49 protein-coding genes (1 of these 49 only partly in view) are annotated in these 56,412 nt (G+C 69.8%); 39 read left to right on the top strand and 10 right to left on the bottom strand.

The annotated features are described in order from the left end of the window. A protein-coding gene (locus VO99_RS11335; protein WP_046112978.1) for an SDR family oxidoreductase crosses the window boundary here: on the top strand, positions 1 to 595 show its 3' portion. Its footprint begins 191 nt before the window's first position; 595 of the gene's 786 nt are visible here — the last part of the coding sequence; the start codon falls outside the window, past its left edge; it ends in the stop codon at positions 593 to 595. Between the two features lie 84 nt (positions 596 to 679). Here the strand turns inward: VO99_RS11335 and rbp are convergent, their stop codons facing one another. Further along, positions 680 to 1,186 (bottom strand): RNA-binding regulator, encoded by a 507-nt coding sequence (gene rbp, locus VO99_RS11330; RefSeq protein ID WP_046112977.1) that lies wholly within the window; start codon positions 1,184 to 1,186, stop codon positions 680 to 682. Between the two features lie 210 nt (positions 1,187 to 1,396). On the opposite strand from rbp, the gene VO99_RS11325 reads away from it, so the two are divergent. From VO99_RS11325 to VO99_RS11315, 3 genes are read left to right on the top strand one after another with little or no spacing between them, the layout of a single operon-like run. Continuing rightward, positions 1,397 to 2,320, top strand: coding sequence for a hypothetical protein (locus tag VO99_RS11325; protein ID WP_046112976.1), 924 nt, complete (start codon positions 1,397 to 1,399; stop codon positions 2,318 to 2,320). Positions 2,321 to 2,344: 24 nt separating this feature from the next. After that, positions 2,345 to 2,986, top strand: a complete 642-nt coding sequence (locus VO99_RS11320; RefSeq protein ID WP_046112975.1) for a MarC family protein — start codon at positions 2,345 to 2,347, stop codon at positions 2,984 to 2,986. 45 nt (positions 2,987 to 3,031) lie between these two features. Beyond that, a complete protein-coding gene (locus tag VO99_RS11315; protein WP_046112974.1) occupies positions 3,032 to 5,101 on the top strand; it encodes a sensor histidine kinase in 2,070 nt (689 codons plus the stop codon). 165 nt (positions 5,102 to 5,266) lie between these two features. Here VO99_RS11315 and VO99_RS31840 read toward each other — a convergent pair whose 3' ends face one another. Further along, entirely contained in the window at positions 5,267 to 6,847 is a 1,581-nt protein-coding gene (locus VO99_RS31840) for a methyl-accepting chemotaxis protein (protein ID WP_046112973.1), read from the bottom strand. A 150-nt stretch (positions 6,848 to 6,997) separates the two neighbouring features. On the opposite strand from VO99_RS31840, the gene VO99_RS11305 reads away from it, so the two are divergent. From VO99_RS11305 to VO99_RS11280, 6 genes are all read left to right on the top strand, one after another. Continuing rightward, positions 6,998 to 7,822: an HDOD domain-containing protein gene (locus tag VO99_RS11305; protein ID WP_046112972.1), complete on the top strand. Its 825-nt coding sequence runs from the start codon at positions 6,998 to 7,000 to the stop codon at positions 7,820 to 7,822. Positions 7,823 to 7,956: 134 nt separating this feature from the next. Beyond that, positions 7,957 to 8,610 carry a YbhB/YbcL family Raf kinase inhibitor-like protein gene (locus VO99_RS11300; protein WP_046112971.1) on the top strand — a complete coding sequence of 218 codons (654 nt, stop codon included), beginning with the start codon at positions 7,957 to 7,959 and terminating at the stop codon, positions 8,608 to 8,610. 39 nt (positions 8,611 to 8,649) lie between these two features. Beyond that, positions 8,650 to 10,275: a thioredoxin fold domain-containing protein gene (locus VO99_RS11295; protein WP_083440522.1), complete on the top strand. Its 1,626-nt coding sequence runs from the start codon at positions 8,650 to 8,652 to the stop codon at positions 10,273 to 10,275. A 107-nt stretch (positions 10,276 to 10,382) separates the two neighbouring features. Further along, the gene (locus VO99_RS11290) at positions 10,383 to 11,852 is read left to right on the top strand and encodes an alpha/beta hydrolase (RefSeq protein WP_083440521.1); all 1,470 of its coding nucleotides are present in this window, start codon (positions 10,383 to 10,385) and stop codon (positions 11,850 to 11,852) included. Continuing rightward, positions 11,849 to 12,610, top strand: a complete 762-nt coding sequence (locus VO99_RS11285; RefSeq protein WP_046112969.1) for an ABC transporter ATP-binding protein — start codon at positions 11,849 to 11,851, stop codon at positions 12,608 to 12,610. The genes VO99_RS11290 and VO99_RS11285 overlap by 4 nt, the downstream gene beginning before the upstream one ends. Continuing rightward, complete coding sequence (locus VO99_RS11280; RefSeq protein WP_046112968.1) at positions 12,607 to 13,791, top strand: ABC transporter permease subunit; 1,185 nt, start codon at positions 12,607 to 12,609, stop codon at positions 13,789 to 13,791. The genes VO99_RS11285 and VO99_RS11280 overlap by 4 nt, the downstream gene beginning before the upstream one ends. A gap of 16 nt (positions 13,792 to 13,807) precedes the next feature. Here the strand turns inward: VO99_RS11280 and VO99_RS28775 are convergent, their stop codons facing one another. Continuing rightward, a complete protein-coding gene (locus VO99_RS28775; protein WP_157039537.1) occupies positions 13,808 to 14,185 on the bottom strand; it encodes a DUF4902 domain-containing protein in 378 nt (125 codons plus the stop codon). 138 nt (positions 14,186 to 14,323) lie between these two features. Here VO99_RS28775 and VO99_RS11270 point away from each other — a divergent pair, with 138 nt between their 5' ends. The 4 genes from VO99_RS11270 (at position 14,324) to VO99_RS11260 (ending at position 18,755) form a co-directional block, all read left to right on the top strand. Next, positions 14,324 to 15,037, top strand: a complete 714-nt coding sequence (locus VO99_RS11270; protein ID WP_046112967.1) for a helix-turn-helix transcriptional regulator — start codon at positions 14,324 to 14,326, stop codon at positions 15,035 to 15,037. Between the two features lie 105 nt (positions 15,038 to 15,142). Continuing rightward, positions 15,143 to 15,310, top strand: coding sequence for a hypothetical protein (locus VO99_RS30225; protein WP_157039536.1), 168 nt, complete (start codon positions 15,143 to 15,145; stop codon positions 15,308 to 15,310). 64 nt (positions 15,311 to 15,374) lie between these two features. Beyond that, positions 15,375 to 16,622, top strand: coding sequence for an HlyD family secretion protein (locus VO99_RS11265; RefSeq protein ID WP_052736267.1), 1,248 nt, complete (start codon positions 15,375 to 15,377; stop codon positions 16,620 to 16,622). A gap of 6 nt (positions 16,623 to 16,628) precedes the next feature. Next, entirely contained in the window at positions 16,629 to 18,755 is a 2,127-nt protein-coding gene (locus VO99_RS11260; protein WP_046112966.1) for a peptidase domain-containing ABC transporter, read from the top strand. A 36-nt stretch (positions 18,756 to 18,791) separates the two neighbouring features. Here the strand turns inward: VO99_RS11260 and VO99_RS30810 are convergent, their stop codons facing one another. After that, positions 18,792 to 19,082, bottom strand: a complete 291-nt coding sequence (locus tag VO99_RS30810; RefSeq protein ID WP_198156924.1) for a YkgJ family cysteine cluster protein — start codon at positions 19,080 to 19,082, stop codon at positions 18,792 to 18,794. A gap of 108 nt (positions 19,083 to 19,190) precedes the next feature. On the opposite strand from VO99_RS30810, the gene VO99_RS11255 reads away from it, so the two are divergent. The 9 genes from VO99_RS11255 to VO99_RS11215 all read left to right on the top strand — a co-directional run bounded on the left by VO99_RS11255 (position 19,191) and on the right by VO99_RS11215 (position 29,805). After that, entirely contained in the window at positions 19,191 to 19,469 is a 279-nt protein-coding gene (locus VO99_RS11255; RefSeq protein WP_083440519.1) for a DUF2061 domain-containing protein, read from the top strand. A gap of 53 nt (positions 19,470 to 19,522) precedes the next feature. Next, positions 19,523 to 21,517, top strand: a complete 1,995-nt coding sequence (gene mnmG, locus VO99_RS11250; protein WP_046113150.1) for a tRNA uridine-5-carboxymethylaminomethyl(34) synthesis enzyme MnmG — start codon at positions 19,523 to 19,525, stop codon at positions 21,515 to 21,517. Beyond that, entirely contained in the window at positions 21,517 to 22,209 is a 693-nt protein-coding gene (gene rsmG / locus VO99_RS11245; RefSeq protein ID WP_046112965.1) for a 16S rRNA (guanine(527)-N(7))-methyltransferase RsmG, read from the top strand. Before mnmG ends, rsmG begins: the two co-directional genes overlap by 1 nt. Beyond that, the gene (locus tag VO99_RS11240; RefSeq protein WP_046112964.1) at positions 22,206 to 22,538 is read left to right on the top strand and encodes an SMR family transporter; all 333 of its coding nucleotides are present in this window, start codon (positions 22,206 to 22,208) and stop codon (positions 22,536 to 22,538) included. Before rsmG ends, VO99_RS11240 begins: the two co-directional genes overlap by 4 nt. 71 nt (positions 22,539 to 22,609) lie before the next feature. Continuing rightward, positions 22,610 to 23,341, top strand: coding sequence for a translesion DNA synthesis-associated protein ImuA (imuA, locus tag VO99_RS11235; protein WP_052736266.1), 732 nt, complete (start codon positions 22,610 to 22,612; stop codon positions 23,339 to 23,341). Then, complete coding sequence (locus VO99_RS11230) at positions 23,301 to 24,854, top strand: Y-family DNA polymerase (RefSeq protein ID WP_046112963.1); 1,554 nt, start codon at positions 23,301 to 23,303, stop codon at positions 24,852 to 24,854. The genes imuA and VO99_RS11230 overlap by 41 nt, the downstream gene beginning before the upstream one ends. Before the next feature lie 84 nt (positions 24,855 to 24,938). After that, positions 24,939 to 28,178, top strand: a complete 3,240-nt coding sequence (locus VO99_RS11225; RefSeq protein WP_046112962.1) for an error-prone DNA polymerase — start codon at positions 24,939 to 24,941, stop codon at positions 28,176 to 28,178. Between the two features lie 86 nt (positions 28,179 to 28,264). Further along, the gene (locus tag VO99_RS11220) at positions 28,265 to 29,041 is read left to right on the top strand and encodes a ParA family protein (RefSeq protein ID WP_046112961.1); all 777 of its coding nucleotides are present in this window, start codon (positions 28,265 to 28,267) and stop codon (positions 29,039 to 29,041) included. After that, positions 29,038 to 29,805, top strand: coding sequence for a GNAT family N-acetyltransferase (locus VO99_RS11215; protein ID WP_046112960.1), 768 nt, complete (start codon positions 29,038 to 29,040; stop codon positions 29,803 to 29,805). Before VO99_RS11220 ends, VO99_RS11215 begins: the two co-directional genes overlap by 4 nt. A gap of 137 nt (positions 29,806 to 29,942) precedes the next feature. Here the strand turns inward: VO99_RS11215 and argC are convergent, their stop codons facing one another. Further along, a complete protein-coding gene (gene argC / locus VO99_RS11210) occupies positions 29,943 to 30,884 on the bottom strand; it encodes an N-acetyl-gamma-glutamyl-phosphate reductase (RefSeq protein ID WP_046112959.1) in 942 nt (313 codons plus the stop codon). Positions 30,885 to 30,932: 48 nt separating this feature from the next. On the opposite strand from argC, the gene VO99_RS11205 reads away from it, so the two are divergent. From VO99_RS11205 to VO99_RS11185, 5 genes are all read left to right on the top strand, one after another. Continuing rightward, a complete protein-coding gene (locus VO99_RS11205; protein WP_046113148.1) occupies positions 30,933 to 31,514 on the top strand; it encodes an RBBP9/YdeN family alpha/beta hydrolase in 582 nt (193 codons plus the stop codon). 14 nt (positions 31,515 to 31,528) lie between these two features. Continuing rightward, entirely contained in the window at positions 31,529 to 32,455 is a 927-nt protein-coding gene (locus VO99_RS11200) for a ParB/RepB/Spo0J family partition protein (protein ID WP_046112958.1), read from the top strand. A 413-nt stretch (positions 32,456 to 32,868) separates the two neighbouring features. Next, positions 32,869 to 34,791: a PrkA family serine protein kinase gene (locus tag VO99_RS11195; protein ID WP_046113147.1), complete on the top strand. Its 1,923-nt coding sequence runs from the start codon at positions 32,869 to 32,871 to the stop codon at positions 34,789 to 34,791. Between the two features lie 30 nt (positions 34,792 to 34,821). Then, complete coding sequence (locus VO99_RS11190) at positions 34,822 to 36,114, top strand: YeaH/YhbH family protein (protein ID WP_046112957.1); 1,293 nt, start codon at positions 34,822 to 34,824, stop codon at positions 36,112 to 36,114. Between the two features lie 49 nt (positions 36,115 to 36,163). Next, the gene (locus tag VO99_RS11185; protein ID WP_046112956.1) at positions 36,164 to 37,723 is read left to right on the top strand and encodes a SpoVR family protein; all 1,560 of its coding nucleotides are present in this window, start codon (positions 36,164 to 36,166) and stop codon (positions 37,721 to 37,723) included. 15 nt (positions 37,724 to 37,738) lie between these two features. Here VO99_RS11185 and VO99_RS31835 read toward each other — a convergent pair whose 3' ends face one another. The 3 genes from VO99_RS31835 to VO99_RS11170 are packed head-to-tail and all read right to left on the bottom strand — an operon-like array spanning position 37,739 to position 41,221. Then, positions 37,739 to 38,950 (bottom strand): glycosyltransferase, encoded by a 1,212-nt coding sequence (locus tag VO99_RS31835; RefSeq protein ID WP_046112955.1) that lies wholly within the window; start codon positions 38,948 to 38,950, stop codon positions 37,739 to 37,741. Between the two features lie 17 nt (positions 38,951 to 38,967). After that, a complete protein-coding gene (locus VO99_RS11175; protein WP_046112954.1) occupies positions 38,968 to 40,389 on the bottom strand; it encodes an FAD-binding oxidoreductase in 1,422 nt (473 codons plus the stop codon). Between the two features lie 55 nt (positions 40,390 to 40,444). Next, positions 40,445 to 41,221 carry a S1 family peptidase gene (locus tag VO99_RS11170; RefSeq protein WP_046113146.1) on the bottom strand — a complete coding sequence of 259 codons (777 nt, stop codon included), beginning with the start codon at positions 41,219 to 41,221 and terminating at the stop codon, positions 40,445 to 40,447. 70 nt (positions 41,222 to 41,291) lie between these two features. On the opposite strand from VO99_RS11170, the gene VO99_RS11165 reads away from it, so the two are divergent. Next, positions 41,292 to 41,870 (top strand): cob(I)yrinic acid a,c-diamide adenosyltransferase, encoded by a 579-nt coding sequence (locus VO99_RS11165; protein ID WP_046112953.1) that lies wholly within the window; start codon positions 41,292 to 41,294, stop codon positions 41,868 to 41,870. A gap of 9 nt (positions 41,871 to 41,879) precedes the next feature. Here VO99_RS11165 and VO99_RS11160 read toward each other — a convergent pair whose 3' ends face one another. Both VO99_RS11160 and VO99_RS11155 read right to left on the bottom strand, forming a co-directional pair. Continuing rightward, positions 41,880 to 42,341 (bottom strand): hypothetical protein, encoded by a 462-nt coding sequence (locus VO99_RS11160; protein WP_157039535.1) that lies wholly within the window; start codon positions 42,339 to 42,341, stop codon positions 41,880 to 41,882. An 81-nt stretch (positions 42,342 to 42,422) separates the two neighbouring features. After that, entirely contained in the window at positions 42,423 to 43,361 is a 939-nt protein-coding gene (locus VO99_RS11155) for a LysR family transcriptional regulator (protein WP_046112951.1), read from the bottom strand. Positions 43,362 to 43,499: 138 nt separating this feature from the next. Between VO99_RS11155 and VO99_RS11150 the strand changes: the two genes are divergently transcribed. The 10 genes from VO99_RS11150 (at position 43,500) to VO99_RS11105 (ending at position 56,340) form a co-directional block, all read left to right on the top strand. Then, positions 43,500 to 45,638 (top strand): 3-hydroxyacyl-CoA dehydrogenase NAD-binding domain-containing protein, encoded by a 2,139-nt coding sequence (locus VO99_RS11150; RefSeq protein ID WP_046112950.1) that lies wholly within the window; start codon positions 43,500 to 43,502, stop codon positions 45,636 to 45,638. A gap of 25 nt (positions 45,639 to 45,663) precedes the next feature. Next, positions 45,664 to 46,854, top strand: a complete 1,191-nt coding sequence (locus VO99_RS11145) for an acetyl-CoA C-acyltransferase (RefSeq protein WP_046112949.1) — start codon at positions 45,664 to 45,666, stop codon at positions 46,852 to 46,854. 14 nt (positions 46,855 to 46,868) lie between these two features. Then, positions 46,869 to 48,065 carry an acyl-CoA dehydrogenase family protein gene (locus VO99_RS11140; protein WP_046112948.1) on the top strand — a complete coding sequence of 399 codons (1,197 nt, stop codon included), beginning with the start codon at positions 46,869 to 46,871 and terminating at the stop codon, positions 48,063 to 48,065. A 19-nt stretch (positions 48,066 to 48,084) separates the two neighbouring features. Beyond that, positions 48,085 to 49,227, top strand: coding sequence for an acyl-CoA dehydrogenase family protein (locus VO99_RS11135; RefSeq protein ID WP_046112947.1), 1,143 nt, complete (start codon positions 48,085 to 48,087; stop codon positions 49,225 to 49,227). Beyond that, the gene (locus VO99_RS11130) at positions 49,224 to 50,024 is read left to right on the top strand and encodes an oxepin-CoA hydrolase, alternative type (RefSeq protein ID WP_046112946.1); all 801 of its coding nucleotides are present in this window, start codon (positions 49,224 to 49,226) and stop codon (positions 50,022 to 50,024) included. The genes VO99_RS11135 and VO99_RS11130 overlap by 4 nt, the downstream gene beginning before the upstream one ends. Before the next feature lie 31 nt (positions 50,025 to 50,055). Next, positions 50,056 to 51,240: a CaiB/BaiF CoA transferase family protein gene (locus VO99_RS11125; RefSeq protein WP_046112945.1), complete on the top strand. Its 1,185-nt coding sequence runs from the start codon at positions 50,056 to 50,058 to the stop codon at positions 51,238 to 51,240. Positions 51,241 to 51,332: 92 nt separating this feature from the next. Beyond that, positions 51,333 to 52,331, top strand: a complete 999-nt coding sequence (locus tag VO99_RS11120) for a Bug family tripartite tricarboxylate transporter substrate binding protein (protein WP_046112944.1) — start codon at positions 51,333 to 51,335, stop codon at positions 52,329 to 52,331. Between the two features lie 16 nt (positions 52,332 to 52,347). Continuing rightward, positions 52,348 to 53,334, top strand: a complete 987-nt coding sequence (locus tag VO99_RS11115; protein WP_046112943.1) for an NAD(P)H-dependent flavin oxidoreductase — start codon at positions 52,348 to 52,350, stop codon at positions 53,332 to 53,334. 47 nt (positions 53,335 to 53,381) lie between these two features. Further along, positions 53,382 to 55,328, top strand: a complete 1,947-nt coding sequence (locus VO99_RS11110) for an acyl-CoA synthetase (protein ID WP_046112942.1) — start codon at positions 53,382 to 53,384, stop codon at positions 55,326 to 55,328. A gap of 13 nt (positions 55,329 to 55,341) precedes the next feature. Next, positions 55,342 to 56,340 (top strand): Bug family tripartite tricarboxylate transporter substrate binding protein, encoded by a 999-nt coding sequence (locus VO99_RS11105; protein ID WP_046112941.1) that lies wholly within the window; start codon positions 55,342 to 55,344, stop codon positions 56,338 to 56,340. Positions 56,341 to 56,412: the final 72 nt, after the last annotated feature.

Raw genomic sequence — 56,412 nt, 5'->3', positions numbered from 1 at the left:
GCGCGACACCGCCGCCATCGTGGCGGCCGGCCACGCCTGCATTGCGCGCCAGGGCCTGCCGGACGTGGTGATCGCCAATGCCGGCATCAGCATCGGCATGGACAGCGCCATCGAGGCCGACCTGGAGGTGATGCGGGCCACCTTCGAGACCAACAACCTCGGCATGGCGGCCACTTTCCATCCCTTTCTGCAGCCGATGTACGCGCGACGCGCCGGCACGCTGGTGGGCATTGCCAGCGTTGCCGCCATCCGCGGCTTGCCGGGACATGGGGCTTACTGCGCCAGCAAGGCCGCGGTGGTCAGCTATTGCGAAAGCTTGCGTGGAGTTTGCCGGCCATTTGGTGTCAAGGTAGTGACAGTTGCACCGGGTTACATCGATACCCCGCTGACCCGGCGAAACCCTTATTCCATGCCGTTTTTGATGTCGCCCGCGGATTTTGCCGACAAGGCCTACCGCGCCATTGAAGCCGGTGTCAGTTACCGCGTCATACCTTGGCAAATGGGCGTCGTCGCCAAGCTGATGCGAGTTTTGCCCAATGCACTTTTCGACCGCGTTGTGGCAGGCCGGGGGCGCAAGCCAAGGCAGGGTGAGTAGACGCCGGGCATGAAAAAAGGGCGGGGTGTCGAACACCTCGCCCTTCTTGCCTGTCGTGACAGGGGCCCCGAAGGGCCCGTGGCATCAATAGCCGCCGTTGCTGCTGCCGCCGCCGTAGCCACCACGGCCACCGCCGCTGTAGCCGCCGCGACCACCGCCGCCACCGCCACCGCCGTAGCCGCCGCCACCACCGCCGCTGCCGTAGCCGCCGCGGCCACCGCCGCCGCCACCGCTGCCGTAGGGGCTGCGGCCACCGCCGCCACCACCACCGTAGCCACCGCCACCACCGCCGCCGTAGCCGCCACCACCGCCGCCGCCGCTGCGGAAGCCGCCCGGACGCTCTTCACGAGGACGCGCCTCGTTCACGACGATGGCACGGCCTTCGAGGGCCTGGCCGTTCATGCCATTGATGGCGGACTGCGCCTCGGCGTCGGAAGCCATTTCGACGAAACCAAAGCCCTTGGAGCGGCCGGTTTCCCGGTCCATCATCACCTTGGCCGACGTCACGGTACCGAATTGCACGAACGCGCTATGGAGGGATTCGTCGCGCACGCTGTATGCGAGGTTTCCGACGTAGAGCTTGTTTCCCATGGGGAACACCTTCCTTCTAACAGAACACCATGTGGAGCTTCAACCCGTCGTGAAACATTCAAGCGAAGGCGCCGCATCCATACCCGGAGGGCGCAAGGTTAACAAAGAACTTCCAAAAAATGCGCAAGCGCTTGCTTGTCAAGTGTTGTTTTCTAAGCGACGCACCAATGCGGGGTGAGCACCCGAACCGGGACTTATCATGGGGCGGCCATGAGCATTCCCGGACGCGGTGACCCCCTGGCGGCCCTGGCCCGCCTGCTTGCCAGCGTCGAGGCGGTGCGCCACGGCCGGGCGCTCTATACCCTGCTGTTCACTTTCAGCACCGCCGGGCTGTTGCTGGCGATGGCGGGTTCGTCCATGCAGGCGGAATCGCAGGGCTGGGCGGTGCTGCAAGGCGTGGCCGCGATCGCGGTGGCCTTCTATGGCAGCAATGCCACCGGCATGCTGTTGATGGACCAGGCGCGCGGGCGCGCCGGGCGCGAGGTGGCTGATGCCGTGCAGCAGGCGCTGCGCACCGGCCACCGCCTGCTGCTGGTGATGCTGGCCGCGATGCTGGCGGTGGTCGCTGTGCTCGGCGTGCTGGCGGCCGGCCTGTATGCAGCGCGGCTGCCGCTGGTCGGGCCCTTCGTGTTTGCCGGCATGGTGCCGCTGGGCGTGGTGGCGGTGGGACTGTGCGTGCTGGTGCTGGCCGCCGTGGTGGGGCCGCTGGCCGGTCCGGCGATCTGGGATGGCCTGGACGTGAGAACCACATTGCGCCTGCTCGTCAAGCAGGCGCGTGAACGGCTACTTTTCACGGCGCTGATGGTGTCGGTGCTGGGCGCGATGACGGCCGCGGTCGGTGCGCTGTCCACCTTCGTGGTGGTGAGCGGCGGCCGGGCGGTGTCGGCGCTGGCGGTGCTGGTGACGGGCGTGGAGCTGCCACCGCAGCAGTTGATGGCGGGCCTGTTCGGCTTCGGCCTGCGCAGCCTGGGTCCGGCTGGCGCGCCGGTGGCGCAGACGCCGCATGGCGTGGCGGCCCTGGTGGGCGGCGGCATGGTGTTCGTGCTGGCCATCGCGCTGCCCGGGCTGGTGTACCTGCGCGGCGTGTGCGCGCTGTACCTCTCCGTGATCGGAGAGCGGCGAAGAAGTGTGTAAACACTCGGATACGATTGGCCGCTCATGGATCTCCTGAAGCCGCTCATCGCCCTGCTGGCCATCGTCAACCCGATCGGGGCGGTGCCGTTCTTCATCACCTTCACCCAGCACTTCACGCGGGAGCAGCGCCGCCACACCATCCGCGTGAGCAGCTTCAGCGCCTTTTGCGTCATCGCGGTGAGCGCGGTGGCGGGCCTGAAGATCATCGAGTTCTTCGGCATCAGCATCGCTTCGTTCCAGGTGGGCGGTGGCACGCTGCTGCTCATCAGCTCGCTGCAGATGCTGAATGCGCAGCAGCCCGAAACCAAGCCCAGCGACCTGGCCGAGGGTGAAGCCAAGGTGGACGCCGGCGCCAGCATCGCCGTGGTGCCGCTGACGGTGCCGCTGCTCACCGGGCCGGCCACGATCTCCACCATGGTGATCTACGCCGAGAAGACACGCACCGTGTTCGAGCATGCGGTGCTGGTGGGCTATGGCGTGGTGATCGGGCTGGCCACCTTCCTGGTGTTCTCGGCCGCTGGGCGCATCGCCAAGGCGCTGGGCCGCACCGGCATCAACGTGATGACGCGGCTGATGGGCCTGATCCTGGCCGCGATGGCGGTGGAACTGCTGGCCGACGGGATGGTGAAGCTGTTCCCGGTGCTGGCCTCGCACCTGGCCCGCTGACGGCGCTGCCATGAGTGCCCTCCGGCCGTCGCGCCCGGGAAGCGCATGAACGCGCCGCCCGATCCCGCCGCCGCGGTACGCGGCCGGCTGGCCGGCCGGCGGCCGGGGCTGGCCGAGATCGACATCACCACCGTGCCGTCCACCACCGTGCTGGCCGAGGCGGAGCTGCCCGACACCGCGATGGACCCGCGGGTGCTGGTGGACACCCAGCCGCCGGCACTGCCGCCGCCGCGCCTGGCGGGCGGCGCGCTGGCCGCGCTGGGTTTCACCGCACTGGCCGCCTTGATGGGCGGGCTGACCTGGGCCGCGCTGGCCGCGCCGGTGCCCGCACACCTGCGCATGCTGTTGTGGGCCGCCCTGGCGCTGGGCTGGCTGGCCGCCGCGCTGGCCTTGCACCGGCTGGTGGCGCGGCTGGCTTCGGCTGTGGCGGCGGTGCAGCGCTTTGCGGAGCGGTTGCGGCACGACGACCTGCCCGGCGCCATCCTGGCGCTGCGGGCGCACAGCCTGCGCGGCTCCAGTGCTTTGCATGCCGCGGCTGGCGAGGTGCAGCTGCTGCTGGGCGAGCGCGAGCGGCGCTGGCATGCGCGGGTGCGGTTGTCCGGTGACTGGTACTGGGAGACCGATGCACAGCACCGCATCTGCTGGGTGTCCGACGACCTGTCCTCCCACTTGAAGCTGGGACTGGAGCCTCGCCAGCTGCTGGGCCACACCTACGACAGCGTGCCCTTCTTCCAGCCGCCCGAGGCCGGCTGGTCGGAACTGATGCTGTGCATGCACCAGCGGCGCGACTTCCGTGATGTGGAGATCGAGGTGCGGCGGCCCGGCCGCTCGCCCGTGTGGATCGGCCTGACCGGCCGCCCGCGCCGCAACGACGACGGCCAGTTCATCGGCCATGAAGGCGTGGGCCGCGACATCACCGAGCAGCGGCTGGCCTTCCGACGCCTGCACGACAGCGAGCGCCGCTATGCGGTGATGAACGAGCTGTCCGCCGACTGGTACTGGGAGACCGACGCCGAGCACCGCTTCGTGGTGGTGGGCGACATGCTCACCGACCTGCTGGGCGATGTGGGCGCGCGGCGCTTCATCGGCCGTACCCGCTGGCATGCCTATGCCGACGGTGCCAGCGAGGAGGAGTGGCAGCGCCACCGCCGGCAGCTCGAGGAGCGGCGGCCCTTCAGCAACTTCGAGTACGCGGTGCGCGTGCCCGGCCGCGGCGTTCGATGGGTGTCGGTAAGCGGCCAGCCCCGGCACGACGCGCACGGCCGCTTCCTCGGCTTCCACGGCGTGGGCCGCGACGTGACGCTGCGCAAGCGCACCGAGAAGATGCTGCTCAGCCGCAATGCCGAACTGGCCCGTCAGGTGGCCGAGCGCACCGCCGAGCTGGAGCAGCACAACCGCGACCTGGAGGCCTTCTCACGCCAGCTGGCGCATGAGCTGCGCACGCCCATCGGCCATGTCGTGGGCCTGGCGGACATGCTGCGTGCCCGCGCCTGGGAGCGCCTGGCCGACGACGAGCGCCATTGGCTCACGCTGCAGGGTCGGGCCGCGCGCGACATGTCGCACACCGTCACGGCGCTGCTGGAGCTGGCCCGGTCGGGCTCCGCGCCGCTGGTGCGCGAGCCGGTGGACCTGAGCGCGCTGGCCCGCTCCGTGATCACCGAGCTGCCCTGGGTGGAGCGTGCGGTGCCCGTGGAGTGGCAGATCCAGCCCGGCCTGGTGGCCCACTGCAGCGCGCCCCTGGTGCGGGTGGCGCTGGCCAACCTGCTGGGCAATGCCGCCAAGTTCACCCGCGACGTGCCGCTGCCGCTGGTGCGCCTGGCCGCGAGCGGCGAGCCCGGCGTGTTCGTGGTGCAGGACAACGGCGCCGGCTTCGATGCCCGCCGCGCGGCCCGGCTGTTCCAGCCGTTCCAGCGGCTGCACACGGCTGAGCAGTTCCACGGCACGGGGCTGGGGCTGTCCATCGTGCGGCGCATCGTCGAGCGGCACGGCGGCACCGTGCGCGCCGAAGCACCGGCCAAGGGCGGTGCGAGCTTCTACTTCAGCCTCGGCGGTCCGTTGCAGGGTACCGACAACGCGGGGGAAAGTACCGATGCCGTGGCGCCGAGGCCCACCTAGAGTCCCGGTTCTCGCAGCGGCGCCACTTTGGTGCGTGCCCGCTGAACGGGGGCCGAGGAGACAACAGACACCAAGATCCACAAGATGACGCTGATCCCGCTACGCGCGGAGGTCACATTGCCAACGCCAGCCGATGCTGGCGTTTTTTTTCGTCCGTCGCGCCGCTCAGGCCACCGCCCGGGGCACGCGGAACACGCTCACCAGCTCCGTCAGCCTGTGTGCCTGGGCGCGCAGGCTCTCCGCCGCGGCGGCGCTTTCCTCCACCAGGGCCGCGTTCTGCTGCGTCACCTGGTCGAGCTGGTTCACCGCATGGCTCACCTGGCCGATGCCGGCGGTTTGCTCCTGGCCTGAATGGCTGATTTCGCCGATGAGGTCCGACACCTGCTTGACCTGGGTCACGATGTCGGCCATCGAGCTGCCGGCCTCGTCCACCAGCCGGGCGCCGGCGCCCACGCTGTCGACGCTCGCCTCGATCAGCGTCTTGATCTCCTTGGCGGCCTGGGCCGAGCGCTGGGCCAGGCCGCGCACCTCCGAGGCCACCACGGCGAAGCCGCGGCCCTGCTCGCCGGCCCGCGCGGCCTCCACCGCCGCATTCAGCGCCAGGATGTTGGTCTGGAAGGCGATGCCGTCGATCACGCCGATGATGTCGGCGATGCGGCGCGAGCTGCGGCTGATCTCCTCCATCGTCGCCACCACGCGGCCGACCACGTCGCCGCCCTTGACCGCCGAGGCGCTGGCGGTGGCGGCCAGCTGCGTGGCTTGCTGGGCGGTCTCGGCGCTGTGGCCCACCGCGGCATTCATCTGCTCCATCGACGAGGCGGTCTGCTGCAGGCTGCTGGCCTGCTGCTCGGTGCGGCGAGAGAGGTCGGCGTTGCCTGTGGCGATCTGCACGCTGCCGGTGGCGATGGAGTCGGAGGCGCGGCGCACGTCGGCCACCACGCCGGCCAGGCTGCGCTGCATGTGCGCCAGCGAGGCCAGCACGCTGGCGGGTGGTGCATCGGCCGCGCCTTCGATCGGGCCGAGGTCGCCGCGGGCCACGCGTTCCGCGGCGGCGCCCAGGGCGGCCGGCTCGGCGCCCAGCGTGCGCGCTACGTCCCGCGTGATGGCGAACAGGAAGAACACGGCCGCCGACAACGCCAGCACGCCGGACGCGATGAGCGCATGGCGGAACTGCCGGTGCGATTTTGCCGCCGCGGCCAGCGTGGCCTGCGTACCCCGGTCCAGCACGGCCAGGTAGGCCGCGACCGTGGCGTGCAGCTCCGCCAGCAGCGGCTGGCACTGGCGGCTCATCAAGAGGGTGGCCTCGTGCACGCTGCCCCGTCCCGCCAGCGCCACCACCTGCAGCGCCACCGGGCTGTAGCGGGTTTCCAGCGCGGCCAGGGCGTCGAAGCGCCGGCGTTCCTCGGCGGTCACGTCCGGGTCGCTGCGGGTGCGCTGCGCCAGCGCGGCCAGCGCGGCTTCCACCGCGGCATGGGCCTGCTTCACCTGGGCAGTCTGCGCTTCGCTTTCGGCCGAACCGGTGGCCAGCACCATGTTGCGCGCGGCAATGGCGCGCAGCGCGGCGGCGTTACGCAGCTCGTGCGCCAGCGCGATGCGGGCGCTGCCCTGCCGGGCATAGTCGGAAAAGTGCGCGTCGCTTTCCTGCAGGGCGGTGACGGCTACTGCCGAGACGACGAGAACCAGGACGGCGAGCGTGGCGAACGACGCCGCGAGCCTGGCGCGGAGGGAGAGGTGTTGGAGGTTCATGTCCACTTACATCGTCTGGAAGTGACACGAAATGAACGTTGAAAAGTGACAGAGGCCGCAACAGGGCATGCGTCCTAGCGGCTGAACTGCGTGGGCAGCCAGGCGCTTTTCCCGTGCTTGCGCCCCTGGAGTGGCCGCTAGCATCCCGCCATGCCCGTCGATCCCGAACTCCGCAGCCTCGACATCGATATTCCCGCCCAGCCGGAGGCGCTCGTTCGCCTGTCGCTGCTGCTTGCGGACGACGAGATCAACCTGGACGCCGCTGCGCAGCTGATCGAGTCCGACATGGCGCTGGCCGCGGCGGTGCTGAAGGCGGTCAATTCGTCGATGTATGGCCTCAAGGGCAGGGTGCAGACCGTGATGCAGGCGGTGCAGTACCTCGGCATGCGCGAGGTGGCGGCCATCACCTTCGAGATGGGGCTGCGCGCGGCCTTTCCGCCCAACAAGCTGCTGGAGCCGGTGTGGCAGCGGGCTGCGCGCCGTGGCCTGCTGATGGGCCGCATGGGCCAGTTCCTGGGCGTGGACGCCTGGGCCGCCCACTCCGCCGGGTTGTTCGAGGAATGTGGCAAGGCGGTGCTGCTGCGCCATGCCAGCGACCATTACGGCGCCATGCTGCGCGCCGCGCCCGACGACGTCGACCTGCGCACGCTGGAACGTGCCGGCTTCGGCGTCAGCCATGACGCGCTGGGCGCCGCCCTGTGCGAGAGCTGGGGCCTGGGCGCGCCCTCGGTGGCCAGCGTGCGCCACCATGTGTCGGTGCAGGCCGGCGAGCCGTTTCCGCCGCAGTTGCCGCGGCCGGCGGTGCTGGCCTTGTCGGCCGTGGCCCATATCCTGATGCAGTCGCCCGAGCAGTTGGAGGATGTGGTGGCCCGGGTGGCGCCGCAGGTGCCGCTGGACGAGACCCTGCTGCTGCGCGCCGCCCGCAAGGTGAGCGAGCAGTTGGCCGGCCGCGAGGCTGCCGCCACCCAGCACTGAAGCCAGGCACGGATACGCGGCGTGAGCCGCGGTGTCCGTTGTCGGCATGCTCCGACAGCCGAATGGGCCGGCGTGTGCTGCCAGGCCGCCCCGGTCGCGTGTCCACTGGGTCTTTCTTCCAGGACCTGACCGCCATGTTGGAAAAACTGCCCGGCATGCTGGGCCATGCACTGCGCCACCAGCGCGCGGGCCTGGACCAGACCGTCTTTCACCACACCCCGCTGCGCACCGGCCAGGCGGCGCTGGAAGTGGGCAGCCTCGCCTTCGCGGACCACGCGCCCATGCCCGCGCGCTACACCGCCGACGGCGAAGGCCTGTCGCCCCCGCTGCACTGGCACGGCGTGCCGCCCAACGCCAGCAGCGTGCTGCTGATCGTGGAGGACGCCGACGCGCCCACGCCGCATCCGCTGGTGCACGGCATCGTGGTGGACCTGCCGCCCGACCAGACGGCCTTGGCCGAGGGCGCCTTCGACCACACGGAGGGCAGCGAAGCCCATGCCGGACGCCATTCCTTCCTGGGCAGCGGCTGGCTGCCGCCCGATCCGCCGCCCGGCCATGGCACCCACCGCTATGTGTTCCAGGTGTTTGCGCTAGGTCCTGGCGAGCCGTTCAGCGAAACACCGGGCCGCGACGAGGTGCTGGCTGCACTGCAGGAACGTGCATTGGCCTCCGGCTGCCTGATCGGCACCTATGAGCGGCCCGACGGCTCCATCCGCAGCGACGAGCCCGCCACGGCCACCGCCACCGTGCCGGCCGCCGGCAGCGCGGCGCCGCTGGCGCCACAATGAGCCGCTGGCGCGCATGGTCGCGCGCAAGGGGCGGATGACATGCATGTGGTGGCCCAGCCTGTAAAACCGATCCGCGCGGCGTGGCCCGCGGGCCTGCTGGCCGGCTGCCTGATCGGCCTGTCCGCGCTGAGCCTGCCGCTGCAGGCGGCTCCCGGCCTGCCTTCCACCCAGGTGGCGTGGCAGCCCGCGGCCACCGATGCCGACGTGGACCGCGCCTTTGCCCAGGCCCGCGCCGAGAACAGGCCGGTGCTGTTGTACTGGGGCGCGACCTGGTGCCCGCCGTGCAACCAGCTCAAGGCCACGCTGTTCAACCGGCAGGACTTCGCGGCCCAGTCGCGCTCGCTGGTGGCAGTGCATGTGGATGGCGACCGCCCCGGCGCGCAGAAGCTGGGCGCGGCCTTCCAGGTACGCGGCTATCCCACGCTGATCCTGATGCGCCCCGACCGCAGCGAGATCACCCGCCTGCCCGGCGAAGCCGAGGCCGCGCAGGTCATGGCGCTGCTGCAGACCGCAATGGCCGGTGGCCGGCCCGCAGCCGAGGTGCTGGCCGATGCCCGCGCCGGAAGGCCGCTGACCGCCGGCGAATGGAAGCTGCTGGCTTTCCATGGCTGGGAGACCGATGAGTCCAAGCTGGTGCCGGCAGCCGAGCGGCCGGCCGTGCTGGCCGCGCTGCACCGCGCCGCTGCACGCGCTGCCACCGCGGACGAGGAAACCCGCACCCGCCTGATGCTGAAGGCCCTGGCGCTGGGCGCCGAAGGAGCCAATGGCCTGGCTGCCGATGCCGCCGTGCGCACCCGCACCCAGCAGCTGCTGGCCGACGCCTCGGCCGCCCGTGCGCAGATGGACGTGCTGGTCTACAACACGCCCGCACTGGTGCGTGCCCTGGCCGGCGACGACGATACCCGCCGCGCAGCGCTCACCGCGGCTTTCGACACCGCGCTGCAGCGGCTGCAGGCGGACACCACGCTGTCGCGGGCCGATCGCATCAGCGCGCTGGATGCCCGCGTGTCGCTGGCCCGCCATGGCCAGGCGGACGAGGTGGTGTCGCCCCGCCTGCCGCCAGCGTTGCTGGCCGAGGTACGCGGCCTGGCCAACCGGCTGGACCAGGAAACCCGTGATCCGTTCGAACGCCAGGCCGTGGTGCCCTCGCTGGCCTGGGTGCAGGCCCGAGCCGGCCTGTGGGCCGACAGCGATGCACTGCTGCAGGCCAACCTGGCTCGCAGCGCCGCGCCGTACTACCTGATGAGCCAGCTCGGCAGCAATGCCCGCAAGCAAGGCCGGCCGGACGAGGCGCTGCGCTGGTATGCCCAGGCCTTCGAGCGCAGCGAAGGCCCGGCCACGCGGCTGCAATGGGGCGCCGGCTACCTGGCGGCGCTGGTCGATCTGGCGGCCGGCGATGTGGCGCGCATCGAACAGGTTGCGGGGCAAATCTTCACCGAGGCGGGTCGCGATCCGGCGGCCTTCCATGAGCGCAGCGCACGCTCGCTGCAGCGTGCGGCGCAGAAGCTGGCCGGCTGGGGCGCGCAGCGTCCGGCGGCCGAGGCAGCGCTGCAGCGGCTGCAAACCCGCCTGGCCGGCCTGTGCGCCGCGCGGGAGGCGGCCGATGGCCAGCGCCAGGCCTGCGAAGCCACTGCCCGCAGCCTGGTGCCTGGTGGCCGGGCCTGAGCCGCGCGACCCAGAAGTAACAAGCGCCGTTTCGATGCCTGAACGAGACAGGCACCGGCACTAGTTGGCATGGGTGTGGGATCGCAACCCGCACAATGCGTCGCATCATGAAACGTTGGGGAAGGCCGGTTGCGCTGGCCGGGGCCATGGCCTGGGGCGCGCTCTTGCACGGTGCCGTGGCGGCGGCACCCGCGCTCACGCCGTGCCGGCTGGACGGCATCGAGCACGAGGCCCGCTGCGGCACGCTGGAGCGTCCGCTGGACCCCGCCGCGCCGCAAGGTGCGCGCATCACGCTGCACTATGCGGTGCTGCCGGCGCTGGCCCGCAACAAGCAGCCCGATCCCGTCTTCTTCTTGGCCGGCGGTCCGGGGCAGAGCGCCATCGAGATGGCGGGTCCCGTGGCCGGCATGCTGTCGCGCTTCCTCAACCGTCGCGACGTGGTGCTGATCGACCAGCGCGGCACCGGCCGCAGCGCGCCGCTGCTGTGCGACGACGATGCCGACCAGGCGCCGCTGGCCCGCCAGTTCGAGCCGGATGCGCAGCGCCGGCGGCTGGCCGAATGCCGGCGCTTGCTGCAGGCACTGCCGCATGGCGATCTGCGCCAGTACACCACCGCCATCGCCGCCGGGGACGTGGAAGCGGTGCGGCGCGCGCTTGGCGTGGCGCGCATCAACCTGGTGGGCGTTTCCTACGGCACCCGGCTGGCGCTGGAGGTGCTGCGGCAGTCGCCGCGGCGCGTGCGGCGGGTGGTGCTCGATGGCGTGGCACCGCCGGACATGGTGCTGCCGGTGGCCTTCGCCAGCGACCAGCAGCGCGCCGTGGAGGCGGTGTTCAGCGGCTGCGAGCAGGACGCCGACTGCAACCGCCGGCATCCCGACCTGCGCAAGCGCTGGGCCACGCTGCGCAACAGCCTGCCGCGCGACTGGCCGGTGGCGCATCCGGCCACCGGCGTGGTGGAGCGCCAGCGTGTCACGCCCGAAGTGCTGGACGCGGTGCTGCGCGGCCCGCTGTACCTGCCTGCTTTGGCCGCCGCGCTCCCGCAGGCGATGGACCAGGCCACCCGAGGCCGGCTGGAGCCGCTGGCCGGCCTGGCCCACGCGGCCGGCGGCCGCCGCGGCGTGGGCGTGGCGATGGGCCTGCACTTCTCCGTCGTGTGCGCCGAGGATGCGCCGCGCCTGCCCCCGGCCGCCCCGCGCGAAGACCCGCTGGTGCGCCGCTACCGCGATGCCTGCGCGGACTGGCCGCGGGGCAGCGTGCCGCCGGCCTTCTACCAGGTAGGCCCATCGGCCGCACCGGTGTTGCTGCTGTCGGGCGGGCTGGACCCGGCCACGCCGCCGCGTCACGGCGACCGCATGGCCGCCGCCCTCGGCGCCAAGGCGCGGCATGTGGTGGTGCCGCAGGCCGGCCACGGCGTGGCGATGCTGCCCTGCATGCGCGACGTGCTCTACCGCTTCATCGACACTCCCGACGAAGCCGCAGCCCTGGCCGCGGTTCGTGCCGATGCGGGCTGCGCGGTGCAGCTGCCTCGCCCCCGGCCCTACCAGCCGCCCGCACCCCCGGCGGAGCCGCGCCGATGATCGAGGTGCTGGGCTTGCAGAAATCGTTTGCCAGCGGGCGTGGTCGCCAGGCGCGGCAGGTGAAGGCGGTGGACGGCGTGCTGTTCCGCGCAGCGGACGCCTGCATCACCGGCCTGCTGGGACCCAACGGCGCCGGCAAGACCACGACGCTGCGCATCGTGGCCGGCCTGCTGCCGCCGGATGCCGGCCACGTGCTGGTGGATGGCATCGACGTGTCGCGCGAGCCGCAGCGGGCGCTGGCGCGCATGGGCGTGCTGAGCGACGCACGCGGCCTGTACCCGCGGCTGACGGCACGCGAGAACATCGTCTACTACGGACGCCTTCAAGGCATGCCGCGTGCGGCCGCGCTGAGGCGCGCACAGCAGCTTGCCGAGGTGCTGGACATGGTGCCGCTGCTGGACCGCCGCACCGACGGCTTCAGCCAGGGCGAACGCATGAAGACCGCGCTGGCACGCGCGCTGGTGCACGACCCGGCCAACATCATCCTGGACGAGCCCACCAACGGGCTGGACGTGCTGGCCACGCGCTCACTGCGCGAGGCGCTGCGCCGCCTGCGCGACGAGCAGGGCAAGTGCATCGTGTTCTCCACCCACATCATGCAAGAGGTGCAACGCCTGTGTGACAAGGTCGTCGTGGTGGCGCATGGCCGCACGGTGGCCGATGGCAGCGTGGACGCGCTGCTGCAGTCCACCGGCCAGGCCGACTTCGAGGACGCCTTCGTGCAGCTGGCCTTCGGCCCGGAGGCGGACGCGGCATGAGGGGATGGCGCCAGGTGATCGCTGCCGCGTGGGTCGTGTACGGCAAGGAACTGCTGGACGCGCTGCGCGACCGCCGCACCCTGCTCACCGTGCTGCTCAGCTCGGTGGCCGTGGGTCCGGTGCTGCTGGTGGTGCTGTCGGTGCTGATGGCCGGCATCGAGCAGCGCGCCGAGCAGCGTGAGCTGATGGTGGTGGGCATCGAGCATTCGCCGCTGCTGCGCAACTACCTGGAGCGCCAGACCTGGCGCGTGCGCGAGGCGCCATCCGACCACCTGGACCTGCTGCGCCGCAACCGCCTGGGCGACGCGGTGCTGGTGGTGCCGTCCGGCTTCGACGCCGCGCTGGCCACCGCCGCGCAACCGCGCCTGGAGATCGTGGCCAACGGCGCCAATCCCCGGTCGCAGGCCAGCAGCGCGCGCATCGGCCGGCTGGTCAGCGGCTTCGTCAGCGAACGCGCCACGCTGGACCTGGCCCTGCGTGGGGTGTCGCCCCGCCTGCTGCAGGTGGTGGACGTGCAGCCGCGCGACCTGTCCACGCCGCGCGGCCGGGCGGCGCAGCTGTCGGCCTTCGTGCCCATCCTGGTGCTGATGGCGGTGCTCTACGGTGCGCTGCCTGCCGCGCTGGACTCCACCGCCGGCGAACGCGAGCGCGGCTCGCTGGAGCCGCTGCTGATGAATCCGCCGCTGCCGCTGGCGCTGGTGCTGGGCAAGTGGGCCGCGGTGGCCAGCGTGGCGATGGGCGTGGCACTGCTCGGCTCCTTCAGCTTCCTGCCGGCGCAGTGGCTGCTGCGCAGCGAGACGCTGGCCGCGATGTTCCAGTACGGCTGGCGCGAGGCGCTGGTGTTCCTCGCGCTGCTGGTGCCCCTCGCGGCGGCGGTGTCGTCGGTGCTGATGGCGGTGGCCATCCGCTGCCGCAGCGTCAAGGAGGCCCAGGCCAATGCGGCGGTCATCGTGCTGCTGGTGTCGGTGCTGCCGCTGGTGGCGTTGTTCAACGACAGCGGCCCACAGCCCTGGCAGCTCTGGGTGCCGGCGCTGGGGCAGGTGACCCTGATGAACCGGGTGCTGGCCGCGGAGGCGGTGCCGCTGGCCGACGTGCTGGTGCCGCTGCTGGTGTGCGCGCTGCTGGCGGCGCTGGGCATCGGGGACGTGGCCCGGCGGTTGCGCCGGGCGGCGGTGCGGTGATGCGCGTGGCGAACGGTCAGTTCAGCAGCGTGCTGCCCAGAGCACGTTCCACCTCGTTCTGCCAGGGTAGCCCGTGCACGATCTCGGTGAGGTGGCGGGCCGATTCCCAGGCGGTGAGCACGGTGCCGCCGGTGTCCACCAGGCGCAGGTTGGTGATGACGCACATGGGGTCGGCCATGGCCACCACGCCGGGGCACAGCTGCACCCAGTCCCAGGCCACGCCGGCATCCACGTCACCCAGCGGGCCGATCCAGATGGTGTGGCCGCTGCAGGGCGCGCTGGCGTCGCCGGTGGACATCACGCGGGTATCCAGGTGCACCAGGTTGAGGTGGCTCTTCGAGGCTGCCTGCCACAATACGGTGGGCCAGGCATGCAGCGTCCATGAGGGTGTCATCGGCGTGGGGGAATATGGTGGGTTGACTGGTCGGGCGGGGCCGGCAGCGTACTGGCAGTCTTGGTCATCGGCCATCCCGCTTCAAGCTGTAAACCTTGACAGGTTGGGGCAGGCGGTCGCAGCGATGCAGGAAGTTTGATGCTGCAGGGCAACTATCTGGCGGTGCTCGAAGCCCGCGACATCGACGAGTTCCGCAGCGCGGTGTTGCGCTTCACGCACGACATCGGCTTCAGCACGGTCAGCGCGGTGACCGTCGTGGAGCAGCACGGCCGCGAGGCGGACTTCATCGCCGTGGGCAACACGCCGCCGGGCTACGAGGAAGCCTACGTGCGTGTGGCCGATTCGCGCCGCGACCCGGTGCTGCAGCACCTGAAGCGGCAGAGCGTGCCGCTGGTCTGGTCGCGCGATACCTACCGCACCAAGGGTGTGGAAGATCTCTGGGAGGAGCAGGCCGCCTTCGGCTATCGCACCGGCGTGGCCATGGCACTCCATTTGCCGGATGGCAAGCACTTCCTGCTCGGCGTGGACCGCGACGCGCCGCTGCCCAGCGACACGCGGGAGCTGACGCGCATCGTGGCCGACCTGCAGCTGTTCGCGGTGCATGCGCAGGACACCGCGCTGCGCATCCTGGTGCCGCCGTCCCGGCAGCCGGAACGCCCGGCGCTCACCCCGCGCGAGCTGGAAGCGCTGAAGTGGACGATGGAGGGCAAGACGGCCTGGGAGGTGGGCGCCATCCTAGGGATCTCGCAGCGCACGGCGGTCCTGCACATTACGAACGCGATGCACAAGCTCGAATGCGCCACCAAGCACCAGGCGGTGCTGAAGGCGCTGCGCCTAGGCTTGATCCACTGAGGTGCACAAGCTGTAAGAGCTTACAGTTACAGCCGACCGGCTCGACTGCTGGAATAAGGCCACGTCGATGAATGGACGCAGCCCCCAAACCCCCAGGAGTCGACCATGGCCCAATCGCAAATCAACGCCGCCGCCGCCCAGGCCCCCCAACAAGTGCGCACGCCCGCTCCGCAAGCTGGCGCACCTGTGCAGAAGCCCGCTGCGCCGCTGGTGCTCGACGAGCGCATGCTGGGCCAGGTGACCGGCGGCCTGCCGCGCGTCGGCGGCTGGTGACCGGCTCTCGGCCCGCTGGCTCGGCGGGCGGGCTCAGGCTCCGCACGCCCACCGAGGGCGGACCGTGACAAGCATCTTCCGACCCGAAGCGCTGGACCACCAGCGCGACCAGTGGATCGGACACATCCGGCTGGCGCAACCTGTGTCGTTGCGCTGGCTGACCGTGCTGGTGGTGGCCGCTTTCGTGGCCGTGGCGTTGTTCCTCACGCTGGGCCACTACACGAGAAAGGCGCGCCTGTCGGGCGTGCTGGTGCCGCAAGGCGGCCTGCTGGAACTGCGCACGCCGCGTGAGGCCGTGGTGCTGGAGCGCCGGGTGCGCGAAGGCGATGCGGTGCGGCAGGGCGACGTGCTGTACGTGCTGACGCTGGACCGCAGCAGCGGCGAAGGCGAAACCCAGGCCGAGGTGCGCCGCAGCCTGGACGAGCGCCGCCGCAGCCTGCGCGAGGCGGTGGAGCGCCAGGCCGCGTTGCGCGAGGCGCGCAGCCAGGCGCTGGCTGACCGCATCGCCGAAATGACGCGCGAGCGCAGCCGCCACGACGAGCGCACGCAGCTGCAGCGTGAGCGCCTGGCGCTGGCCGAACAGGCGCTGGCCCAGTTCGAATCGCTGCGCCACCAGGACTTCATCGCCCCCGCGCAGCTGCGGGCCAAGCAGCAGGACGTGCTGGAACAGCGCGAGCGCCTGCAGGCTCTGGCGCAGGAGCGCGCCCAGCATGAACGCAGCCTGGCCGCGCTGCAGGCCGAGGCGCGCGAGCTGCCCTTGCAGGCACAGGCGCAGCTGGGCGAGATTGAGCGGGAGCTCTCGGCCCTGGCCGGCGACACCGCGGAAACCGAATCCCGCCGGCGCGAGGTGCTGCGGGCGCCGCAGGACGGGGTGGTGGGTGCGTTGACGGCCGAGCCGGGGCAGTCGGTGGCGGCTTCGGCGGTGTTGGCGCGGATGATGCCGGGCCAGGCGCCGCTGCTGGCCGAGCTGTATGCGCCCTCCAGCGCGATGGGGTTCCTGCGGCCGGCGCAACCGGTGCTGATGCGCTACCACGCATTCCCATACCAGAAGTTCGGCTCCCAGGCGGGGCGGGTGCTGCGGGTGTCGCGCACGCCGGTGCCAGCCGACGCCCGGCCGCCGGTGGCCGGCCTGCCAGCGGACGAGCCGCTGTACCGCGTGACGGTGGCACTCGACCGGCAGGACGTGCAGGCCTACGGCCAGCCACAGCCGCTGGCACCCGGCATGCAGCTGGAGGCCGACGTGCAGCTCGACCGGCGCCGCCTGATCGAATGGATCTTCGAGCCGCTGCTCGGCGTGGCCGGGCGGGTGTAGCCGCACATGCTCGACCGTCTGAACCTCGGGCTGTTCAACCGCCGGCGGGTGCCCATGCTGCTGCAGACGGAGGCCGCCGAATGCGGCCTGGCCTGCCTGGGCATGGTGGCCGCTGCCCACGGCCTGCAGACCGACCTGCCCACGCTGCGGCGGCGCTTTTCGCTGTCACTCAAAGGCGCCTCCATGGCCGACCTGGTGCGCATGGCCGGTGAGCTGCAGCTGAGCCCCCGCGCGCTGCGCGCCGAGCCCGAGCACTTCGACAGCCTGCAGCTGCCCTGCGTGCTGCACTGGGACATGAACCACTTCGTCGTGCTGGTGGCCGTGCGGCGCGGCGTGGCAGTGATACACGACCCAGGGCAGGGCGTGCGGCACATGAAGCTCAGCGAGCTGTCGCGGCACTTCACCGGCATCGTGCTGGAGCTGACGCCTGCCGGCGGCTTCGAGCCGCGGGTGGAACGCCAGCCCATCAGCCTGCGGCGCATGCTGGGGCGGGTGAGCGGGCTCAAGCGCTCGATGGCGCAGGTGTTCGTGCTGGCGCTGGTGCTGGAAGCGTTCATGCTGCTGTCGCCCTTCCTGCTGCAGTGGGTGGTGGACGGCGTGCTGGTCACCGGCGACAGGGACCTGCTGGTCACGCTGGGCATCGGCTTCGGCCTGCTGGTGCTGCTTCAGGTGGCCACGGGCGCAGTGCGCTCCTGGGCGGTGCTGGTGATGTCGGCCACGCTGAACCTGCAGTGGCTTTCCAATGTGTTCGCGCACCTGATGCGCCTGCCTGTGGCCTGGTTCGAGAAGCGGCACACCGGCGACATCTGGTCGCGCTTCACGGCCGTGCAGCAGATTCAGAAGACGCTGACCACCAGCTTCGTGGAAGCGGTGCTGGACGGCGTGCTGGTGCTGGCCACGCTGGCCATGATGGCGCTGTACAGCGGGCTGCTCACAGCCATCGTGGCGGGGGCGGTGGGCGTGTACGCGCTGCTGCGCTGGGCCTTCTTCCGGCCGCTGCGCGCGGCCACCGAGGAATCGCTGGTGCACGAGTCGCGCAAGGCCAGCCACTTCCTGGAATCGCTGCGCGGCGTGCAGGCCATCAAGCTGTTCAACCGCCAGGCCGACCGCCAGGGCCGCTTCATGAACCTGGTGGTGGACGCGATGAATGCCGACATCGCCACCCGCAAGATCGACCTGTGGTTCGGCGTGCTGCACAAGCTGGTATTCGGCCTGGAGCGGGTGGCGGTGGTGTGGGTGGGTGCGCTGCTGGTGCTGGACGAGCGCTTCACCGTCGGCATGCTTTTCGCCTTCATCGCCTTCAAGGAGCAGTTCGCCACCCGCTTCAGCGCGCTCATCGACAAGGCGGTGGAGCTGAAGATGCTGCGCCTGCAGGGCGAGCGCCTGGCCGACATCGTGCTGACGGCGCCTGAGCCTCAACAGGAGGCGGAGTTGCCGGTGAAGGCCGACTCCGCGCGCATCGAGGTGCAGGACCTGAGCTTCCGCTACTCCGATGCCGAGCCGGAGGTGCTGCGCGGGGTAAGCCTGACCATCGAACCTGGCGAGTCCGTGGCCATCGTCGGTGCGTCGGGTTGCGGAAAAACAACACTCCTGAAGTTGATGCTCGGCATTCATGCGCCGCAGGCGGGCGAGGTGCGAGTGGGTGGCGTGCCACTGAGTCAGCTCGGCCTGACGCGCTACCGGGCCATGATCGGCACGGTGATGCAGGACGACCAGCTGTTTGCCGGCTCCATCGGCGAGAACATCAGCTTCTTCGACACCGCGCCGGACGCGGCCTGGATCGAGGAATGTGCCCGCATGGCCTCGGTGCATGACGAGGTGGAGGCCATGCCCATGGGCTACCACACGTTGATCGGCGACATGGGCGCGGCCATCTCCGGTGGCCAGAAGCAGCGGTTGCTGCTGGCCCGCGCGCTTTACAAGCGGCCGCAGATCCTGCTGCTCGACGAAGCCACGAGCGCCCTGGACGTGGACCGCGAACGGGCGGTGAACCACAGCATCCGGCAGCTGCAACTCACGCGGGTGATCGTGGCGCACCGGCCGGAAACCATCGCCAGCGCCGCGCGGGTGGTGGTGCTGGAGCAGGGCCGCGTGACGCAGGACCTGCGCACGGTGGGGGCAGGGCGCGGCTGACGTTGGTCGGCATGTCGCCGCCGCCCATGGCTGAAGTCAGTCGGGTGTGCCGGCCGTCGTGGCGGCCTCGAGCGCTGTCAACCAGTGCATTGCATGTTCACGGCTGCTGCCGCACATGTCGGGCGCCGGTTGCAAAGACCCGCAGACGGCTGGTCGTTGCGGCGATCCGAACAGCGCACACAGGCCTTGCTCAGTGAGCTGGACGCAGCGCACGCCGGCGGGCTTGCCACCGGGCATGCCCGGAATGGCGCTGCTGATCGACGGCGCAATGCAGCAGGCCGCGCAGCCGGCGCGGCAGCTGAGGGCAGGGACGGGTGTGCTGCGCATGGCGTGATTGTCGGGGCTGCCTATCGACGCCATCGACGCCTTTGATTGGTCAACTTGCGGAGGCCTCGCCACACTCCTGAACAAGATTTGTTCTCATCTGGAGTGAACATGGCCAAGACCGCTGCATTTGGTGTCATTCACTTGGGCATCGCGTTCGGCGTGACCTACGGGCTCACCGGCAACGTATGGGCAGCCAGTGCCGTCACGCTGGTGGAGCCGGCGGTGAACATGGTGGCCCACTATTTCTTTGACAAGCATTGGAATGACAGCGCGGTCGAGGCGTGGGTGGCTAGGCGCAAGTTGGCCATGAAGCGGTGTTTCACGTGGAACAGAGCGCAACTAGGTGAAGAACTGCACAGCCGGCAGGGGGGTGAGGCGGTCGCCTAAAATTGAGGCATTCCCACCGTTGAAGGCAGGCCGTACCCACCGGCCTGATGCCCGTGCTCCATCCTCAAGAGTTTGACGTCATCGTCGTCGGCGGCGGCCACGCCGGCACCGAGGCCGCCCTGGCCGCGGCCCGCATGGGCTGCACCACCCTGCTGCTGACCCACAACATCGAGACGCTGGGTCAGATGAGCTGCAACCCGTCCATCGGCGGCATTGGCAAGGGGCACCTGGTCAAAGAGGTGGATGCGCTTGGCGGCGCGATGGCGCTGGCCACGGACGAGTCGGGCATCCAGTTCCGCATCCTCAATTCCAGCAAAGGGCCTGCGGTGCGCGCCACGCGGGCGCAGGCCGATCGGGTTTTGTACAAGGCGGCCATCCGCCACCGCCTGGAAAACCAGCCGAACCTGTGGCTCTTCCAGCAGGCTGTGGACGACCTGATGGTGGAGGGTGAGCGGGTGGTGGGCGCCGTGACGCAAATCGGATTGCGGTTCCGTGCGCGCACGGTCGTGCTGACGGCGGGCACCTTCCTCGACGGCAAGATCCACGTGGGGCTGCAGAACTACAGCGCTGGCCGGGCCGGGGATCCGCCCGCGGTGAGCCTGTCCGCCCGATTGAAGGAACTGAAGCTGCCGCAAGGCCGCCTGAAGACGGGCACGCCGCCGCGCATCGATGGCCGCTCCATCGACTTCAGCCGCCTGACGGAGCAACCCGGTGACCTCGACCCGGTGCCGGTGTTCAGCTTTATGGGCGACCGGGCGATGCACCCGCGTCAGGTGCCTTGCTGGATCACGCACACCCAGGCCCGCACGCACGAGATCATCCGCTCCGGCTTCGACCGTTCCCCGATGTTCACCGGTGTGATCGAGGGCGTCGGCCCACGCTACTGCCCCAGCATCGAAGACAAGATCAACCGGTTTGCCGACAAGGACTCGCACCAGATCTTCCTGGAGCCGGAGGGCCTGACCACGCATGAGTTCTACCCGAACGGCATCTCGACCTCGCTACCGTTCGACATCCAGCTGGCGGCGGTGCGGTCCATGCCGGGGCTGGAAAATGCCCACATCCTCCGGCCCGGCTATGCCATTGAATATGACTACTTCGACCCCCGCGAGTTGAGCGCGTCCTTTGAAACGCGCGCCATCAAAGGCTTGTTCTTCGCCGGCCAGATCAATGGCACCACGGGCTACGAGGAGGCGGCGGCGCAGGGGTTGTTTGCCGGCATCAATGCCGCGCTGCAGGTGAAAGGCGAGGCGCCTTGGCTGCCGCGGCGCGATCAGGCCTACCTCGGCGTGCTGGTCGACGACCTGATCACCAAGGGTGTGACCGAGCCGTACCGCATGTTTACCAGTCGTGCGGAGTTCCGGCTCCAGCTTCGGGAGGACAACGCCGACGCCCGTCTTACGGAAGCCGGCCGGGCGCTTGGACTGGTAGACGATGCGCGGTGGGCCGCATTCAACCGCAAGCGTGACGCTGTTTCACGTGAAACCGAAAAGCTAAGGTCGACCTGGGTGCATCCGGCCATCTTGCCTGCGGAGCAAGCGGAACGGCTAGTCGGCAAGGCGCTGGAACGGGAGTACAGCCTGGCCGACCTGCTTCGGCGCCCCGGCGTCAGCTTCGATGCGGTGGCCGAAATTGCACGGCTTGCGAAGCCGGAATCCGGTGTTTCACGTGAAACGCTCGTCGCAAATCTCGGGAGCGACCTTGCTGACGCTGTCGTCGAACAGATTGAAGTCGTCATCAAGTACGCCGGCTACATCGACAAGCAGGTGGGCGAAGTGGAACGCGGCGCCCATTTCGAGAACCTCCGGCTTCCCGAGGAGCTGGACTACGCACAGGTATCCGCCCTCAGCTTCGAGGTGCGCCAGAAGTTGAGCAAGCATCGGCCGGAAACGCTGGGCCAGGCTTCCCGCATCTCCGGCGTGACGCCGGCGGCCATCTCCCTGCTGCTGGTGCACCTGAAGAAGGGGCGTTTCAAGGGCTTCGTGGACACGCGCAGATCCGACACCTCAGCCGCCACTCCGGCTGCTGCCGAAGGCGCTGACGCTTGATGGCCGGCAATTTGAACATCGCGCCTCTGCGCGAACCTCTGCAGCAGGGGCTGCGAGCGCTCGGTTGTCATCCGGGCAGCGAGGCCGAAGCCGAAGCCGTGACCGAGCGGTTGCTCGCCTACCTCGATCTGATTTCCCGCTGGAACCGCGTCTACAACCTGACGGCGGTGCGTGACCCGCAGGACATGCTCACGCAGCACCTGCTCGACAGCCTGTCGGTTGTGCAGCCGCTGGCCGAGGCGCTGGCCGGCCAGACCGGCGAGGCCGCGAACCGCGTGCTGGACGTGGGCAGTGGCGCCGGGCTGCCGGGCGTCGTGATCAGCATCCTGCGCCCGGAGCTCACCGTGGTGTGCGTAGATGCCGTGGCCAAGAAGGCGCGCTTCATCCAGCAGGTGGCCACGGAGCTAGGGCTGCGGCGGCTGCACGCCCAGCACACCCGCATCGAAGACCTGGACACGCCGCCGTTCGGCGTCGTCACCTCGCGCGCGTTTGCGTCGCTGGTGGATTTCGTCATGCTCACCCGCCGGCAACTGGCACCCCGCGGCCTGTGGATGGCCATGAAGGGCAGGGCGCCGGATGAGGAGCTGGCGGCACTGCCACCCGACGTCATCGTCACCGGGGTGCAGCCGCTGCAGGTGCCGGGGCTGGACGCCCAGCGCTGCCTGGTGTGGATGCGACTTGCCGCGGCATGAACGGCTACCTGGCGCTGGGGCTGGCCATCGTGGCGGAGGTCATCGCCACCTCCGCACTCAAGGCGTCGGAAAGCTTCACGCGGTGGCTACCTAGCATCGTCACGGTGGTTGGCTACATCACGTCGTTCTGGTTCCTGTCCATCACGCTGCGCACGGTGCCGGTGGGTGCGGCTTATGCGATCTGGTCGGGCCTCGGCATCGTGCTCATCACCACGGTGGCCTGGCTGCTGTTCGGCCAGCGCGTCGACCTGCCGGGAGCCATCGGCATGGGCCTGATCATCGCGGGCGTCGTGGTGCTGAACGTGTTCTCGAAAGCCGCCGCCCACTGAAGACAGGCCCCGGAATGGGGGTATGGAATGCTGTATAAACGTACAGTTGTTCCTTGCCTTCGTCTGCCGCCATGTCCTCGCCCTCCACCTCCTTGCAGCCCGCCGGCCGCCGCGGCCTGCCGGCGCTCGATCCCGCGTTGCTGTGGCGTGGGGACGCCATGGCGCAGGCCGGCGGCCACACCGTGCCCAGTGGTTATCCCGCGCTGGATGCGGAGCTGCCCGGTGGCGGCTGGCCGGCGCAGGGCTTGACTGAGCTGCTGCTGGCCCACCCCGGCATTGGTGAACTGCGCCTGCTGGCACCGGTGCTGCGCAGCTTTGGCAACCGGCCGGTGCTGTGGATTGCGCCGCCGGCCACGCCTTACCTGCCCGCCCTGCAGCAGCTGGGCCTGTCGCTGGACGGCCTGGTGTGGCTCACGCCGGCCAGCCTGATCGACGCCGCCTGGGCGGCTGAGCAGGCGCTGCGCTCGCGTGCCTGCGCAGCTGTGCTGTGGTGGTCCGACGCGCCGGCCGGCGTGTGGCGGCGTCTGCACCTGGCCGCACAGGACAGCGGCTGCCCCTTGTGGGCGATGCGGCCGCTGGCCGCGCGTGGCCAGGCATCGGCCGCGCCGCTGCGCCTGGCGGCTGAGGCGGCGGCCGGCGGGCAGCTGGCCGTGCAGGTGTTCAAGCGACGCGGCCCGGCGATGGCGGCGCCTGTGCTGCTCACCTTGCCGTTGGCCGCACCGCTGCTGCGGCGCTCGGTGATGCCTGCTCCGGAGGTGGCCCATGCTGTGGCTGGCGCTGCACCTGCCCTGGTTGCCGCTTGAGGCGCTGGGGCCTGCACCGCGGCCCGCCGATGGCACGCCGCCCCCGCCGCGCGCGGTGATCGAGCAGCACCGACTGCGCGTGGTCAATGCCAGCGCGCGGGCGCTCGGGCTGGAGGAGGGCATGAGCACCGCCACCGCGCTGTCCTTGTGCCCCGCGTTGCACGGCCTGCCGCGCCAACCGGCGGCCGAGGCCGCCTTCGTCCGGCTGCTGGCCATGGCGCTGTCCTGCTACACGCCGCAGGTGGTGCTGCAACCGGATGCGGTGCTGCTGGAGGTGAGCGGCTCCCTTCGCCTGTTCGGTGGCCTGGCAGGGCTGGGTGGCCGGCTGCGGCGCACGCTGCAGCAGGTGGGGGCGCATGTGCGCATCGGCATGGCGCCCACGGCGGCTGCGGCGGCCTTGCTGGCGCGGGTGCCTGGCGCTGGCGGCCGGCCGGGCCGAGCGCGCACGCTGGACGCGGCGGCGGCGCTGCTGGACGCGCTGCCACTGCCGCCGGTGCTGCAGGCGCTGGAGCTGCCGCCCCGGCTGGGCGAACTGCTGCAAGGCATCGGCTGCCAGCGCCTGGGGCAGGTGCGGGCGCTGCCGCGCACCGGACTGCAGCGCCGCGGCGGTGGGCTGCTGCTGCTGGCGCTGGACCGCGCCTACGGCCACGCGCCCGACCCCCAGGCCTGGTACGAGCCGCCGCAGCAGTTCGAGCTGGGCTGCGAACTGATGCACCGTGCGGACGACGCTGCCATGCTGGTGTTCGCGGCGCAGCGCCTGGTGCAGCCGCTGGCCGGGTGGCTGCAGCGCCAATGGCTGGCGGCTGCACGGTGCACGCTCTGGCTGCTGCATGAAGGCGCCGGTCGTCAGGCCCGCCCGCCCACGCCGGTGCGGCTGGCGGTAGGCGATCCCACGCGTGATGCCGCCCAGCTGCTGCTGCTGCTGCGGGAGCGGCTGCAGCGCACTGAGCTGCCGGCCCCGGTCTATGGCCTGCGGCTGCAGCTTGACGAAGCGGTGGCGTTGGCCGGGCACGAGGGCCGGCTGGCGCTGGTTTCCGGCGCCGGCCCCGGCACTGAGGAGGCCGACCCGCAGGCCTTCCGCGCGCTGGTGGACCGGTTGACCGCCCGCCTGGGTGCCGAGCAGGTGCGCAAGCTGGCACCGTGCGACGACCACCGGCCGGAGCGTGCCTTCCAGCCCGTGCCGGCTCAGGCAACGGCCACCGTTGCCGCCGTGCCGTCTGGCAGTCCGGCGCCGGCTGCCCTGTGCACCCGTCCGGCCTGGCTGCTGCCGCAGCCGCTGCCCCTGGCCGAACATGCCGGCCGGCCGGTGCATGGCGGGCCGCTGCTGCTGCGCACCCGGGCCGAGCGCATCGAAAGCGGCTGGTTCGACGATGAACTGGTCTGTCGCGACTACCACGTGGCCGAGGGCAGCGACCACCGGCTGCGCTGGGTGTTCCGGCAGCGCCGCATGGGTGACGCCGACACGGCCGGCGAGCCGGCCGCGCACTGGTTCCTGCACGGACTGTTCGGCTGAGCCGCCCATGCATGCCACCCACCAGGCCGCCCGCACGGGCCCGGCAGGCCCCGCCCACCCCGCGCCCGGCGCGGGGCGACGGCCATGACCGCGTCGGTCCTGCCCTGGAGCGGCGGTGCCGTTCCGGGCTATGCCGAGCTGCACTGCCGTTCGAACTTCAGCTTCCTCACCGGGGCGTCGCAACCCGGTGAACTGGTGGCCCGTGCCGCGCAACTGGGTTATGCGGCGCTGGCCCTCACCGACGAATGCTCGGTGGCCGGCGTGGTGCGCGCGCACGAGGAACTGCGCCGGCAACACACCGAAGGCGGCAGCGCGCTCAAGCTCATCATCGGCAGCCAGTTCCAGCTGGCAGGCGAGGGCGACACACCCGGCTGCCGCCTGGTGCTGCTGGCGCACGACCGCGAAGGGTATGGCGATCTGTGCGAGCTGATCACGCTGGGCCGGCTGCGCACCACCAAGGGCAGCTACCACCTCAGCGTGCGCGACCTGCAGCCGCCCGCGCCGGGCGGCACGACCGTGACCAACGACCATCCACCACGCTTCCTGCGCGGCCTGCAGCGCCTGCCCGACTGCACCGCGCTGCTGCTGCCCGACCGCGCCGACCCGCCCGAGCGCCTGCTGGCCCAGGCGCACTGGTTGCGCCGGAACTTCCAGCATGCGGCCATCGCGGTGGAGCTGCTGATGCATGCCGACGACGGCGTGCTGGCCGAGCGGCTGCAGGCGGTGGCTGCCGCCACCGGCCTGCCTCTGGCCGCCGCGGGCGATGTGCTGATGCATGTGCGCTCGCGCAAGCCCTTGCAGGACACGCTCACCGCCATCCGCCTGAAGAAGCCGGTGGCCGACTGCGGCTTCGCGCTGGCGCGCAATGCCGAGCAGCACCTGCGCTCCCGCCTGCGGCTGGCGCAGCTCTATCGGCCCGAATGGCTGGCCACCACGCTGGAAATCGCCGCACGCTGCACCTTCCGGCTCGATTCGCTGCGCTACGAATACCCGGCCGAGATCGTGCCGCGGGGCATGACGCCCATCGACCACCTGCGTGCACTGACGCTGCAGGGCCTGGCCGACCGTTACGGCCGCGACTCCCCGCCCGGCGTGGGCGAGCAGGTGGAGCGCGAGCTGCTGCTGGTGGAGGAGCTGCGCTACGAGGCCTTCTTCCTCACCGTGCACGACGTGGTGCGCTTCGCCCGCAGCCGGGGCATCCTGTGCCAGGGCCGGGGATCAGCGGCCAACTCGGCCGTCTGTTATGCACTCGGCATCACCGAGGTCGATCCCACCAAGACCACGCTGCTGTTCGAGCGCTTCATCTCGCGCGAGCGCAATGAGCCGCCGGACATCGACGTCGACTTCGAGCATGAGCGGCGCGAGGAGGTCATCCAGTACATCTACAACAAGTACGGCACCGAGCGCACCGCGCTGGCCGCGGCGTTGTCCACCTACCGCACCCGCGGCTCGGTGCGCGACGTGGGCAAGGCACTGGGCATCGATGCGGCGCAGGTGGATGCGCTGGCGCGCTCCTTCCAGTGGTTCGACGACAGGAGCCGCATGGCCGCCTCGGTGGCCGAGGCCGGGCTGCAAATGGACTCGCCGGTCACCCGCCGCTGGATCGAGCTGGTGGACACGCTGCGCGGCTTTCCGCGCCACCTGTCGCAGCACACCGGCGGCTTCGTCATCGCGCGCGACAAGCTCTCGCGGCTGGTGCCCATCGAGAACGCGGCAATGGCCGACCGCCGCGTCATCCAGTGGGACAAGGACGACCTCGAATCGCTGGGCCTGCTGAAGGTAGACGTGCTGGCGCTGGGCATGCTCACCGCGCTGCGGCGCTCGCTCGACCTGCTGGGTGCCTGGCAGGGCCGGCGCTGGCGGCTGCAGGACATCCCCCAGGACTGCACCACCACCTACGACATGATCTGCCGCGCCGACACCGTGGGCGTGTTCCAGATCGAAAGCCGCGCCCAGCAGAGCATGCTGCCGCGGCTGAAACCGCAGTGCCTGTACGACCTGGTGATCGAGGTGGCCATCGTGCGCCCCGGGCCCATCCAGGGCGGCATGGTGCACCCCTACCTGCAGCGGCGCGAGGAACGGGCCGCCGGCCGGCTGTCGCCGTCGAAGTACCCGGCACTCGACGAAGCCCTGGGCCGCACCCTGGGCGTGCCCATCTTCCAGGAGCAGGTGATGCAGATCTGCATGATCGCCGCCGGCTTCACGCCCGGCGAGGCCGACCAGCTGCGCCGCGCGATGGCCGCCTGGCGGCGCGATGGCCATGTCGACCAGTTCCAGCAGCGCATCGTCGAAGGCATGACCCAGCGCGGCTACGACGCCGAGTTCGCCGAGGCCATCTTCAAGCAGATCTGCGGCTTCGGCGAATACGGCTTCCCGGAGAGCCACGCCTTCAGCTTCGCCATCCTGGCGTACTTCAGCTGCTGGCTGAAGTGCCATCACCCGGCCATCTTCCTGGCGGCGATGCTGAACTCGCAGCCGATGGGCTTCTATCCGCCCTCGCAGCTGGTGCAGGACGCGCGCCGGCACGACGTGGAAGTGCGCCCTGTGGACGTGCAGCACAGCGGCTGGGACGCCTCGCTGGAAGCACGCAGCGACGGCGGCCCGGCCCCCGCCGTGCGGCTGGGCCTGCGGTTGGTGGCATCGCTGCCCGAGGCCGCAGCCGCGCGCATCGCGCAGGCCCGCGCGCAGCAGCCCTTCGCCGACGTCGACGACCTGGCGCGCCGCGCCGGCCTCGATGCACGGGTGCTGCAGGCCCTGGCCCGGGCCGACGCATTGCGCGGGCTGGCCGGCCACCGCCGCCAGCAGCTGTGGACCGCCGCCGCGCTGGAGCCCGCGCGGGCGCTGCTGGCCGAAGCCCCGGTGCGCGAGGCCGCGCACGAGCAGCCGCAACTGCCGCTGGCGCCCGAAGGCGAGGACATCCTGCTCGACTATGCGGCCACCGGCCTCACGCTGCGTCGGCATCCGGTGGCGCTGCTGCGCGGCCGCCTGCAGGGCCGTGGATGGCTCAGCGCCGAGGAGCTGGGCCGGCTGCGTGGCGGCGCGCGCACCTGGGCCTGCGGCATCGTCACCATGCGGCAGCAGCCGGACACCGCCAACGGCACCGTCTTCGTCACGCTGGAGGACGAGACCGGCACGGTCAACGTCATCGTGTGGAAGCGCCTGCGCGAGCAGCAGCGCAATGCATTGCTGCGCTCCCGGCTGCTGGCGGTGGCGGGGCAATGGCAGGTGTCGGAGGAGGGCGTGCGCCATCTGGTGGCGCGCCGGCTGCTGGATGTGTCGCCCTGGCTGGGCGCGCTCAGCACCTCCTCGCGCGACTTCCATTGAAGCCGGCGGCGGGCCCGCCGCAGTTACCATCGCCCGTCGCATCCGCGACCCATTCCCTTGCCGTCACATTCACGCCACGCCGCCCGATGACCTGCCGCATCTTCTGCATCGCCAACCAGAAGGGCGGCGTCGGCAAGACCACCACCACCGTGAACCTGGCGGCCGGCCTGGCGCTGGTGGGCCAGCGTGTGCTGGTGGTGGACCTGGATCCGCAGGGCAACGCGACGATGGGCTCGGGCATCGACAAGCGGGCGCTGCCCGCGAGCGTGTACGACGTGCTGCTGGAAAGCAGCACCGTGGCCGAAGCCCGGCAGCGCAGCGAAAATGGCGGCTATGACGTGCTGGCCGCCAACCGCGAGCTGGCCGGCGCCGAGGTGGAGCTGGTGGCGCTGGAGCAGCGCAACCTGCGGCTGCGCCAGGCGCTCAAGCCGGTGCAGGCCGACTACGACTTCGTGCTGATCGACTGCCCGCCATCGCTCAGCTTGCTCACGCTGAACGGCCTGTGCAGCGCCCACGGCGTGCTGGTGCCGATGCAGTGCGAGTACTTCGCGCTGGAAGGCCTGAGCGACCTGGTCAACACCATCAAGCAGGTGCATGCCAACCTCAACCGCGAGCTGCAGGTCATCGGCCTGCTGCGCGTGATGTTCGACCCGCGCATCACGCTGCAGCAGCAGGTGAGCGACCAGCTCAAGGCGCATTTTGGCGACAAGGTGTTCGACACCGTCATCCCGCGCAACGTGCGGCTGGCCGAGGCGCCCAGCTACGGCCAGGCGGGCGTGGTGTTCGATCCGCAGTCCAAGGGTGCGCAGGCTTATGTGGCGTTTGCGCGTGAGCTCGTAGAACGGGTGGCCAAGCTCAAGTGAGCCAGACGACGCTGCTCTCGCGCATCGAGGACGCCGGGCTCAATGCCAGCGCGCCGCCGCAGCAGCGCTGGATGGACGGCTGGCTGGTGCGCTATTCGCCAGGCAAGGCCAAGCGGGCGCGCTGCATCAACGCCGTGGCCGAAGGCAGGCTGCCGCTGGCCGACAAGCTGCGGCTGGCGCAGGCGCTGTTCGACGAAGCCGGCCTGCCGATGGTGATCCGCATCACGCCCTTCACGCAGCCGGCCACGCTGGATGCCGAACTGCAGGCCATGGGCCTGGCCAGCCTGGATGACACCCGCGTGATGGCCTGCCCCGAGCTCACCGCGCTGCGGCCGTTGCCGCTGCCGGCCGGCACCCGCTGGCAACCGATGGACGCCCATGCCTTCGCCGAAGCCGTGGGCGGCCTGCGCGGCTCGCCGCCGCTACAACGCCATGCGCATGCCGAGCGGCTGCGCCTGTCGCCGGTGCCGTTCCAGGCTTTCGGCATCGTGCGCGAGGACGACGATGCCTTGCTGGCCTGCGGCCAGTTCGCTCGCGAGGCCGATCTGGTCGGCCTGTACGACGTGTTCACCGCGCCCGAGCACCGCGGCCGCGGCCTGGCCGCCTGCCTGTGTTCATACCTGCTGGTGCAGGCCCGGGCCGAAGGCGCCCGCACGGGCTACCTGCAGGTGGAAGGCGACAACACCGCCGCCCGCCGCGTGTACCACCGGCTGGGCTTCAGCGACGGCTACAGCTACCACTACCGCGTTACCGCGCAAGGCTGACGCGAACCGCGCGGCGGGTGGTGCCGTGTACTCACGGCACCGGGTGCTCCATTCCCGGCCGCCGCCGGGCCGCCCCAAGGCGGCCGGGCAACCCGCCCGGCGGGTGGTGCCGTGTACTCACGGCACCGGGTGCCCCATCAAAGTCCCAGGCCTTCGTCCAGGCCCAGGTGCACGTTCATGCACTGCACCGCCGCGCCGCTGGCGCCCTTGCCCAGGTTGTCCAGCCGGGCGATCAGCACCGCCTGCGTGTCGTGCGCGAACACGAACAGCTCGACGTTGTTGGTGTCGTTGGTGGCCTGCACGTCGAAGAAGCCGGCTTCCAGCGTGGCCGCATCGCGCAGCGGCATCACCTTCACGAAGCGTTCGCCTTCGTAGTGCGCCTCCAGCGCCGCCTGCAGCCGGGCCGCGTCGGTGCCGGGCGCCAGCTGCTCGAAGTGCAGCGGCAGGCTGACCGCCAGGCCCTTGTAGAAGTTGCCGACGATGGGCAGGAACACCGGCTTCGCGGTCAGCCCCGTGTGGGTCATCATCTCTGGGATGTGCTTGTGCGCCAGCGTCAGGCCATAAGGCCGCGGCGACAGCAGCTTGTCGTCGCCGCCGGCCTGGTACTGCTCGATCATCTTCTTGCCGCCACCGGAGTAACCGGTGATGGAGGTGGCCGACAGCGGCAGCCCGGCCGGCACGAGGCCCGCATCCACCAGCGGGCGCACCAGCAGGATGAAGGCGCTGGCGTGGCAGCCCGGGTTGGCGATGCGCTTGCTTTGGCGCAGTTTGTCGCGCTGCCCGCGCGACAGCTCCGGCAGGCCGAAGGCCCAGCTGGGGTCGATGCGGTGCGCGGTGCTGGCATCGATCAGGCAGGTGTTGGGGTTGGTCACCATCGCCGCCGCTTCGCGCGCCGCCGCATCGGGCAGGCACAGGAAGGCCACGTCGGCCGCATTCAGCAGGCGCGCGCGCTCGGCCGGGTCCTTGCGCTTGTCGGGGTCGATGCGCAGCAGCTCCACGTCGCTGCGCTGCGCGAGGTACTCATGGATGCGCAGGCCGGTGGTGCCCTCCTGCCCATCTACATAAACCTGATATGCCATCGCCTGACCCTCACGCACAATCGAAAACGACAAGGATAAGGCATGGACATGACGCAGGATTTTCGTGTACTGCTGCTTCCCGGATGGGAGAACTCAGGCCCCGACCACTGGCAGAGCCGCTGGGAAACACGGCATGGCTTCCAGCGGGTGGAGCAGGACGACTGGCTGTGGCCCAAGCGCGGCGACTGGATGGCCCGGCTGGAGGAGGTGCTGCTGCAGTCGGACCAGCCCGCGGTGCTGGTGGCGCACAGCCTGGGTTGCCAGCTGGTGGCCGCCTGGGCCGCCCACAGCCGCCACACCCAGCGGGTGGCCGGCGCGCTGCTGGTGGCGCCACCCGACGTGGAGCGCGACGACATGCCGCCCAACCTCTATTCCTGGCGGCCCATCGTGCGCCAGCCGCTGCCGTTCCCGGCGCTGGTGGTGTACAGCGAGGACGACCCCTTCTGCCAGCTGCGGGCGGTGCGCACCATGGTGAACGACTGGGATGCACAGTCCATCTCGGTGGGCGAGGCGGGGCACATCAATGGTGCGTCGGGGCTGGGTGAATGGCCGGACGGCATGTCGCTGCTGCGCGGGCTGATGGCCACGGCACGGCCGGCCGGCGCCGACCCGGCCCGCGCCAGCGCGTAGCCGACAATCCCCGCATGGTCACGAAAAAGCAAAAGGGGCTCGGCCTCGGGTTGGAGGCCTTGCTCGGCCCGCGGGTGAGCGACGCACCGGCTGCGGCCGATGGCGGCCCGCGCACGCTCAAGCTCACGCAGCTGCGCCCCGGCAAGTACCAGCCGCGCACGCGGATGGACGAGGGCTCGCTGTACGAGCTGGCCGAGAGCATCAAGTCGCAGGGCGTGATGCAGCCCATCCTCGTGCGCCCGCTGGCCGCGGAGGACGGCGGCGAGGGCGGGGCGCTGCCGCAGTACGAGATCATCGCCGGCGAACGCCGCTCGCGCGCCGCGCGGCTGGCCGGGCTGGACGACGTGCCGGTGCTGGTCAAGGAGGTGCCGGACGAGGCCGCCGCCGTGATGGCGCTGATCGAGAACATTCAGCGCGAAGACCTCAACCCGCTGGAAGAAGCGCAAGGCCTGAAGCGGCTGGTGGACGAGTTCGGGCTCACTCATGAAGGTGCGGCGCAGGCCGTGGGCCGCTCGCGCAGCGCGGCCAGCAACCTGCTGCGGCTGCTGAACCTGGCGCCCCCGGTGCAGCAGATGCTGATGGCCGGCGACCTGGACATGGGCCATGCCCGTGCGCTGCTGCCGCTGGACGCGGCGCAGCAGATCCTCAATGCCAACGAGGTGGTGGCGCGCAAGCTCTCGGTGCGCGAAGCCGAAAAGCTGGTGGCCCGCGTGGCCGGCCAGACCAATGGCCGCCAGAGCCCGCTGCTTCGCGTGAAGAAGGACAAGGCCCGCGACATCGTGCGGCTGGAAGAAGCCCTCGCCGACAAGCTGACCGCAGCGGTCGAGATCCGCGTGCAGCGCACCACCTCGCGCGGCCAGCAGGGGGAGATCGCCATCTCGTTCGGCTCGCTGGAAGAGCTCAACGGCCTGCTCGACAAGCTGGGCGTCAGCGATCGCTGAAGGCGGCTGCCAGCCGCCGGTGCATCCACTTTGACCCGCGAAGCCCGACCGCTCTGCATGGGCTGCGGTGCAACCCGCATGCGGCGCCGCGCATTTGGGCGCACAGTGGGCTGCACACGTCAGCCGAAGTGCAGGCCCGCACGTTGTAGGGAACGAAGCACTTTGGTAGGGTGTCTCAGCGGGGCAGGGCACAGAGTTTGCTCAACCCGTGTGGAGTTGACGGGCTTCCGGCCCGCTTCTCTTGGCTTCATGTCTGTCCGGCATAGAGGAAGCTGAACACCAGCGATGCACGTACGCCAGTGACCGGAAAGCTCTGATGGCGCCTGGGCCTGTCCAGCCGGGACTCCATCAGAACTTCCCAGACGACGGTGGGGTTGCGACCCGCCGACGCCTTCCCCACCAAGGAGGTCCGCATGGACGTGATCAGCAGCTTCGCCGCACGATACGAACGCACCCGAGAAGAAGAAATCTCGCTGGAGGACTACCTGGCGGAGTGCAAGCGCAATCCGCTGGCCTACGCCACCGCCGCCGAGCGCATGCTCAAGGCCATCGGTGAGCCGCAAACCGTCGACACGCGCAACGACCCGCGCCTGTCCCGCCTGTTCGCCAACAAGGTGATCAAGGTCTATCCCGCCTTTGCCGAGTTTTACGGCATGGAAGACGCCATCGAGCAGGTGGTGTCGTACTTCCGGCATGCCGCGCAGGGCCTGGAAGAGAAGAAGCAGATCCTTTACCTGCTGGGCCCGGTGGGCGGCGGCAAGAGCTCCATCGCCGAGCGGCTGAAGCAGCTGATGCAGGAAGTGCCCTTCTATGCCATCAAGGGTTCGCCGGTGAACGAGTCGCCGCTGGGCCTGTTCGACGCGACGGAGGACGGCCCGATCCTGGAGAAGGAATACGGCATTCCCAAGCGCTACCTGAACCGCATCCTGTCGCCGTGGGCCGTCAAGCGGCTCGAGGAGTTCGGCGGCGACATCCGCAAGTTCAAGGTGGTCAAGCGGCATCCGTCCATCCTCAAGCAGATCGGCGTGGCCAAGACCGAGCCGGGCGACGAGAACAACCAGGACATCTCCAGCCTGGTGGGCAAGGTCGACATCCGCAAGCTCGAGACCTATGCGCAGGACGACCCCGACGCCTACAGCTACAGCGGCGGCCTGTGCCTGGCCAACCAGGGCCTGCTGGAGTTCGTGGAAATGTTCAAGGCGCCGATCAAGGTGCTGCACCCGCTGCTGACGGCCACCCAGGAAGGCAACTTCAAGGGCACCGAGGGCTTCGGCGCGATTCCATTCGACGGCATCGTGCTGGCGCACAGCAACGAGAGCGAGTGGAAGACCTTCCGCAACAACAAGAACAACGAGGCCTTCCTCGACCGCATCTACATCGTCAAGGTGCCGTACTGCCTGCGCGTGAGCGAAGAGGTCAAGATCTACGAGAAGCTGATCCGCAGCTCCTCGCTGGCCGAGGCCAAGTGCGCCCCCGGCACGTTGAAGATGATGAGCCAGTTCGCGGTGCTCACGCGGCTGAAGGAGCCGGAGAACTCGTCGCTGTTCAGCAAGATGCAGATCTACGACGGCGAGAACCTGAAGGACACCGACCCGCGCGCCAAGAGTTACGCCGAGTACCGCGACTATGCGGGCGTGGACGAAGGCATGAGCGGCATCTCCACCCGCTTCGCGTACAAGATCCTGTCGAAGGTCTTCAACTTCGACAGCACGGAAGTGGCGGCCAACCCGGTGCACCTGATGTACGTGCTGGAGCAGCAGATCGAGCGCGAGCAGTTCCCGGCCGAGATCGAGCAGAAGTACACCGCCTTCATCAAGGAGCACCTGGCCGCGCGCTATGCCGAGTTCATCGGCAAGGAAATCCAGACGGCCTACCTGGAGAGCTACTCCGAGTACGGCCAGAACATCTTCGACCGCTACGTGACCTATGCCGACTACTGGATCCAGGACCACGAGTACCGCGACACCGACACCGGCGAGGTGTTCGACCGCAGTGCGCTGAACGCGGAGCTGGAGAAGATCGAGAAGCCGGCCGGCATCGCCAATCCGAAGGACTTCCGCAACGAGATCGTCAACTTCGTGCTGCGGGCGCGGGCCAACAACCAGGGCAAGAACCCGGTGTGGACCAGCTACGAGAAGCTGCGCACGGTGATCGAGAAGAAGATGTTCTCCAACACCGAGGAGCTGCTGCCGGTCATCAGCTTCAACGCCAAGGCCAGTGCCGACGAAGCCAAGAAGCACGAGGACTTCGTGACGCGCATGGTCGACAAGGGCTACACGCCCAAGCAGGTGCGCCTGCTGTGCGAGTGGTACCTGCGCGTGCGCAAGAGCAGCTGATCCCTCGTCGTCACCCAGGAGTCCTGCCAAATGCTTCAGCAGATCATCGATCGCCGGTTGTCGGGCAAGAACAAGTCGATCGGCAACCGCGAGCGTTTCCTGCGCCGCTACAAGACGCAGATACGCGACGCGGTGCGCCGCGCGGTCGACCAGCGGGGCATCCGCGACATCGAGCGCAGCGAGGACATCGTCATCCCGAAGAAGGACATCAGCGAACCCGTCTTCGGCCACGGCCAGGGCGGCAAGCGCGAGATGGTGCACCCGGGCAACCAGGACTACCTGCGCGGCGACCGCATCGAGCGGCCCAAGGGCGGTGGCGGTGGCGGCTCGGGCAGTGGCCAGGCCAGCGACCAGGGCGAAGGCACCGACGACTTCGTGTTCACGCTGAGCAAGGAAGAGTTCATGCAGGTCTTCTTCGAAGACCTGGCCTTGCCGCACCTGGTGCGCACGCAGCTGGCCGAAACGCCGGAGTGGAAGAGTCACCGCGCCGGCTTCACCAGCGACGGCACGCCCAACAACCTGCATGTGGTGCGCTCGATGCGCGGCGCCATCGGCCGGCGCATCGCCATCGGCAGTGAATCGCGGCGCGAGCTGCGCGAGCTGGAAGAGCAGCTGCTGCAAATGAAGCTCGATGCCACGCCTGGCGACGCGGTGGCTGCGGCCGCCATCGCCGACGTGGAAGCGCAGATCCTGGAGCTGCGCACGCGGCTGGGCCGCATCCCGTACCTCGATCCGATCGACCTGCGCTTCCGCAACCGGGTGCGCACGCCGGTGCCCAGCAGCAAGGCGGTGATGTTCTGCCTGATGGACGTCTCGGGCTCGATGGACGAATCGCGCAAGGACCTCGCCAAGCGCTTCTTCATCCTGCTGTACCTGTTTCTCACGAAGCACTACGAGAAGATCGACCTCGTGTTCATCCGCCACCACACGCAGGCGCAGGAGGTGGACGAGCACAACTTCTTCCACGCCACCGAGACCGGCGGCACGGTGGTGAGCAGTGCGCTGGTGCTGATGGAAGAGATCATCCGCGCGCGCTACAACCCGACCGAATGGAACATCTACGGCGCGCAGGCCAGCGACGGCGACAACTGGCACCACGACAGCGGCCGCTGCCGCGAGCTGCTGAGCGAGAAGCTGTTGCCCCTGGTGCGCTACTTCGCCTACGTGCAGGTGGCCGAGGAAGAGCAGAACCTGTGGGAGGAATACACGCAGCTGGCGCAGAGCCAGCGGCGCTTCGCGATGCGCAAGGCCACCGACGCCTCGCAGATCTATCCCGTGTTCCGAGACCTGTTCAAGAAGGAAGGCGTGCAGGAAGCGGCCTGATGCCGCGCCTGCCGCAACCTTGCCACCACCGAACGCTGAAGGCATCGACATGAACGCCGTGCTTGCCCCCCGTGCCCCGCTGCGCCAGATGATGCCGCTGGCACAGCGCCCCGCCGAACCGCTGCCCGCGCCCAGCGACTGGTCGTTCGAGCTGATCGACCAGTACCACGACGTGATCCGCCGCACCGCGGAGCGCTACGGGCTGGACACCTACCCGAACCAGCTGGAGATCATCACCGCCGAGCAGATGATGGACGCGTATGCGTCCGTCGGCATGCCGGTGAACTACCGCCACTGGAGCTACGGCAAGGAGTTCATCTCCACCGAGAAGAACTACAAGCGCGGCCACATGGGCCTGGCCTACGAGATCGTCATCAACAGCAATCCCTGCATCAGCTACCTGATGGAGGAGAACACGATGGCGATGCAGGCGCTGGTGATCGCGCATGCGGCCTATGGCCACAACAGCTTCTTCAAGGGCAACTACCTGTTCCGCATGTGGACCGATGCGTCGTCGATCATCGACTACCTGGTCTATGCCAAGAACTACGTGGCCGAGTGCGAGGAGCGCCACGGGCTGGAGAAGGTGGAGGAATTCATCGACTCGTGCCATGCGCTGGCCAACCATGGCGTCGACCGCTACCGCCGCCCCAGCCGCAAGAGCCTGGCCGAGGAACTGCGCGCCCGCAAGGACCGCGAGGCCTATGCGCAGCAGCAGGTCAACGACCTGTGGCGCACGCTGCCCAAGCGCATCGACAAGCCCGAGGAAGCGGCCGAGCTGCGCCGCTTTCCCGACGAGCCGCAGGAGAACCTGCTGTACTTCATCGAGAAGAACGCGCCGCTGCTGGAGCCCTGGCAGCGCGAGATCGTGCGCATCGTGCGCAAGGTGGCGCAGTACTTCTATCCGCAGCGGCAGACGCAGGTGATGAACGAGGGCTGGGCCACCTTCTGGCACCACAAGCTGCTCAACACCATGTACGACGACGGCTACCTGACCGACGGCGTGATGATCGAGTGGCTGAAGTCGCACACCAACGTGATCTACCAGCCGCCGGTGGGGCACCGGGCCTACAGCGGCATCAACCCCTATGCGCTGGGCTTTGCGATGTACACCGACCTCAAGCGCGTGTGCGAGAAGCCGACGGACGAAGACCGCGAGTGGTTCCCCGAGATCGCCGGCAGCGACTGGCTGCCGACGCTGGACCATGCGATGCGCAACTTCAAGGACGAGAGCTTCATCGGCCAGTACCTGAGCCCGAAACTGATGCGCGAGCTGCGGCTGTTCGCCATCGTCGACGACGAGAAGGACAGCGAACTGGAGGTCTCGGCCATCCATGACGACAACGGCTACAAGCGCGTGCGCGAAGCCCTGTCGCACCAGTACGACCTGGGCTCGCGCGAGCCCAACATCCAGGTGTGGAACGTGAACCTGCGCGGAGACCGCTCGCTCACGCTGCGCCACACCCAGCACAACGACCGGCCGCTGCACGACGGCGCGCAGGAAGTGCTGCGCCACGTGGCCCGGCTGTGGGGCTTCGGCGTGCACCTGGAAAGCACCAACGCCAAGGGCGACGTCACCAAGCGCTGGACGGTGCCGGCGCCGACCTGAAGCGCCGGCCGGCGCTCAGCCGGTGGCCAGCTGGATGCAGCGCTGCGCGACCTGCAGCGCCACCTGGCTGGCCGAAGCGCCATGGCGTTGTGCGAAGCCTTGCGCGGCCTGGCGCATCGGGCCCTGGCGCAGGGCCTGGTCGAGCCGGTCGGCCAGCTGGCCGGCCACCTCGCCCTCCAGCAGCAGGCTGCCGGCGCCGGCCGCCTGCACCCGGCGCGCGAACAGCAGCTGCTCGGCATGCATCGGCAACATCACCACCGGCTGGCCCGCCTGCAGCGCGGCGGTGACGGTGCCGCTGCCGGCATGGCACAGCACCGCATCGGCCGTGCAGCCCACCTGCGCCATCGACACCGGCCGGTCGGAAAACACCAGGTGGGGCGAGGCATGCCGCTGCTTCAGCGAGGCGGCCAGGCCGGGCACATACGCCACCGTGGACCAGGGGCCCGCCTGCAGGCAGGCGAGCGCGGCTTCGGTGGCTGCATGTTCCGGCTTCAGGTAGGCCAGCACGCGGCCGAAGTCACCGGCCGGCCAGGGCACGGTATCGCCCTCCGTGGCGCCGGGCAGCGCGCCCCAGTAGCGGGTGCCGGGCTCCTCGCTGCGCGCCGGAAAGTGGTCCAGCTCGGGCCAGGTGAGCAGGAAGCGTTCGTCGGCCGCCAGCAGCTCGTGCAGCGCCGCCATGGGCGCCTGGCCCAGCGGCGCCAGCACCTGGTTGCAGGTGGCCAGCGCCCGCTCTTCCGAGGTGTGCACGCGGCGTGGCGCCATCGGCTCCCAGTCGCGGAAGGCCAGCATCGGCTGGCGCCGCAGCGGCATGAAGAAGCCGGTGCCGCACAGCGCCCGGCGCATCGGCAGCCCTCGTGCGGCCAGCAGCGCGGTGGGCGCATGGTCGGCCAGCAGCAGCTGCGGCTGCAGCGACGACAGCAAGCCTCGCCAGGCCAGCACCAGGCCCTGCAGGCGCTGCGCATCCAGGTAGCCGGCGCGGAACAGCAGCTCGGCATAGGTGGCCGGCGGCGGCAGGCCGTTCAGCGTGGGTTGCCACACCGGCGCCTGCCACACCGTCAGCCGCGGATGCGTGGCCAGCGGGCCGAACACCGGCAGCAGGATGGAGAGGTCGCGCAGCGCGCAGTGCACCTCATGCCCGGCGGCCAGCAGCGGCGCCGCGATCTGCGCCAGCGGCGTGGCGTGGCCCAGGCCGCCGCCCAGTTCCCAGGCCAGGAGGAAGCGCGCCATGGCCCGCCGCGGCGCAGCTACAGCGTGAAGATCTTGCCCGGGTTCATGATGTTGCGCGGATCGAGCGCCCGCTTGAGGGTGCGCATCATCTCCACCGCGCCGTCCCCGGCCTCGGTCACCAGGAAGCCCATCTTGTGCAGGCCCACGCCGTGTTCTCCGCTGCAGGTGCCTTCCAGGCGCAGCGCACGTTCCACCATCTGCAGGTTCAGCCGCTCGGCGGTCTCGCGTTCCTCGGGCAGGTTGGGGTCGATCAGGTAGGCCAGGTGGAAGTTGCCGTCGCCCACATGGCCGACGATGAAGTAGGGCAGGCCGGCGCCTTCGGCTTCCTTCACCGATTCGTTGATGCTCTCGGCCAGGCGGGAGATGGGCACGCAGGTGTCCGACGTCACCGCCCGGCAGCCCGGGCGCATCTGCAGCGCGGCCAGGTAGGCATGGTGGCGGGCCGTCCACAGGCGGGTGCGTTCCTCCGGCGTGCGGGCCCACTCGAAGTCCTCGCCGCCGTACTCGCGCGCGATGTCCTGCACCGTGGCAGCCTGCTCGGCCACGCCCGCTTCGCTGCCGTGGAATTCCATCAGCAGCATCGGCGCCTCGCGCAGCGTGAGCTTGTCGTGGCGGTTCACCGCGCGCACCGCGTTCGGGTCCAGCAGCTCGCAGCGGGCGATGGGCACGCCCATCTGGATGATGCTGATGGTGGTCTGCACCGCCGCGTCGATGGTCGGGAAGAAGCAGATGGCCGCGCTCACCGCCTCGGGCAGCGGGTACAGCCGCAGCGTCACCTCGGTCATCACGCCCAGCGTGCCTTCGCTGCCGACGAACAGGCGGGTCAGGTCGTAGCCGGCGCTGCTCTTGCGCGCGCGGGTGCCGGTGCGGATGACCTCGCCGCTGGCGGTGACCACCGTCAGGCCGAGCACGTTCTCGCGCATGGTGCCGTAGCGCACTGCATTCGTGCCGCTGGCGCGGGTGGCGCACATGCCGCCGATGGTGGCGTCGGCGCCCGGGTCGATCGGGAAGAACAGGCCCGTGTCCTTGATCTCGCGGTTGAGCTGCATGCGGGTGACGCCCGCCTGCACCGTGACGGTCAGGTCCTCGGCATTCACGCGCAGCAGCTGGTTCATGCGCGAGAGGTCGATGCTCACGCCGCCCTGCACGGCCAGCAGGTGGCCCTCCAGCGAGGAGCCCACGCCGTACGGAATCACCGGCACCGCATGCTCATGCGCCAGCTGCACCACGGCGGCCACTTCCTCGGTGCTTTCGCAATACACCACCACCTCGGGCGGCGGCACGTCGATGGGCGACTCGTCGCGGCCGTGCTGCTCGCACACCGCGCGGGCGGTGGAACAGCGCTCGCCGAAGCGGGCCTTCAACGCCGCCACCATGGCCGGCGGAACGGGGCGACGTGCATCCACGTCGAAGAGGATGGGGGACAGCGGGGCGTTCATGGGCCCAGCATAGTGCAGCGCCCCGCCGTGCCGCCAGCGAGGTTTCAGCGGGGTGTCAGCGCGGAAGGCGCAGCAACTCGGCCACCAGCCGCACCGGCAGCGCGTAGCTGATGCCGGAGGGATCGGTCAGCGCGGTTTCCTTGCTGCCCTTGATGAACACGGAATTGACCACGCCCACCACCTGGCCGCTGTCCGCGTCCAGCACGGGGCCGCCGCTGTTGCCGGGGTAGGCCGTGGCGTCCAGCTGGTAGATGTCAAAACTGCCCTGGCGGATGCGGGAGATGGCGGCTTCGTTCAGCTGCCGTGCATTGGCCACCGGCGCGGCGATGGGCGTGATGGACGAGATCATCCCTCGGTGACTCACCGGCGTGAACCCGAGCGCACCGCCCAGCGGAAAGCCCATCAGCACCACCGACTGCCCCTCGGTGATGGCCGCGGGCGCGGCCAGCGGCAGCACCGGCAGCGGCGCGCCGTCGATGCGCAGCAGCGCCAGGTCGTGGCCGCGCACCAGCTGCAGCACGCTGGCGCGGCGCAGCTCGGGCGACTGGCCTTCGCGCCGCACCAGCACCGCCACGTGCGCGCCCACCGCGTCGGCCGGCAGCTCGGGCACCACATGCGCATTGGTGACCACCAGCGTGCCGTCGTCCACCGCAAAGCCGGTGCCGCGGAAGGTGAAGCGCGGGTTGTCGGTGGGCCGGAAGCTGCCCACCGCAACCACCGACGGCTTGCTGCGCGCGATCACCTCCACCGCGCCCGCCTGCGCCGGCCCGGCCCACATCGGCAGCGCGGCCCCGCATGCGGCCAGGCCGGCCAGCCAGCTTCTTCGATCCATGGTGTGCATCCTCGTGGGCAGACAACGCCCCGACGGCGAATCTAACTGCTGCGTCGCCTAGCATCCGCCCATGGCAAACCGACTCACACAAATCGCGACCCGCACCGGCGACGACGGCAGCACCGGACTGGGCGACGGCACCCGCGTGGGCAAGGACCACCTGCGCATCCATGCGCTGGGGGACGTGGACGAACTCAACTCGCAGATCGGCGTGCTGCTGGCCGAGCCGCTGCCCGACGACGTGCGCGAGCTGCTGGTGGTCATCCAGCACGAGCTGTTCAACCTGGGCGGCGAGCTGTCCATCCCCGGCTACACACTGTTGAAGGAAGAGGCGGTGCTGCGCCTGGACGAGGCGCTGGCCCACTACAACGCCACGCTGCCGCGGCTGAAGGAGTTCATCCTGCCCGCCGGCACCCGCAGCGCCGCGCTGGCCCATGTGGCCCGCACCGTGGCCCGCCGGGCCGAACGCGTGGTGGTGGCGTTGGCGGCCTCCGATGCCGCGGCCGTGCGGCCCGAGGCGCGGCAGTACCTCAACCGCCTGTCGGACCTGATGTTCGTGCTGGCGCGGGTGCTGAACCGCGCCAACCTGGACGGGCTGGGCTGCGACGACGTGTATTGGAAGAGCGAGCGGTTGGCGCGGGAGGGGTGAGCTCAGCGCTCAGAGGCCAAGTTGTTTGAGGAGCTGCTGCAGGCCCGCTTTGAAGACCGGCGACGTGACATGTGTCATTTCGGCGTCATCCAGCGTCGCGACGAAATCTTCGAACTTGGCGATCCCGACCTTGAAGTCGGCATACGCAGTAGCGGCCAGCTCGGACAGGCCGAGCGGCTGCAACTTGGCGATGAGTTGCTTGCGAAGCGACTTGCGCGCGGCATGGATCGGCTGGGCCCAGGCCGTGATCCAAGGAACCAGGATCATCGCGGCGCGCAGGCGATGCATCTTTCGCTTGATCTTGCGCTTCTGCTCCGCAGAGAGGGTGGGGGAGGCCTGCACTGTACGAAGGTACTCGTCTGAGAAGACGTTCTGCCACATTGCAGCGCCGCCGCCGCCCAGGCCCGGCGATGAGACGAAGTACGTCCTGAACTGCCTTCCGATCTGGTGGCGCATGTCCTCTTTTGGCATGTAGGGCTCCTGCAGCTTTGGCAAGCCGAACTGCGCTGGCGCGCGGCATGGCGCTGGTATCGCACTCCCTGTCAGCGCCAGTCAACCCAAGTCGATGGCTGCCATGTCGCTCGATGTTCCACCGGCTGGACCACTGCCCCGCGCCCGCCCCAGCACGAAGTCGATGAACGTCGCCATCGCCCGCGTGTGGTGGCGGTTGGGCATGTACAGCAGGTGCATGTGGGTGCCGAAGATCGACAGCCGCCATTCGTCCAGTGACGTCACGATCTCCCCGCGGTCCACCTCGTCCTGCACCACGTAGTCGGGCACCAGGCCGATGCCCAGGCCGGCTTGCACCGCCTGGCGCAGGAACAAAAAGTTCTCCGAGATGAGCGATGGCTCCAGCAGCACCTCGTGCCGTTCCTCGCGCCAGTAGGCGGCCACGCGCAACTGGCGGCCGATGACGGCTGCAGTGATCAGCGGCATGGTGCGCAGCTCTTCCAGCCGCTGCGGCAGGCCCTGCGCCTCGGCAAACGCGCGTGAGGCGCAGGCCACGTAGCGCACCGTGCCCATGTCGCGCGCCACCAGGTTCTGCGGCGGCTCCGACAGCACCCGCACCGCCACGTCCACCTCGTCGCGCATCAGGTCTTCCACCCGGTTCTCGAACATCACGTCGAGCACGATGCCGGGGTACTGGCGCTTGAAGTCCAGCAGCCACGGCGACATCACCAGCTGCCCGTAGCCGCTGGGCACCGACAGCCGCACCCGGCCCTGCAGCGTCTGGCCCAGCGTGGTGATCGATTCCCTGGCGGCGGTCAGCTCGTTCTGGATGCGCAGGCCATGCTCGTAGAGCTTCAGCCCGATCTCGGTGGGCTCCACCCGGCGGGTGGTGCGCCGCACCAGCTGCTGGCCGATGGAGCGCTCCAGCTGGTTCAGGTGGTAGCTGATGTTGGCCCGGCTCATCTTCAGCCGGCGGGCGGCTTCGCTCAGGTTGCCGGCGTCCAGGATCTGCACCAGCAAGGTGAGGGCGTTGACGTCCATCAGGCGAGGTTCCGTGCTGGTTGTCAAAAATGGCTTGACAGTCTGTCAACGGCTTGAGCCATTGTCAAGAAACTATCGACGTCCAACAATGCCTGCACACCCGGAGTCCGACCGGGGCCTGCATTTGGAGACACGCACATGGTGCAAGAAGCCGCTTCCTCCGCAGCCGAAGCCAACCCGGTCAGCACCGAGTTGCGCGGCAAGATCCTGCTGGTCACGGTCGACAACCCGCCGGTCAACGCGCTGGGCGTGGCCGTGCGCCGCGGCCTGATGGCCGCCATCGAGGGCGCCGACGCCAACCCGGCAGTGGCCGCGGTGCTGATCGTGGGCGCTGGCCGCAACTTCATCGCTGGCGCCGACATCCGCGAATTCGGCCTGCCGCCGCAGCAGCCGCTGCTGACGGAGGTGTGCAACCGCATCGAGGCTAGCCGCAAGCCGGTGATCGCCGCCATCCACGGCGCCGCGCTGGGCGGCGGGCTGGAAGTGGCGCTGGGCGCGCACTACCGCATCGCCGTGGCCAGCGCCAAGCTGGGCCTGCCCGAAGTGGCGCTGGGCCTGCTGCCCGGTGCCGGCGGCACGCAGCGCACGCCGCGCCTGGTGGGCGCCAAGGCGGCGCTGGACATCATCCTCAGCGGCCGCCACGTGCCGGCCGCCGAGGCGCTGAAGCTGGGCCTGATCGACCGCCTGGCCAAGAGCGACGACACGCTGGCCGAAGGCCTGGCGTACGCGCAGGAACTGCTGGCCGCCAATGCCGGCCCGCGCCGCAGCCGCGACGGCACGGCGCTGGCCGACCGCGCAGCCGCGCAGGCCGCCATCGATGCCGCCAAGGCGGACGTGCAGAAGAAGCAGCGCAACCTGTTCTCGCCGCACAAGATCGTGGAAGCGGTGCAGGCCGCGCTGGACAAGCCCTTCGACGAGGCGCTGAAGCTGGAGCGCCAGTTCTTCATGCAATGCCTGGACAGCCCGCAGCGCGCCGGCCTGATCCACGCCTTCTTTGCCGAGCGTGAAGTGGCCAAGGTGCCGGAGGCCGCGGCCGCGCAGCCGCGCCCGTTCAAGCACATCGGCGTGGTGGGCGGCGGCACCATGGGCGCCGGCATCGCGGTGGCGGCGCTGGATGCCGGCCTGCCGGTGACCATGGTGGAGCGCGACGAAGCCTCCATCAACCGCGGCCGCGCCAATGTCGAGAAGGTGTACGACGGCCTGGTGGCCAAGGGCCGCATGACGGCCGAAGGCAAGGCCGCGGTGATGGCCCGCTTCAACGGCAGCACCGACTACGCTGCCTTCCAGGACGTCGACCTGGTGATCGAGGCGGTGTTCGAGGACATCGACGTCAAGAAGGCCGTGTTCGCCGAGCTGGACCGCGTGTGCAAGCCGGGCGCGGTGCTGGCCACCAACACCTCGTACCTGGACATCGACGCCATCGCGGCCAGCATCTCGCGGCCGCAGGACGTGGTGGGCCTGCACTTCTTCTCGCCGGCCAACATCATGAAGCTGCTGGAGATCGTGGTGCCGGCCCAGGTGAGCGCCGACGTGGTGGCCACCGCCTTCGAGCTGGCCAAGAAGCTGAAGAAGACGCCGGTGCGTGCCGGCGTGTGCGACGGCTTCATCGGCAACCGCATCCTGGCCGTGTACCGCCAGGCCGCCGACCACCTGATGGAAGACGGCGCGTCGCCCTACGACATCGATGCCGCGGTGCGCGAGTTCGGCTACCCGATGGGCCCGTTCCAGGTGTCCGACCTGGCTGGCGGCGACATCGGCTGGGCCACGCGCAAGCGCAAGGCCGCCACCCGCAACCCGGCCGCGCGCTACGTGCAGGTCGCCGACCGCATCTGCGAACGCGGCTGGTTCGGCCAGAAGACGCAGCGCGGCTGGTACCTGTACCCCGAAGGCTCGCGCACCGGCCAGCCCGACCCGGAAGTGCTGGCCATCGTCGACGCCGAGCGCCAGCGTGCCGGCATCACGCCGCGCCGCTTCAGCAACGAGGAGATCATCCGCCGCTACATGGCCGCGATGATCAACGAGGGTGCGAACGTGGTGCACGAGCGCATCGCGCTGCGCCCGCTGGACGTGGACGTGACCTTCGTGCACGGCTACGGCTTCCCGCGCTTCCGCGGCGGCCCGATGAAGTACGCCGACACGGTGGGCCTGGACAAGGTGCTGGCCGACATCCGCGAGTTCGCCAAGGAAGACCCGCTGTTCTGGCAGCCCTCGCCGTTGCTGGTGAAGCTGGTGGAAGAGGGCAAGAACTTCGAGAGCCTCAACAAGGCTGCCTCTTAAGCACCGCATCCAGGAGACAAACACCATGCGCGAAGCCGTCATCGTTTCAACCGCCCGCACCCCGCTGACCAAGGCGCACCGCGGCGAGTTCAACATCACCCCGGGCCCCACGCTGGCCGCCTTCGCGGTCAAGGCCGCGGTGGAGCGCGCGGGCATCGACCCCGCGATGATCGAGGACGCCATCCTCGGCTGCGGCTACCCCGAAGGCACCACCGGCCGCAACGTCGGCCGCCAGGCCATCATCCGCGCCGGCCTGCCCATCAGCATCGCCGGCACCACGGTCAACCGCTTCTGCGCCTCGGGCCTGCAGGCCATCGCCATGGCGGCCGGCCGGATCGTGGTGGACGGCGCCCCGGCCATGATCGCCGGCGGCGTGGAAAGCATCTCGCAGATCCGCACCCGCAGCGCCACCGATGCCGGCGACTCGGGCATGGACCCGTGGATCGTCGAGCACAAGCCCGCGCTGTACATGGCGATGATCGAGACCGCCGACATCGTGGCCCAGCGCTACAACATCAGCCGCGAGGCGCAGGACCGCTTCAGCGCCGAGAGCCAGCGCCGCACCGAAGAAGCGCAGAAGGCCGGCCGCTATGCCGACGAGATCGTGCCCTGCACCACCACGATGGCGGTGACCGACAAGGAAACCAAGGCCGTGACGCACCGCGAGGTCACGGCCACGATGGACAACTGCAACCGCCCCGGCACCACCTACGAAGGGCTGGCCAAGCTGGCCCCGGTGCGCGGCGATGACCAGTTCGTCACCGCCGGCAATGCCTCGCAGCTGTCGGACGGCGCTTCGGCCTGCGTGCTGATGGAAGCCGCCGAGGCCGAGCGCCTGGGCCTGCAGCCGCTGGGCGCCTTCCGCGGCCTGGCGGTGGCCGGCTGCGAGCCCGACGAGATGGGCATCGGCCCGGTGTATGCCGTGCCCAAGCTGCTCAAGCGCCATGGCCTGACGGTGGACGACATCGACCTGTGGGAGCTGAACGAGGCCTTCGCCTCGCAGGCGCTGTACTGCCAGCAGCAGCTGGGCATTCCGCACGAGAAGCTCAACGTCAACGGCGGCGCCATTTCCATCGGCCACCCCTTCGGCATGACCGGCGCGCGGCTTGCCGGCCACATCCTGCTGGAAGGCCGCCGCCGCAAGGCCAAGTACGCGGTGGTGTCGATGTGCATCGCCGGCGGCATGGGCGCCGCGGGCCTGTTCGAAATCTACTGACCGGAGACAGCCTCATGGACATGAGCTTCACGACCGAAGAACTGGCCTTCCGCGACGAGGTGCGTGCCTTCCTGGCCGACAAGCTGCCCGAGCGGCTGTCCGCCAAGGTGGCCAACGGCCAGCACCTGAGCAAGGCCGACATGGAGGAGTGGCACGCCATCCTCAACGAGCGTGGCTGGCTGGCCAACCATTGGCCGCAGGCCTACGGCGGCCCGGGCTGGAACGCGGTGCAGAAGTTCATCTTCGAGCATGAATGCGCCATCGCCCACGCGCCGCGCATCGTGCCCTTCGGCGTGAATATGCTGGGCCCGGTGCTCATCAAGTACGGCAACGAGGCGCAGAAGAGCTACTGGCTGCCGCGCATCCTGAACGGTGCCGACTGGTGGTGCCAGGGCTATTCCGAGCCCGGCGCCGGCTCCGACCTGGCCAGCGTCAAGACCACCGCCGTGCGCGACGGAGACCACTACGTCGTCAACGGCCAGAAGACCTGGACCACGCTGGGCCAGCACGCCAACATGATCTTCTGCCTGGTGCGCACCGACCCGGCGGCCAAGAAGCAGTCGGGCATCAGCTTCCTGCTGGTGGACATGAAGAGCCCTGGCGTGGAAGTGCGGCCCATCATCACGCTGGACGGTGCGCACGAGGTCAACGAGGTGTTCTTCACCGACGTGCGCGTGCCGGCCGAGAACCTGGTGGGCGAGGAGAATCGCGGCTGGGACTGTGCCAAGTACCTGCTGACCTACGAGCGCACCAACATCGCGGGCGTGGGCTTCTCGGTGGCTGCGCTGGCCAAGCTGAAAAAGGCCGCCGCACGGGTGCAGAAGAACGGCCGGCCGCTGGCCGAGGACCCGCTGTTCGCGGCCCGCCTGGCCAAGGTCGAGATCGACCTGGAGAACATGAAGACCACCAACCTGCGCGTGATCGCGGCGGTGGCCGGCGGCGGCGTGCCGGGTGCCGAAAGCTCGATGCTGAAGATCCGCGGCACCGTCATCCGCCAGGAGCTGACGTCGCTGCTGCGCCGGGCGATGGGCCCGCATGCGCGGCCCTTCAACGCCGATGCGCTGGAAGGCCCGTACGAAGGGGAAGTGGGCGCGCCGGAAGAAGCGGCCAGCGCGGCGGCCAGCTACTTCAACAACCGCAAGCTGTCGATCTTTGGCGGCTCCAACGAGATCCAGCGCAACATCATCTCCAAGATGATCCTTGGGCTCTGACGCCAGCCAGGAGCAGGACATGAATTTCGAGCACACCGAAGACCGCCGCATGCTGGCGGACACCCTGAACCGCTACATCGCCGAGCAGTACGGCTTCGAGGCCCGCAACCGCATCGCCCAGTCGCCCGAGGGTTACAGCGCCAACCAATGGCAGCAGTTCGCCGAGCTGGGCGCCATCGGTGCGCTGTTCAGCGAAGCCGATGGCGGCTACGGCGGCGCCGGGTTCGACATCGCCGTGGTCTTCGAAGCCCTGGGCCGTGGCCTGGTGGTGGAGCCGCTGCTGGGCAGCGCGGTGCTGGTGGGCAGCGCCATCAGCCATGCCGGCAACGAGCAGCAGCGCACCTGGCTCAACAAGCTGATCGACGGCAGCACCATCGGTGCCTTCGCGCATGGCGAGGCCGACAGCGTGTATTCGCTGCAGCAGGTGGCCACCACCGCGCGCCGCAGCGACAACGGCTGGGTGCTCAACGGCACGAAGGCCGTGGTGGCGCAGGGCGAGGCGGCCACGCTGTTCCTGGTGTCGGCCCGCACCGCGGGGGGCGAGGCCGATGCGCAAGGCCTGTCGCTGTTCCCGGTGCCGGCCGGCACGCCGGGCCTGAAGGTGAGCGGCCAGGCCGCCATCGACGGCGGCCGCGTGGCCACCGTCACGCTGGACAACGTGACCGTGCCGGCCGACGCGCTGCTGGGCGAAGAAGGCCAGGCGCTGGCTACCATCGAACATGCGGTGGGCCGCGGCGTGCTGGCGCTGTGCGCCGAATCGCTGGGTGCGATGGACGTGGCCCGCCAGGCCACGCTGGAATACCTGCAGACCCGCAAGCAGTTCGGCGTGCCCATCGGCAGCTTCCAGGCGCTGCAGCACCGCATGGCCGATGTGCTGCTGGAAATCGAGCAGGCCCGCTCGGCGGTGATCAATGCCGCCGCGGCCATCGACGGCGATGACCGCATCGCGCGCGAGAAGGCGCTGTCGGCCGCCAAGTTCACTATCGGGCGCGTGGGCACGCTGGTGGCGGAAGAAGCCGTGCAGCTGCACGGCGGCATCGGCATGACCTGGGAGCTGCCGCTGTCGCACTACGCGAAGCGGCTGGTGATGATCGACCACCAGCTGGGCGACGAGGACTTCCACCTCGAGCGTTACATCGCGCTGGGCAAGGTTGCCGCATGAGTGCCACCGACGTGCTGCTGCAGCGCCGCGAAGGCCCGGTGCTGGTGCTGGTCAACAACAACCCGGCCGCACGCAATGCGCTGAGCGCCGAGTTCTACACCGCGGCCACGCAGGCGCTGGTGGAGGCGGATGCCGATCCCACCATCGGCGCCATCGTGCTCACCGGCGCGGGCGGCTTCTTTTGCGCCGGCGGCAACCTGAACCAGCTGGCCACGCGGCGCGACATGGCGCCCGAGGACCGGCGGGAGCGGCTGGAGCTGCTGCACGGCTTCGTGCGCCGGCTGCGCGACACGGCCAAGCCGGTGATCGCCGCGGTGGAAGGCGGCGCGGCCGGGGCCGGCATGTCGCTGGCGCTGGCCTGCGACATGCTCGTGTCGTCGCGCGAGGCGTTCTACAGCGTCACCTACATCAAGGTGGGTCTCACGCCCGACGGCGGCATCACCTCGTTCCTGGCCGAGTTCGTGTCGCGCCAGGTGCTGACCGAGCTGTGCCTGACCGGCGACCGCGTGCCGGCCGAGCGGCTGCATGCGCTGGGCGCGGTCAATCGCCTGGTGGATGCCGGCACGGCCGAGGCCGAGGCCATCGCGCTGGGCCAGCGCATCGCCGAAGGACCGGACCGCGCCACCGCGCGCATCAAGGCGCTGTGCCGCGGCGCGCACATGCGCTCATTGGATGAACAGCTCGAACTCGAAGCACGCGCCATGGTCGAAAGCCAGGGCGACGACGAGGCGGCCGAAGGCATCGGCGCCTTCCTGCAGAAGCGCCGCGCCGACTTCGCGGCCTTGCGCCGCCGCTGACATGGCCGTTGACCCGGCTGGAGACTGATAGATGGCCCCGAATGCTTCCGCACTGCCGCTGTCCGGCGTGCGTGTCCTGGACTTCTCGCGGGTGCTGGCCGGCCCGCTGTGCGGCATGGTGCTGGGCGACTTCGGCGCCGACGTGATCAAGGTGGAACATCCCGGCCGCGGCGACGACACCCGCGACTGGGGCCTGCGCGTCGGCAAGACCGAGACCGCCTACTTCAACAGCATGAACCGCAACAAACGGTCGGTGGCGCTGGACCTGCAGACGCCCGAAGGCCAGGCCACGGCCAAGGCCTTGGCCGCCAAGTGCGACGTGGTGATCCAGAACTTCAAGTTCGGCGGCATGGAGAAGCTGGGCCTGGGCTATGAGCAGCTGAAGGCCGACAACCCGCGGCTGATCTACTGCTCGGTCTCGGGCTACAACCGCGCCGGCAGCGAAGCCGCGCGCCCGGGCTACGACCTGGTGGTGCAGGGCGAGGCCGGCCTGATGGCGCTCAACGGCGAGGCCACGCAGCCGCCGCTGAAGTTCGGCGTGGCCGCGGTCGACCTGATGACCGGCATGTATGCGGCGCAGGCGGTGCTGGCCGCGCTGTACCAGCGCGAGCACACCGGCACCGGCCGGCATGTGGAGATGGCGCTGTTCGACTGCGGACTGATGATCACCGCCTACTACGGCCTGGAAGCGCTGCTGATGGGCGAAGACCCGCCGCGCTACGGCAACGCGCATCCGTCCATCGTGCCCTACGGCGTGTTCGACGCGGCCGACGGCCCCATCGTCATCACCGTGGGCAACAACGCGCAGTTCCAGCGTTTCTGCACCGAGGTGATCGAGCGGCCCGACCTGGCGGCCGACGAGCGCTTCAAGACCAACCTGGGCCGCTCGGCCAACCGCGCCGAGCTGCTGCCGGTGCTGCATGCGGAGCTGGCCCGCCGGCCGCGTGCGCAGCTGCTGGCCGCGCTGTCGGGCGCCGGCATTCCCTGCGGCGAGGTGCTGGGCCTGCATGAGGCGCTGACCTCGCCGCGCGCGGTGGAAGGTGGCCTGGTCACGGTGCAGCCGCATCCGGTGGCCGGCAGCACGCATGTGCTGGCACCGCCCTACCGCATCGACGGCGAGCGGCTGCCGGTGCGCCGGCCGCCGCCTCAGCTCGGCGCCGACACCGAGGCCGTGCTGCAGGAGCTGCTGGGCGACCAGCGGCCTGGCCGCGGCTAGGCGCCGCGACCCACGCTTCCTTTTTCTTTCCAGATGCGCGCCGGCCGCCAGGTGCGGCGCGTCGCTTTCCACTGCACCGCAAGGAGTTCCGCATGCGTTCCCGTTCCGCTTCCCGACCCGTCAGTACCCTGCGCCGCAGTCTCCTCGCCCTGGCCCTGGCCGCGCCTGCATTCGGCGCGATGGCGCAGGCCTACCCGGCCAAGCCGATCACGCTGGTGGTGCCCTTCCCGCCGGGTGGCCCCACCGACACCGCATCGCGCATCGTCGGCCAGCGCATGAGCGAGCTGCTGAAGCAGCAGGTCATCGTCGAGAACAAGGCCGGTGCTTCGGGCGCCATCGCCGCCGCGCAGGTGGCCAAGGCCCCGGCGGACGGCTACACGTTGATGATGCTGGCCACGCCGACGCTGCTGGCGCCGCACCTGTACAAGTCGGCCAGGTACGACATCCAGAAGGACTTCACGCCCGTCGGCACCACCTACGACCTGCCGATCGTGATGGTGGTCAATCCGCAGTCGCTGCCCGACGTGACCACGCTGCCGCAGCTCATCGCCAAGGCCAAGGCCACCAATCCCCCGCTGAACTACACCAGTTCGGGCCAGGGCAGCTTCGGCCACCTGACCACCGAGTCGCTGAAGTCGCTGGGCAAGTTCGAGATGTCGCATGTGCCCTACCGCGGCGGCGCACCGGCCGTGACCGACGTGCTCGGCGGCCAGGTGCCGGTGATGTATGCGGACATGGTCGCCGCGCTGCCGCACATCAAGGCCGGCAAGCTGCGCGCCATCGCCGTGGGTTCGCCGCAGCGCGTGCCTTACCTGCCCGATGTGAAGACGGTGTCGGAGCAGGGCTTCCCGGGCTTTGACGCGGTGTCCTGGGGCGGCCTGCTGGCACCGGCCGGCACGCCCGCGCCGGTGATCGGCAAGCTGAGCGAGGCGCTGAAGCAGACGCTGGCCGAGCCCGAGATCCAGGAGAAGCTGAAGGCCGCCGGCACCTTTGCCGCCTGGCAGTCGCCCAAGGACACGGCCGAGCGCATCCGCCGCGACGACCAGAAGTGGAGCCAGGTGATCCGCGACAAGGGCGTGTCCATCGAATAGGCACCGCAGGTCCGCCATGCATACCACCGCCATCACAGATCTGTTCGGCATCCGCCTGCCCATTGTGGCCGGCGGGCTGATGTGGCTGTCCGACGCACGCTACGTGGCCGCGGCCTCGCGCGCCGGCATCATCGGCTTCATCACCGCGGCCAGCTTTCCCGACCCGGCCCGCCTGCGCGACGAGATCCGTCGCTGCCGCGACCTGTGCGAGGGCGGGCCCTTCGGCGTCAACGTGTCGATGCTGCCCAAGCTGGTGCCGGGCGAGCGCACGCAGGCGGTGTTCGAGCTGATCGCCGAAGAGGGCGTGCGCTTTGTCGAGACCTCGGGCCGCAGCCCGGAGGCCTACCTGCCCATGCTGAAGGCCGCCGGCATCAAGGTGCTGCACAAGGTGCCGGCGGTGCGCCATGCGGTCAAGGCGCAGTCGCTGGGCGTGGATGCGGTGGCCATCGTGGGCGCCGAGTGCGGCGGCCACCCGGGCATGGACATGGTGGGCAGCATCGTCAATGCCGCCTGGGCGCGTGGGCAGCTGCACATCCCCTACCTGATCGGGGGCGGCATCGGCTGCGGCTCGCAGGTGACGGCGGCGCTGGCCATGGGGGCGGCCGGCGTGGTGGTGGGCACGCGCTTCACCGTGGCCGAGGAAATCTGGGCGCATGACGACTACAAGCGCCGCCTGGTGCAGGCCCAGCCCACCGACACCACGCTGCTGATGCACACGGTGCGCAACACCGTGCGCGCGTTGCGCAACGGCACCACCGACGAGGTGCAGGCCATCGAAGCCGCCAAGCCCGACGTCACCATCCAGGAGCTGCTGCCGCTGGTGGCCGGCCGCATCGGCCGCCAGGCCTACGAGACCGGCGACACCTCGCGCGGCGTGCTGTCGGCCGGCCACGCGCTGGCCTTCACCGACCGCATCGAGCCGCTGGCCGTCATCGTCGATCGCCTGGCGACCGAGATGCAGGCGGCCGCGCGCCGCATTGCACCGGTGCCCCTCGCAGCCTGACATCATTACCCCCAACGGGCAGCACGACCCGTGCAGGAGACAAGCGCATGACCACCTTCCACGCCGCAGGCCAGCCGTTCCGCGCCGGCGCGCCCGTTCGCAGCCTGGCCGACGTGCAGCGCATCGAGGCCGCGATGCCGCTGGCCGAAGCCGTGCCGGTGCGCAGCACCTATGAGCTGTTCCGCAACTCGGCCGCGGCCTTCGGCGACAAGACGGCCATCGTCTTCTTCCGCAGCGTGGAAGAGGCCGACCGCCCGTTGCGCTGGAGCTACCGCCAGCTGTTCGAAGGCCTGCACCAGACGGCCAACCTGCTGCACACGCTGGGCCTGGGCCCGCAGCAGGCGGTGTCGGTGCTGCTGCCCGCCTGCCCGGAGTACCACCTGGCCTTGTGGGGCGGCGAGGCGGCCGGCATCGTGCAGCCGCTCAATCCGCTGCTGAACGAAGACAAGCTGGCCGCGCTGATGAATGCGGCCGGCGCCAAGGTGCTGGTCGCCTGGGGCGCCGATGCCGAGGCCGGCTACTGGCAGAAGGCCATGCGCCTGCGCGAGAAGGTGCCCACGCTGCGCACCGTGCTGCGGGTGATGCCGCACGACGCGCCACCGGCGGTGGAAGGCGCACTGCCCGAAGGCGTGCTGGATTTCAACGAAGCGCGCGCCGCGCAGCCCGCCGACCGCCTGATCGGCGGCCGGGACATCCAGCCCGAGGACATCGCCGCCTACTTCCACACCGGCGGCACCACGGGCGACCCCAAGCTGGCGCGGCACAGCCACCGTGCGCAGGTGTTCACCGCCTGGGCCAGCGTGCAGATGCAGGGCCTGCGGTCCACCGACGTGGCCATCAACGGCTACCCGCTGTTCCATGTGGCGGGGGTGCTGCCGGCGTCGCTGGCGTCGTTCTCGGCCGGGGTGGAAGTGGTGATCCCCACCACCACGCTGCTGCGCAACCGCGAGGTGATGCGCCAGTACTGGCGCCTGGTGGAGCGCTTCAAGCCCACGTCGCTGTCGGCCGTGCCCACGGTGCTGGCCGCGCTGGCCGACGTGCCGCTGGAAGGCGCCGACATCTCCTCCATCCAGTACTGCCGCACCGGCGCCGCGCCGCTGTCGCCCGAGCTGGCGGCGCGCTTCGAGCGGCTGTTCGGCCTGCATGTGCATGAAAGCCTGGGCATGACCGAGATGGCCGGCATCTCCACCATCACGCCACCCGGCGTGGTGGGGCCGGCCGGCTGCGTGGGCTTCCCGCTGCCGTACACGCAGCTGCGCATCGTGGCGCTGGACGAGCGCGGCAACGCCAGCGACCGCGAGCTGCCGCCGGGCGAGGCGGGCATGGTGCTGTTCCGCTCGCCCAACCTGTTCTCCGGCTTCGTCGACGAGGCGGAGAACAGGAAGGCCTTCACGCCCGACGGCTGGCTGGCCACCGGCGACCTGGGCTGGCTGGACGAGCAGGGCCGGCTGAACCTCACCGGTCGCGCCAAGGACCTGATCATCCGCAGCGGCCACAACATCGATCCCAAGGTGATCGAGGACGCACTCGACGCCCATCCCGCGGTGCAGCTGGCCGCGGCCGTGGGCGCGCCCGATGCCTATGCCGGCGAAGTGCCGGTGGCCTATGCCACGTTGCTGCCCGGCGCCAGCGCCACCGAGGAAGAACTGCTGGCCTTCGTTTCCCAGCGGGTGGACGAGGCCCCGGCGCGGCCCAAGCGCATCACCGTGCTGCAGCGCATGCCCACCACCAACGTGGGCAAGATCTTTAAGCCCGAGCTGCGGCAGCTGGCCGCAATCGACACGCTTGGCCAGCGGCTGCAGGCCCTGTGGCGCGAGGCCGCGCTCGCCGGCACGCCGCTGCCTGCCGTGGTGGCCGACGGTCCTGCGGGCTTGCTGGTGCGCTGCCCCGCGCATCCGGCTGTGGCCGCTCTGGCACCGGCCATCGCCGAAACCGCGGCGCGGCTCGGCGTGAAGGCCCGCATCGAACACGAACAACGATCCCCCGCCCCCTGAAGGAGACAACACGATGAACCAACCCATCAACCGCCGCCAGCTGCTGGCCCGTGGTGCCGCCGTGTCGGCCGGCCTGGCCGCCGCCCCGTGGGTGCAGGCGCAGGCCGCCTGGCCCAGCAAGCCCATCCGCATCATCGTGCCGTTCAACCCGGGCGGCGCCACCGACGTGTCGGCGCGCCTGATCGCCGACAAGCTGGGCCCGCGGCTGGGCCAGACCATCATCGTGGAGAACAAGGGCGGCGCCGCCGGCATCCTGGGCACCGATACCGTGGCCAAGGCCGCGCCCGATGGCAGCACCTTCACCATCTCGCTCAGCACCTCGCTGCTGATCAACCAGTTCCTGTTCGCCAAGCTGCCCTACGACCCGCAGAAGGACCTGGTGATGGTCTCGCAGATCGCGGTGGCGCCGGTGACGCTGGTGGTGCACCCCGACGTGCCGGCCCGCAACGCGGCCGAGCTGCAGGCGTGGATCACCAAGAACAAGGGCAAGGTGTCGTACGGCTCCTGGGGCATCGGCTCCTATGCGCACCTGGCCGGCGCCTACATGAGCCAGGCGCTGAATGCCGACATGTCCCACGTGGCCTACAAGGGCGAGGCGCCGATGCTGCAGGACCTGCTGGGCGGCCAGATCCAGATGGCCTATGCCAGCGCCTCGGGCACCAAGCCGCACATCGACGCCGGCAAGCTGAAGATCATCGGCGTCACCGGCGACCAGCGCATGGCCGTGCTGCCCAACGTGCCCACGCTGGTGGAGCAGGGCCTGAAGGATGATGCGTACCGCATCTGCGGCTTCGTGGGCATGGCCGCACCGGCGAAGACGCCGATGGACATCGTGCAGCGCATGGCCAAGGAAGTGAACGCCGTGGTCAACACGCCCGAGATGCGCGAGAAGTTCGCGGCGATGGGCTTCAATCCGGTGGCCGGTACCCCGGAAGCCTTCATGGCCGCCTACCGGAAGGACTACCCGGTGTGGGAACAATTGGTGAAGGCGTCCGGCGCCAAGCTGGACTGAACGAATACACGCAAAGGAGCTGAGCTATGAAGATCCTGGTGCCCGTGAAGCGGGTGGTGGACTACAACGTCA

The sequence above is a fragment of the Aquincola tertiaricarbonis genome (assembly GCF_000969605.1).
GTDB classification, from domain to species: domain Bacteria; phylum Pseudomonadota; class Gammaproteobacteria; order Burkholderiales; family Burkholderiaceae_C; genus Aquincola; species Aquincola tertiaricarbonis.
The sequence above is the reverse complement of the archived record's forward strand: the minus strand, read 5'-3'. Positions and strand labels throughout refer to the sequence as shown.

Excerpts from the sequence above, each read along its gene's own strand:
- rbp (WP_046112977.1), bottom strand. The coding sequence starts at position 1,186 with ATGGGAAACAAGCTCTACGTCGGAAACCTCGCATACAGCGTGCGCGAC.
- VO99_RS11325 (WP_046112976.1), top strand. The coding sequence starts at position 1,397 with ATGAGCATTCCCGGACGCGGTGACCCCCTGGCGGCCCTGGCCCGCCTG.
- VO99_RS11320 (WP_046112975.1), top strand. The coding sequence starts at position 2,345 with ATGGATCTCCTGAAGCCGCTCATCGCCCTGCTGGCCATCGTCAACCCG.
- VO99_RS11315 (WP_046112974.1), top strand. The coding sequence starts at position 3,032 with ATGAACGCGCCGCCCGATCCCGCCGCCGCGGTACGCGGCCGGCTGGCC.
- VO99_RS31840 (WP_046112973.1), bottom strand. The coding sequence starts at position 6,847 with ATGAACCTCCAACACCTCTCCCTCCGCGCCAGGCTCGCGGCGTCGTTC.
- VO99_RS11305 (WP_046112972.1), top strand. The coding sequence starts at position 6,998 with ATGCCCGTCGATCCCGAACTCCGCAGCCTCGACATCGATATTCCCGCC.
- VO99_RS11300 (WP_046112971.1), top strand. The coding sequence starts at position 7,957 with ATGTTGGAAAAACTGCCCGGCATGCTGGGCCATGCACTGCGCCACCAG.
- VO99_RS11295 (WP_083440522.1), top strand. The coding sequence starts at position 8,650 with ATGCATGTGGTGGCCCAGCCTGTAAAACCGATCCGCGCGGCGTGGCCC.
- VO99_RS11290 (WP_083440521.1), top strand. The coding sequence starts at position 10,383 with ATGAAACGTTGGGGAAGGCCGGTTGCGCTGGCCGGGGCCATGGCCTGG.
- VO99_RS11285 (WP_046112969.1), top strand. The coding sequence starts at position 11,849 with ATGATCGAGGTGCTGGGCTTGCAGAAATCGTTTGCCAGCGGGCGTGGT.
- VO99_RS11280 (WP_046112968.1), top strand. The coding sequence starts at position 12,607 with ATGAGGGGATGGCGCCAGGTGATCGCTGCCGCGTGGGTCGTGTACGGC.
- VO99_RS28775 (WP_157039537.1), bottom strand. The coding sequence starts at position 14,185 with ATGACACCCTCATGGACGCTGCATGCCTGGCCCACCGTATTGTGGCAG.
- VO99_RS11270 (WP_046112967.1), top strand. The coding sequence starts at position 14,324 with ATGCTGCAGGGCAACTATCTGGCGGTGCTCGAAGCCCGCGACATCGAC.
- VO99_RS30225 (WP_157039536.1), top strand. The coding sequence starts at position 15,143 with ATGGCCCAATCGCAAATCAACGCCGCCGCCGCCCAGGCCCCCCAACAA.
- VO99_RS11260 (WP_046112966.1), top strand. The coding sequence starts at position 16,629 with ATGCTCGACCGTCTGAACCTCGGGCTGTTCAACCGCCGGCGGGTGCCC.
- VO99_RS30810 (WP_198156924.1), bottom strand. The coding sequence starts at position 19,082 with ATGCGCAGCACACCCGTCCCTGCCCTCAGCTGCCGCGCCGGCTGCGCG.
- VO99_RS11255 (WP_083440519.1), top strand. The coding sequence starts at position 19,191 with ATGGCCAAGACCGCTGCATTTGGTGTCATTCACTTGGGCATCGCGTTC.
- rsmG (WP_046112965.1), top strand. The coding sequence starts at position 21,517 with ATGGCCGGCAATTTGAACATCGCGCCTCTGCGCGAACCTCTGCAGCAG.
- VO99_RS11240 (WP_046112964.1), top strand. The coding sequence starts at position 22,206 with ATGAACGGCTACCTGGCGCTGGGGCTGGCCATCGTGGCGGAGGTCATC.
- imuA (WP_052736266.1), top strand. The coding sequence starts at position 22,610 with ATGTCCTCGCCCTCCACCTCCTTGCAGCCCGCCGGCCGCCGCGGCCTG.
- VO99_RS11230 (WP_046112963.1), top strand. The coding sequence starts at position 23,301 with ATGCTGTGGCTGGCGCTGCACCTGCCCTGGTTGCCGCTTGAGGCGCTG.
- VO99_RS11225 (WP_046112962.1), top strand. The coding sequence starts at position 24,939 with ATGACCGCGTCGGTCCTGCCCTGGAGCGGCGGTGCCGTTCCGGGCTAT.
- VO99_RS11220 (WP_046112961.1), top strand. The coding sequence starts at position 28,265 with ATGACCTGCCGCATCTTCTGCATCGCCAACCAGAAGGGCGGCGTCGGC.
- argC (WP_046112959.1), bottom strand. The coding sequence starts at position 30,884 with ATGGCATATCAGGTTTATGTAGATGGGCAGGAGGGCACCACCGGCCTG.
- VO99_RS11205 (WP_046113148.1), top strand. The coding sequence starts at position 30,933 with ATGACGCAGGATTTTCGTGTACTGCTGCTTCCCGGATGGGAGAACTCA.
- VO99_RS11200 (WP_046112958.1), top strand. The coding sequence starts at position 31,529 with ATGGTCACGAAAAAGCAAAAGGGGCTCGGCCTCGGGTTGGAGGCCTTG.
- VO99_RS11195 (WP_046113147.1), top strand. The coding sequence starts at position 32,869 with ATGGACGTGATCAGCAGCTTCGCCGCACGATACGAACGCACCCGAGAA.
- VO99_RS11190 (WP_046112957.1), top strand. The coding sequence starts at position 34,822 with ATGCTTCAGCAGATCATCGATCGCCGGTTGTCGGGCAAGAACAAGTCG.
- VO99_RS11185 (WP_046112956.1), top strand. The coding sequence starts at position 36,164 with ATGAACGCCGTGCTTGCCCCCCGTGCCCCGCTGCGCCAGATGATGCCG.
- VO99_RS31835 (WP_046112955.1), bottom strand. The coding sequence starts at position 38,950 with ATGGCGCGCTTCCTCCTGGCCTGGGAACTGGGCGGCGGCCTGGGCCAC.
- VO99_RS11175 (WP_046112954.1), bottom strand. The coding sequence starts at position 40,389 with ATGAACGCCCCGCTGTCCCCCATCCTCTTCGACGTGGATGCACGTCGC.
- VO99_RS11170 (WP_046113146.1), bottom strand. The coding sequence starts at position 41,221 with ATGGATCGAAGAAGCTGGCTGGCCGGCCTGGCCGCATGCGGGGCCGCG.
- VO99_RS11165 (WP_046112953.1), top strand. The coding sequence starts at position 41,292 with ATGGCAAACCGACTCACACAAATCGCGACCCGCACCGGCGACGACGGC.
- VO99_RS11160 (WP_157039535.1), bottom strand. The coding sequence starts at position 42,341 with ATGCCAAAAGAGGACATGCGCCACCAGATCGGAAGGCAGTTCAGGACG.
- VO99_RS11155 (WP_046112951.1), bottom strand. The coding sequence starts at position 43,361 with ATGGACGTCAACGCCCTCACCTTGCTGGTGCAGATCCTGGACGCCGGC.
- VO99_RS11150 (WP_046112950.1), top strand. The coding sequence starts at position 43,500 with ATGGTGCAAGAAGCCGCTTCCTCCGCAGCCGAAGCCAACCCGGTCAGC.
- VO99_RS11145 (WP_046112949.1), top strand. The coding sequence starts at position 45,664 with ATGCGCGAAGCCGTCATCGTTTCAACCGCCCGCACCCCGCTGACCAAG.
- VO99_RS11140 (WP_046112948.1), top strand. The coding sequence starts at position 46,869 with ATGGACATGAGCTTCACGACCGAAGAACTGGCCTTCCGCGACGAGGTG.
- VO99_RS11135 (WP_046112947.1), top strand. The coding sequence starts at position 48,085 with ATGAATTTCGAGCACACCGAAGACCGCCGCATGCTGGCGGACACCCTG.
- VO99_RS11130 (WP_046112946.1), top strand. The coding sequence starts at position 49,224 with ATGAGTGCCACCGACGTGCTGCTGCAGCGCCGCGAAGGCCCGGTGCTG.
- VO99_RS11125 (WP_046112945.1), top strand. The coding sequence starts at position 50,056 with ATGGCCCCGAATGCTTCCGCACTGCCGCTGTCCGGCGTGCGTGTCCTG.
- VO99_RS11120 (WP_046112944.1), top strand. The coding sequence starts at position 51,333 with ATGCGTTCCCGTTCCGCTTCCCGACCCGTCAGTACCCTGCGCCGCAGT.
- VO99_RS11115 (WP_046112943.1), top strand. The coding sequence starts at position 52,348 with ATGCATACCACCGCCATCACAGATCTGTTCGGCATCCGCCTGCCCATT.
- VO99_RS11110 (WP_046112942.1), top strand. The coding sequence starts at position 53,382 with ATGACCACCTTCCACGCCGCAGGCCAGCCGTTCCGCGCCGGCGCGCCC.
- VO99_RS11105 (WP_046112941.1), top strand. The coding sequence starts at position 55,342 with ATGAACCAACCCATCAACCGCCGCCAGCTGCTGGCCCGTGGTGCCGCC.